Origin of the sequence: Flavobacterium sp. JLP (assembly GCF_015350755.1) — a bacterium.
Classification (GTDB): Bacteria; Bacteroidota; Bacteroidia; order Flavobacteriales; family Flavobacteriaceae; genus Flavobacterium.
The window spans coordinates 57,672-115,342 of record NZ_JADKPS010000007.1 but is presented as its reverse complement, the minus strand read 5'-3'; the positions used below and the strand labels follow the sequence as shown (position 1 = coordinate 115,342).

General features: G+C 33.3%; 51 protein-coding genes (2 of these 51 cut by a window edge). 34 read left to right on the top strand and 17 right to left on the bottom strand.

The features are described 5' to 3' along the window. From recO to gdhA, 3 genes are all read right to left on the bottom strand, one after another. Positions 1–546 carry the 5' portion of a DNA repair protein RecO gene (gene recO / locus IRZ83_RS16120; protein WP_194570275.1) on the bottom strand. 168 nt of this gene lie to the left of the window's left edge, so 546 of the gene's 714 nt are visible here — the first part of the coding sequence; the start codon lies at positions 544–546; its stop codon lies beyond the left edge, outside the window. 92 nt (positions 547–638) lie between these two features. Beyond that, on the bottom strand, positions 639–2,921 hold the full coding sequence (locus IRZ83_RS16115; RefSeq protein ID WP_194570273.1) for a T9SS type A sorting domain-containing protein: 2,283 nt from the start codon (positions 2,919–2,921) through the stop codon (positions 639–641). A gap of 127 nt (positions 2,922–3,048) precedes the next feature. Further along, positions 3,049–4,392, bottom strand: a complete 1,344-nt coding sequence (gene gdhA, locus IRZ83_RS16110; protein ID WP_029270852.1) for an NADP-specific glutamate dehydrogenase — start codon at positions 4,390–4,392, stop codon at positions 3,049–3,051. A gap of 325 nt (positions 4,393–4,717) precedes the next feature. On the opposite strand from gdhA, the gene IRZ83_RS16105 reads away from it, so the two are divergent. Beyond that, complete coding sequence (locus tag IRZ83_RS16105) at positions 4,718–5,509, top strand: THC0290_0291 family protein (RefSeq protein ID WP_029270854.1); 792 nt, start codon at positions 4,718–4,720, stop codon at positions 5,507–5,509. 88 nt (positions 5,510–5,597) lie between these two features. Here IRZ83_RS16105 and IRZ83_RS16100 read toward each other — a convergent pair whose 3' ends face one another. Then, positions 5,598–6,740 carry a cystathionine gamma-synthase gene (locus IRZ83_RS16100; protein WP_194570270.1) on the bottom strand — a complete coding sequence of 381 codons (1,143 nt, stop codon included), beginning with the start codon at positions 6,738–6,740 and terminating at the stop codon, positions 5,598–5,600. A 104-nt stretch (positions 6,741–6,844) separates the two neighbouring features. On the opposite strand from IRZ83_RS16100, the gene IRZ83_RS16095 reads away from it, so the two are divergent. Beyond that, positions 6,845–7,588 (top strand): DUF3298 and DUF4163 domain-containing protein, encoded by a 744-nt coding sequence (locus IRZ83_RS16095; protein WP_194570268.1) that lies wholly within the window; start codon positions 6,845–6,847, stop codon positions 7,586–7,588. Positions 7,589–7,626: 38 nt separating this feature from the next. On the opposite strand, the gene IRZ83_RS16090 is transcribed toward IRZ83_RS16095, so the two are convergent. The 3 genes from IRZ83_RS16090 to IRZ83_RS16080 form a co-directional block, all read right to left on the bottom strand. After that, positions 7,627–8,766: an ATP-binding protein gene (locus tag IRZ83_RS16090; protein WP_029270858.1), complete on the bottom strand. Its 1,140-nt coding sequence runs from the start codon at positions 8,764–8,766 to the stop codon at positions 7,627–7,629. 124 nt (positions 8,767–8,890) lie between these two features. Next, positions 8,891–9,643 carry an SDR family NAD(P)-dependent oxidoreductase gene (locus IRZ83_RS16085; RefSeq protein WP_029270860.1) on the bottom strand — a complete coding sequence of 251 codons (753 nt, stop codon included), beginning with the start codon at positions 9,641–9,643 and terminating at the stop codon, positions 8,891–8,893. Positions 9,644–9,833: 190 nt separating this feature from the next. Further along, a complete protein-coding gene (locus IRZ83_RS16080; protein ID WP_194570266.1) occupies positions 9,834–10,709 on the bottom strand; it encodes an aldo/keto reductase family oxidoreductase in 876 nt (291 codons plus the stop codon). A 223-nt stretch (positions 10,710–10,932) separates the two neighbouring features. Between IRZ83_RS16080 and IRZ83_RS16075 the strand changes: the two genes are divergently transcribed. From IRZ83_RS16075 to IRZ83_RS16040, 8 genes are all read left to right on the top strand, one after another. Continuing rightward, complete coding sequence (locus IRZ83_RS16075; protein WP_007807095.1) at positions 10,933–11,937, top strand: AAA family ATPase; 1,005 nt, start codon at positions 10,933–10,935, stop codon at positions 11,935–11,937. 80 nt (positions 11,938–12,017) lie between these two features. After that, entirely contained in the window at positions 12,018–12,881 is an 864-nt protein-coding gene (locus IRZ83_RS16070; RefSeq protein ID WP_029270865.1) for a DUF58 domain-containing protein, read from the top strand. A gap of 156 nt (positions 12,882–13,037) precedes the next feature. Beyond that, positions 13,038–14,672 carry a hypothetical protein gene (locus IRZ83_RS16065; RefSeq protein WP_194570263.1) on the top strand — a complete coding sequence of 545 codons (1,635 nt, stop codon included), beginning with the start codon at positions 13,038–13,040 and terminating at the stop codon, positions 14,670–14,672. After that, complete coding sequence (locus IRZ83_RS16060) at positions 14,672–15,673, top strand: vWA domain-containing protein (RefSeq protein ID WP_029270869.1); 1,002 nt, start codon at positions 14,672–14,674, stop codon at positions 15,671–15,673. Before IRZ83_RS16065 ends, IRZ83_RS16060 begins: the two co-directional genes overlap by 1 nt. A 74-nt stretch (positions 15,674–15,747) precedes the next feature. After that, positions 15,748–16,782, top strand: coding sequence for a VWA domain-containing protein (locus tag IRZ83_RS16055; RefSeq protein WP_029270871.1), 1,035 nt, complete (start codon positions 15,748–15,750; stop codon positions 16,780–16,782). A 42-nt stretch (positions 16,783–16,824) separates the two neighbouring features. Further along, positions 16,825–17,595, top strand: coding sequence for a tetratricopeptide repeat protein (locus IRZ83_RS16050; RefSeq protein WP_194570261.1), 771 nt, complete (start codon positions 16,825–16,827; stop codon positions 17,593–17,595). 107 nt (positions 17,596–17,702) lie between these two features. Further along, positions 17,703–19,451 (top strand): BatD family protein, encoded by a 1,749-nt coding sequence (locus IRZ83_RS16045; protein ID WP_194570259.1) that lies wholly within the window; start codon positions 17,703–17,705, stop codon positions 19,449–19,451. Positions 19,452–19,492: 41 nt separating this feature from the next. Further along, complete coding sequence (locus IRZ83_RS16040; protein ID WP_194570257.1) at positions 19,493–20,248, top strand: tetratricopeptide repeat protein; 756 nt, start codon at positions 19,493–19,495, stop codon at positions 20,246–20,248. Between the two features lie 98 nt (positions 20,249–20,346). Here the strand turns inward: IRZ83_RS16040 and IRZ83_RS16035 are convergent, their stop codons facing one another. Together IRZ83_RS16035 and IRZ83_RS16030 are read right to left on the bottom strand one after the other, a co-directional pair. Continuing rightward, positions 20,347–20,916, bottom strand: coding sequence for a 5-formyltetrahydrofolate cyclo-ligase (locus IRZ83_RS16035; RefSeq protein ID WP_194570255.1), 570 nt, complete (start codon positions 20,914–20,916; stop codon positions 20,347–20,349). Then, entirely contained in the window at positions 20,903–21,883 is a 981-nt protein-coding gene (locus IRZ83_RS16030; RefSeq protein WP_029270882.1) for a succinylglutamate desuccinylase/aspartoacylase family protein, read from the bottom strand. Before IRZ83_RS16030 ends, IRZ83_RS16035 begins: the two co-directional genes overlap by 14 nt. A gap of 136 nt (positions 21,884–22,019) precedes the next feature. Here IRZ83_RS16030 and uvrC point away from each other — a divergent pair, with 136 nt between their 5' ends. The 9 genes from uvrC (at position 22,020) to IRZ83_RS15985 (ending at position 33,306) form a co-directional block, all read left to right on the top strand. After that, positions 22,020–23,819: an excinuclease ABC subunit UvrC gene (gene uvrC / locus IRZ83_RS16025; protein ID WP_194570253.1), complete on the top strand. Its 1,800-nt coding sequence runs from the start codon at positions 22,020–22,022 to the stop codon at positions 23,817–23,819. A gap of 6 nt (positions 23,820–23,825) precedes the next feature. Next, on the top strand, positions 23,826–24,335 hold the full coding sequence (locus tag IRZ83_RS16020; RefSeq protein WP_194570251.1) for an XAC2610-related protein: 510 nt from the start codon (positions 23,826–23,828) through the stop codon (positions 24,333–24,335). Between the two features lie 114 nt (positions 24,336–24,449). Further along, the gene (locus IRZ83_RS16015; protein WP_410505350.1) at positions 24,450–26,687 is read left to right on the top strand and encodes a patatin-like phospholipase family protein; all 2,238 of its coding nucleotides are present in this window, start codon (positions 24,450–24,452) and stop codon (positions 26,685–26,687) included. 216 nt (positions 26,688–26,903) lie between these two features. Beyond that, positions 26,904–28,061 carry a homogentisate 1,2-dioxygenase gene (locus IRZ83_RS16010; protein WP_194570247.1) on the top strand — a complete coding sequence of 386 codons (1,158 nt, stop codon included), beginning with the start codon at positions 26,904–26,906 and terminating at the stop codon, positions 28,059–28,061. A gap of 170 nt (positions 28,062–28,231) precedes the next feature. Beyond that, positions 28,232–29,392, top strand: a complete 1,161-nt coding sequence (gene hppD / locus IRZ83_RS16005) for a 4-hydroxyphenylpyruvate dioxygenase (RefSeq protein ID WP_194570245.1) — start codon at positions 28,232–28,234, stop codon at positions 29,390–29,392. A gap of 299 nt (positions 29,393–29,691) precedes the next feature. Next, a complete protein-coding gene (locus IRZ83_RS16000; protein ID WP_029270893.1) occupies positions 29,692–30,462 on the top strand; it encodes a DUF3108 domain-containing protein in 771 nt (256 codons plus the stop codon). Next, positions 30,462–31,403, top strand: a complete 942-nt coding sequence (locus IRZ83_RS15995) for a tryptophan 2,3-dioxygenase family protein (protein ID WP_029270895.1) — start codon at positions 30,462–30,464, stop codon at positions 31,401–31,403. The genes IRZ83_RS16000 and IRZ83_RS15995 overlap by 1 nt, the downstream gene beginning before the upstream one ends. 22 nt (positions 31,404–31,425) lie before the next feature. Beyond that, positions 31,426–32,646 carry a M23 family metallopeptidase gene (locus tag IRZ83_RS15990; protein ID WP_194570243.1) on the top strand — a complete coding sequence of 407 codons (1,221 nt, stop codon included), beginning with the start codon at positions 31,426–31,428 and terminating at the stop codon, positions 32,644–32,646. A 39-nt stretch (positions 32,647–32,685) separates the two neighbouring features. Continuing rightward, positions 32,686–33,306: a hypothetical protein gene (locus tag IRZ83_RS15985; RefSeq protein ID WP_194570241.1), complete on the top strand. Its 621-nt coding sequence runs from the start codon at positions 32,686–32,688 to the stop codon at positions 33,304–33,306. Between the two features lie 16 nt (positions 33,307–33,322). Here IRZ83_RS15985 and IRZ83_RS15980 read toward each other — a convergent pair whose 3' ends face one another. Continuing rightward, positions 33,323–34,192: an AraC family transcriptional regulator gene (locus tag IRZ83_RS15980; RefSeq protein ID WP_228520714.1), complete on the bottom strand. Its 870-nt coding sequence runs from the start codon at positions 34,190–34,192 to the stop codon at positions 33,323–33,325. 69 nt (positions 34,193–34,261) lie between these two features. On the opposite strand from IRZ83_RS15980, the gene IRZ83_RS15975 reads away from it, so the two are divergent. From IRZ83_RS15975 to IRZ83_RS15950, 6 genes are all read left to right on the top strand, one after another. Continuing rightward, positions 34,262–34,822, top strand: a complete 561-nt coding sequence (locus tag IRZ83_RS15975; RefSeq protein ID WP_194570239.1) for a short chain dehydrogenase — start codon at positions 34,262–34,264, stop codon at positions 34,820–34,822. Positions 34,823–34,832: 10 nt separating this feature from the next. Further along, positions 34,833–35,321: a lipocalin-like domain-containing protein gene (locus tag IRZ83_RS15970; protein WP_194570237.1), complete on the top strand. Its 489-nt coding sequence runs from the start codon at positions 34,833–34,835 to the stop codon at positions 35,319–35,321. 117 nt (positions 35,322–35,438) lie between these two features. Beyond that, positions 35,439–37,082: a glucose-6-phosphate isomerase gene (gene pgi, locus IRZ83_RS15965; protein ID WP_194570235.1), complete on the top strand. Its 1,644-nt coding sequence runs from the start codon at positions 35,439–35,441 to the stop codon at positions 37,080–37,082. 329 nt (positions 37,083–37,411) lie between these two features. After that, positions 37,412–40,726, top strand: a complete 3,315-nt coding sequence (locus IRZ83_RS15960; protein ID WP_194570233.1) for a TonB-dependent receptor — start codon at positions 37,412–37,414, stop codon at positions 40,724–40,726. Between the two features lie 114 nt (positions 40,727–40,840). Next, positions 40,841–41,263 carry a hypothetical protein gene (locus IRZ83_RS15955; protein WP_194570231.1) on the top strand — a complete coding sequence of 141 codons (423 nt, stop codon included), beginning with the start codon at positions 40,841–40,843 and terminating at the stop codon, positions 41,261–41,263. 85 nt (positions 41,264–41,348) lie between these two features. After that, the gene (locus IRZ83_RS15950; RefSeq protein ID WP_029270912.1) at positions 41,349–41,843 is read left to right on the top strand and encodes a septal ring lytic transglycosylase RlpA family protein; all 495 of its coding nucleotides are present in this window, start codon (positions 41,349–41,351) and stop codon (positions 41,841–41,843) included. A gap of 38 nt (positions 41,844–41,881) precedes the next feature. Here IRZ83_RS15950 and IRZ83_RS15945 read toward each other — a convergent pair whose 3' ends face one another. Further along, positions 41,882–42,337 (bottom strand): DinB family protein, encoded by a 456-nt coding sequence (locus tag IRZ83_RS15945; RefSeq protein ID WP_194570229.1) that lies wholly within the window; start codon positions 42,335–42,337, stop codon positions 41,882–41,884. Between the two features lie 76 nt (positions 42,338–42,413). Between IRZ83_RS15945 and IRZ83_RS15940 the strand changes: the two genes are divergently transcribed. The 5 genes from IRZ83_RS15940 (at position 42,414) to nadD (ending at position 45,885) form a co-directional block, all read left to right on the top strand. Continuing rightward, positions 42,414–42,767 (top strand): arsenate reductase family protein, encoded by a 354-nt coding sequence (locus tag IRZ83_RS15940; protein WP_029270916.1) that lies wholly within the window; start codon positions 42,414–42,416, stop codon positions 42,765–42,767. Positions 42,768–43,088: 321 nt separating this feature from the next. Next, positions 43,089–43,949 carry a YicC/YloC family endoribonuclease gene (locus IRZ83_RS15935; RefSeq protein ID WP_035666766.1) on the top strand — a complete coding sequence of 287 codons (861 nt, stop codon included), beginning with the start codon at positions 43,089–43,091 and terminating at the stop codon, positions 43,947–43,949. A 169-nt stretch (positions 43,950–44,118) separates the two neighbouring features. Beyond that, entirely contained in the window at positions 44,119–44,550 is a 432-nt protein-coding gene (locus IRZ83_RS15930; RefSeq protein WP_194570227.1) for a hypothetical protein, read from the top strand. A gap of 69 nt (positions 44,551–44,619) precedes the next feature. Beyond that, entirely contained in the window at positions 44,620–45,192 is a 573-nt protein-coding gene (gene gmk / locus IRZ83_RS15925) for a guanylate kinase (RefSeq protein WP_029270920.1), read from the top strand. A 111-nt stretch (positions 45,193–45,303) separates the two neighbouring features. Beyond that, a complete protein-coding gene (gene nadD / locus IRZ83_RS15920; protein WP_194570225.1) occupies positions 45,304–45,885 on the top strand; it encodes a nicotinate (nicotinamide) nucleotide adenylyltransferase in 582 nt (193 codons plus the stop codon). A gap of 32 nt (positions 45,886–45,917) precedes the next feature. On the opposite strand, the gene IRZ83_RS15915 is transcribed toward nadD, so the two are convergent. Then, on the bottom strand, positions 45,918–46,823 hold the full coding sequence (locus IRZ83_RS15915; RefSeq protein ID WP_029270923.1) for a LysR family transcriptional regulator: 906 nt from the start codon (positions 46,821–46,823) through the stop codon (positions 45,918–45,920). A gap of 85 nt (positions 46,824–46,908) precedes the next feature. Here IRZ83_RS15915 and IRZ83_RS15910 point away from each other — a divergent pair, with 85 nt between their 5' ends. The 3 genes from IRZ83_RS15910 to IRZ83_RS15900 all read left to right on the top strand — a co-directional run bounded on the left by IRZ83_RS15910 (position 46,909) and on the right by IRZ83_RS15900 (position 50,400). Further along, the gene (locus IRZ83_RS15910) at positions 46,909–47,664 is read left to right on the top strand and encodes a type 1 glutamine amidotransferase domain-containing protein (protein ID WP_194570223.1); all 756 of its coding nucleotides are present in this window, start codon (positions 46,909–46,911) and stop codon (positions 47,662–47,664) included. Positions 47,665–47,829: 165 nt separating this feature from the next. Further along, the gene (locus IRZ83_RS15905) at positions 47,830–48,987 is read left to right on the top strand and encodes an iron-containing alcohol dehydrogenase (RefSeq protein WP_194570221.1); all 1,158 of its coding nucleotides are present in this window, start codon (positions 47,830–47,832) and stop codon (positions 48,985–48,987) included. A 417-nt stretch (positions 48,988–49,404) separates the two neighbouring features. Continuing rightward, positions 49,405–50,400, top strand: coding sequence for an NAD(P)H-dependent glycerol-3-phosphate dehydrogenase (locus tag IRZ83_RS15900; protein ID WP_029270929.1), 996 nt, complete (start codon positions 49,405–49,407; stop codon positions 50,398–50,400). A 228-nt stretch (positions 50,401–50,628) separates the two neighbouring features. Here the strand turns inward: IRZ83_RS15900 and IRZ83_RS15895 are convergent, their stop codons facing one another. The 3 genes from IRZ83_RS15895 to IRZ83_RS15885 all read right to left on the bottom strand — a co-directional run bounded on the left by IRZ83_RS15895 (position 50,629) and on the right by IRZ83_RS15885 (position 52,620). Continuing rightward, positions 50,629–51,036: a hypothetical protein gene (locus IRZ83_RS15895; protein WP_029270931.1), complete on the bottom strand. Its 408-nt coding sequence runs from the start codon at positions 51,034–51,036 to the stop codon at positions 50,629–50,631. A gap of 97 nt (positions 51,037–51,133) precedes the next feature. Continuing rightward, positions 51,134–52,153 (bottom strand): phenylalanine--tRNA ligase subunit alpha, encoded by a 1,020-nt coding sequence (locus tag IRZ83_RS15890; RefSeq protein WP_194570219.1) that lies wholly within the window; start codon positions 52,151–52,153, stop codon positions 51,134–51,136. A gap of 110 nt (positions 52,154–52,263) precedes the next feature. Further along, positions 52,264–52,620, bottom strand: coding sequence for a hypothetical protein (locus IRZ83_RS15885; protein WP_029270935.1), 357 nt, complete (start codon positions 52,618–52,620; stop codon positions 52,264–52,266). A 240-nt stretch (positions 52,621–52,860) separates the two neighbouring features. Between IRZ83_RS15885 and IRZ83_RS15880 the strand changes: the two genes are divergently transcribed. Next, positions 52,861–53,400: a CvpA family protein gene (locus tag IRZ83_RS15880; RefSeq protein ID WP_194570217.1), complete on the top strand. Its 540-nt coding sequence runs from the start codon at positions 52,861–52,863 to the stop codon at positions 53,398–53,400. A gap of 80 nt (positions 53,401–53,480) precedes the next feature. Here IRZ83_RS15880 and IRZ83_RS15875 read toward each other — a convergent pair whose 3' ends face one another. Continuing rightward, a complete protein-coding gene (locus IRZ83_RS15875) occupies positions 53,481–55,898 on the bottom strand; it encodes a glycosyl hydrolase family 95 catalytic domain-containing protein (RefSeq protein ID WP_228520713.1) in 2,418 nt (805 codons plus the stop codon). 250 nt (positions 55,899–56,148) lie between these two features. Further along, positions 56,149–57,671, bottom strand: the 3' portion of a protein-coding gene (locus IRZ83_RS15870; protein WP_194570213.1) for a sialate O-acetylesterase. 427 nt of this gene lie beyond the right edge of the window; only the last 1,523 of its 1,950 coding nucleotides appear in the window; its start codon lies off the right edge, out of view; its stop codon occupies positions 56,149–56,151.

Genomic DNA, 57,671 nt, shown 5'->3' with positions numbered 1-57,671 from the left:
AGTTTCATGTTCTGTCAAACAACCCAAACCATGAAAAAGGGTAAAAACACCATTATTCATTTCAAAATAAGGCAAATCGATTTCAGAAGTATCAGGATAGAAGCCTAAATATTTAGTTGCTTCTAAAAGCAAAATCAAATGAAAATTAGAAATTTCATCATGATGATCCAGCCATGTTAATGCTGTTTCTAAAAAGACAAAAAGCGATTCGTTTTTTTCTTCTTCCTGAATAGAATAATGAAGCATTTCAGATAAAAACATGACCATTGTACTTTTTACAAGATCGGTATGAATAGTTTGAAAAGGAACTGCCGTTTTTATTTCTTTAAAATTTTCTAAAGTGCCTTTATTTTTATGTACGGCTTCGATCTCAAGAATTGACAAAGGCTGAAAATAAGCAATTTTTTGACTTGCTTTTCGACTCGAAAAAGCATCACGCACAAAATAAGACTTCAAGCCGTTAGAAAGCGTAAAACATTTTACTATCAAACTTTTTTCCTGAAATTTTAATGCCGAAATTACTATTGCTTTGGTTTTGATTAACAACTTTTTGTTTTTAGATTTTAGACTTCTTAGACATTAGATATCTTAGATTATTAGAATTCCCTAGTAAACTCTTTTAGATATTATTAAAAAAATTATCTAATTATCATAACTTTCTTAACTTTAGTTTCTCCACCGTCTTGGGCAGAAATAAAAATTATGTAAACTCCTGAAGCTACTTTATACCTTCCAAAAGCAGTAGTATCCCATTCAATTGTGCCGCCTTCTGAAATGGTTTCGTAAACCAAATTCCCTTCAATATCTGTAATTTTAATATTGGCTTTATCAATTAATCCGGCTACTTTTACGGTTCCTGAATACGTTGGGCGAACAGGATTTGGGTAAACGTACACATTATTCAAATCTTCATTTGCATCTGTTGCAATCCCGCCAAAAGAAATCATTCCTTTATTTGTGGCGATAAAAACTTCTCCTGTTGCGCTGTTAATTTTAATATCGTTTATAACATTGCTTGGCAAAGGCGAATTGCTGATCGTAAAATGATATTTTGTTTCCTGTCCATTTGGTGAAACCATAAAAACTCCTGCATCTGCAGTGCCTATCCATTTATTGTTGGCACCGTCTACTGCAATTGAAGTAATGAATTGCTCATAAAGCAATTCTTGAGCAAGATTGTCTTCTGTAATAATAATTGCATTTGCTTTTAATTGACTGTCATTCTGAAAACTTCCCACATTTGACAAAACCCGCAATCCTTTTGTTGTACCTATCCAAAGTTGATTTTTAGTATCAATCGCTATTGCTCTTACGTCAGCAATTGGCAAATTTCCAGCATCAGCTCCAAAAGTGATTTTTTTGAATGTATTTGTAGTTTCGTTAAATCCAACTACACCATCACGATTTGTAGCGATCCATTTTACGCTGTTTTTATCTACAAGAATACTCGCATAACTTGAGGCTTCTGCATCATCAATAATACTTGTCATCGAATAGCTTCCCCATTGACCATTCGATTTTAAAACTTTCAAGCCGTTTTTAATTCGGCTATTTGTTATCCAAAGATTTCCTGTTTTATCAAAGGCAGTTCCGTTTATGCGTACATCAATATAATTTGGCCCTTCGGTTGTTAAAGTTTCAAGACTGCTATTTTTTTCATTATATAAAATAGTGGGAATATCGTTCTCTATTTTTAATAATCCAGAGAAAAATGAGCTTGCATAAACTTGTTTTTCATTACTTGGGTTAATAATTATTTTAGTTATTGACTTTGCATCATAAACTTCTGAATATGGGATATTTAACCAATTCTTGTTGCTAAATTTACTTATACCATAACTATCTAAGTCATAAGGATTGTAATACGTATCGTAATCTCCGTACACACTCCAAAGCGAATTAGGCGTTACATCGAGTGAAAAAATATTATTTCTTGAAGGACCTGCCGGCGTAGTATTTTCAAAAGCTGCAGTTCCAGAAAGTATTGATGAAAATAATCCTTTTTCTTTTGTTCCGATGAAAATTAAATTCCCAACAGCAGTTGCACAAGTAAAATTTATGGTATTATCTAAAACTTGAGTATTAGATATTTGACGAATCAAAACCATTTGATTGTTATAGACTAAAACGGAGTTTGCAGTAGTAATAAACAAATTATGATTTTTTGCACGCAAATCAACCGAAGATTGTGGAAGCTGTAAAAACCCAGCAAATGCATTTGAATTAAATCGATGTACATATCCAGTCGAATTGATTGCAATTAGTTCTGTATCCAAAGTTTCTACGCTTGACCAATCTCCCGGATTAATAACTGACCATTGATTAAAATCGATCAAATTTGAATTTGTGCTGTCTGCTCTTCGAATACCGCTTGAAGTTGCGGCATAAATAAATCCATTAAAAAAAGCGGTTTGCTTAACACTGATCTCAGCTCCATTATCTCCTATAAAATAAGTGTCGCCAAATTGCGATGTCGTTAAATTAAACTGAACAATTCCAAAATCACACGAAACATACAGCAAGCCGTTATATTCCATGAAATGATTAATTTTCTTAAGGTTTGCAGCTAATTTCTTGTTGATTATATCTACTTTATTCAACATACTTCCGTCTGCTTCATTGATCACGATCATTAAGCCGTTTTCATAACCAACAATAGTTTTTTTGAAAGTTTCGCTGTAGTAAACCGCAGAAATAGTCTGGCCCGAAAGACCATCAATTGTAGTGGTTGTTTTTACAATGTTGTCGGCAGTATTTTTAGAAAACAAAGCATTTTCTGAGGCTGTATAAACCGCTGTTGAAGATTCTGAAATATCTTTTATTTCATTAAACGAAAAATAACCTTCCCATGACAATTTATTCTGAGAGAAACTAAATTGAAACAGCATTAAAAATAAAATATACAGAAACCTTCTCTCCATTATTAATATATTCAGATACACAAATATAATACAAACCGGAGTATTTGATTTTTGTTCTCTGATAAATAAAAATGCCTTCGATTCATCTTAAAGACGAATGAAGGCATTTTTTTTACTGTAATTAAATTTACACTACACCTTGAGCAAGCATAGCATCGGCAACTTTTACAAATCCTGCAATGTTAGCTCCTTTTACATAGTTTACATAGCCATCTTCGCCAGCTCCATATTTTTTACATTGGTTATGAATTCCAACCATAATATCTTTTAATCTTAAATCTACTTCTTCACTTGTCCAGTTAAGACGAATAGAGTTTTGTGTCATTTCTAATCCAGATGCAGCAACTCCACCAGCATTTGCAGCTTTACCAGGAGCAAAAAGCACTTTATTATCTAAGAATAATTTGATGGCATCTAAAGTTGACGGCATATTTGCAGCTTCAGTTACACACAAAACACCATTATCAATAAGTTTTTTAGCATCATCGCCATTCAATTCGTTTTGAGTAGCACACGGAATAGCAATATCAACCTTTACTTCCCAAGGACTTTTTCCTTTGTGGAAAACAGCGTTTGGATATTTATTAATGTAAAGTTCTGCTCTGTTATCTCCAGTTGCTCTCATTTCGACCATATGATCAATTTTTTCTCCAGAAATTCCTTCTTCATCATAAATATAACCATCAGGACCAGAAATAGTAACTACTTTTCCTCCAAGTTCATTTATTTTTAAGGCAACTCCCCAAGCTACATTTCCAAAACCTGAAATGGCCACTCGTTTCCCTTTAATGTCATGACCAATAGTACGAAGCATTTGATCTGTAAAATATACAACGCCATAACCTGTAGCTTCTGGTCTGATTAATGAACCACCGTAAGCAAGACCTTTTCCGGTTAAAACTCCTGTAAATTCATTTCTAATTCTTTTATATTGACCGAATAAGTAACCAATTTCTCTGGCGCCAACACCAATATCTCCAGCAGGAACGTCTAAATCTGGACCAATATGACGACATAATTCAGTCATAAATGATTGACAGAAACGCATAATTTCGCCATCAGATTTTCCTTCAGGATCAAAATCAGAACCTCCCTTTCCTCCACCCATTGGAAGTGTTGTCAAACTATTTTTAAAAACCTGTTCGAAAGCCAAGAATTTTAAAACAGATAAATTTACCGTGTGATGAAATCTAATTCCTCCTTTATATGGACCGATCGCTGAATTCATTTGAATTCTGAAACCTCTGTTAACGATTATTTCTCCTTTATCGTCAACCCACGGAACTCTAAAAATTATAGATCTTTCTGGTTCAGCTATTCTAAGAAGTAAATTTTTACCATCGTATTTTTTTCGTTCAGCGATAAATGGAATTACCGTTTCTGCAAATTCTCTAACGGCTTGAAGAAATTCTGGCTCGTTTGGATTTTTTGACTCAACAAGAGTCATAAATTCATTTATTTTTTGTTCCATTTTTAAAATAAATTATTCAAATAATAGTTTTATACTTAATCAATTAAAGTACGAAAACAGATTTAAAGAAAACGTTTTCGTTATAACACGCAAAGATAAATCAAATTGATCATGATTTGTTATTTTTTTTTGTTTTTGAAAGAGAATTGTGTAATTTCTAAACAAAAATAAAAATACAATTTTACACTTACGAATTTACATCAAATTACCCTAGTTAAAGTCAGAAAATTAAGTGTTTTGCTACTAATTTTTTAATAGAAGTATTTTATATTTTGATTAGACTATGTTTTTTATATATTTGCCAAGATTTGAAAGCCCAAATAACATGTCTAAACACCTATTTATCACACTATTTGCCTTTTTTGGCATCTCGACGATAGCCACCGCACAATCAGACCTCGCACAAGAAGTAGGAATAATATTCGGTCCCGTAACTTTTCAATCCGATTATGGACAAAGACACAATTTCGATACAAATGTTGGAAACACCGGATTTGGGGTAGGAATTGTTCACTTTATAAACTTCTCTGCAAATAATAATCGTGAAAGTTTTTTCACAGAACATTTCAAAGTTAGATCAGAATTATCATTTAATACAACCAAACTGAACCATTTTGGAGAATGGGTTGAAAAAAAACCTCCAACTTTAGCTGTAGAACAGCTTAAAGCAATGCATGGTACTTCAAGTGTATTAAGTATTGGATCACAATTAGAATTTTCGCCAATAAAAATACATGATTTTGAGAATAGCGTTGGGAGTATTAGTCCATACGCAAGCTTAGGTTTTTTAATTAGCTATTATTCTACAAAAGTAAGCTCAGATCTTGGCCCTTTAGGAATTCCTGAAACTACTTATGGTAAATATTTAACTCCTTCAGATGGTCATCAATATGGTTTTTCTAGCGAAAATGGTGTAGTTTTAGCTGCAACAGCTGGTTTAGGCATACATTATAAACTAACAACAATGAGCGACTTAATGGTTGAAGGCCGTTTTCAGATGTTCAGTTCAGACTGGGTTGACGGGTTAAATCCGAATAAAGACATTTACAAAGAAAACAAAAACAACGACTGGCAAGTTTGGTTTAATGTTGGATACATTTACTACTTAGAATTCTAATTATAAGGAAATTCCAAAATAAAAAAAATTCCAAATTCCAATATTAATTATTTTGGAATTTGGGATTTTTTATTTCTAAAAATTTATTTTAAGCCAAAGCCTGTTCTATATCAGCAATTAAATCCTCTGCATCTTCAATACCAACACTTAGCCGAACTAAATCATCAGTAATTCCAACCTCAGCTCTTTTATCTGCTGGAATAGAAGCGTGTGTCATCAAAGCTGGATGATTTGCTAATGATTCAACTCCACCTAAAGATTCTGCTAAAGTAAATACTTTCAATTTCTCTAAAAATGCAATAGAATCTTCTTTTTTACCTGATTTAAAAGTAAAAGAAACCATGCCACCATAAGCTTTCATTTGTTTTTTAGCAATTTCATGAAACGGATGACTTTCTAATCCAGGATAATAAACGGTATTAATTTTTGGATGTTTCGTTAAATATTTAACTACTTTTTCTCCGTTTTCGCAGTGTCTTTGAACTCTTAAAGAAAGCGTTTTAATTCCTCTCAAAACCAAAAAACTATCCATTGGGCCTAATGTTGCACCAGTTGCAAATTGCTGAAAATGCAATTGTTCGCCTAAAGCTTCGTCTTTTACAATTAATGCTCCAGCAATAACATCAGAGTGTCCGCCTAAATATTTTGTTGCTGAGTGCATTACAATATCAGCACCTAAATCTAAAGGTTTTTGCAAATATGGAGTTGCAAAAGTATTATCGACAGCAAATAAAATTTTGTTGGCTTTTGTAATTTTAGCTACTTCTTGAATATCAGCTAATTTCATTAATGGGTTAGTTGGTGTTTCGACCCATACCAATTTTGTATTTTCATTGATTAAAGATTTCAATTTTTCGATATCCGTCATATCTACGAAATGAAATTTAATTCCTGAATCTTTATAAATTCGCGTAAACATTCTATAAGTCCCTCCGTATAAATCATCCATAGCAATGATTTCGTCACCAGCTTTAAACGACCTTAAAATACAGTCAGTCGCAGCTAAACCAGATGAAAAAGCCAATCCGCGTGTACCATTTTCAATACTTGCCAAAGCATTTTCTAAGGCCGTACGAGTTGGATTTGATGCTCGGCTGTATTCATAATCTGCCAAAGGTTTTCCCGGACTTGTTTGTATAAATGTTGAAGTTTGATACACCGGAGGCATAACAGCACCAGTACTTGGATCATGATGCTGACCACCATGTATTACTTTAGTATTGAATTTCATATAGTTACAAATTTTAAATGCTTAATTCTTGCACAAATTTACCGTTAATTTATTTTAATCCTGAATCAACTTCTTACCTTTGTATATAATTAACACTTTTTGATATGAAACATTATACATTTTTAGTCTTTCTGTGTTTGATTTTTACGAGTTGCAATAAAGAGCTTTCCTTTGAAAATGAAACGTTTGAAGAAAAATCTAAAATTCCATGTAAAAGCGATTGCCCAAAAATTACTATTGAAATCCCAATTGCAAAAAACATTAAAATTCCGGCAGACTCGATTAATAAAAAGGTTTTTTCTGTAGTAAAAGAAATAGTTTATTTTGGAGAAGATCCAGCAAAAACTAACGATTATAAATCTTTAGCAAAATCTTTTATTGCTTCTTATGAGGAAATGCATAAAAAATTCCCAAGCGAAACTTTTGGCTGGGAAGGAAAGATTATTGGAAATGTTGAATTTGAATCAGATCAAATTATAAACATCAAAATTGATCATTATACTTTTACCGGAGGCGCACACGGATATCAAGGTTTCCGATCGTTATTATTTAATCCAAAAACAGGAAAAACCATTTTTAACGATCAATTGTTTAAAAACGAAAAAGATTTTAAGGCTTTCGCCGAAAAAAAATTCAGAACAAAATATAAAATACCAGCAAGTGCTAACATTAATGCCACGGGTTTGATGTTCGAAAATGATAAATTTCAGTTGCCACAGAATATTTTTTACACTTCTGAAGGCTTGCTTCTTTATTATAATTCATACGAAGCCGCTTCTTATGCTGACGGTCCAAAAGAAATTTTATTTCCCTATAATGACATAAATAAATATTTGAATTTTCAATAAAAATCAGCATCTCAGAATCTTAGCTTCTTAGACCTTTCTTACTGAACATCATACTTCATTTTTCGTAAAATTCGAAGTGCTTCTTTAAACGATAAATAAATTTGCCCATAAGGTTTTAAAAGTAATTTAGCATCGATGAGTTTTTGTTTGGCATCTTCAAAACCATTCAAATAGCAAATCATAAAAGTCGATGGAAGGTTTTCTAAATCTTTTAATTCGCGCTCAGATAAAACAATTCCTTTTTGCAGTTTTTGAAGCAAAGCCATATTCGAGTTGTAAATATGATAGAGCATTTTTCGGTTGAATTCTGGAGGCAGAAAAAGCATTTCACGGTCAATTTTATAATAACCGTTATCAAAAAAGTGAATCGTTTGTTTTTCTAAAGGATAATAACTTGTTTTATCGTTCAAGCCAAGCGGAACATATTCGGTTATTGTAAAACTATCGTCATCAAAAACAATCGTTACCACATCTTGCGCCGAATAGAAAAGTTTAATTTGTTCATTGATAAGCTCAATATCTACGCGGGAAAGAAAGGTTTTATCACGCGATTTTTTAGGAACTCCAGCCCAGCAAATCACAAATAATTCTTTAAAAACATGATATTTTGGCGACATGTCTTTGTGGCGAAAATTCATAAAATCGATTACGCCGTCTAGTGTATATTGAATACTGTTTCGAGAACTGTTTTCGATTCCAATTACCGTTTCAGTATTTTGGAAATTTTTCTCTATTTCGCCTTCAACCGGAATCGAATTACTCCCTCGTCTTACAAAAACGCTGTTGGCGAGAATGGTATGAATTCCTTTTTTGAAATACGAGATTTTACTTTTAGGTTTAATGGTAACCAGCCCAATTACTTTATCTTTTGGAAGATTTGGAAATGGTACATTCTCGTATTGAATTTTAGGCGGATTTTCTAAGAAAGCATTCACCAGATTCTGAATTCGGCTGTCATCAAAAAAATCATCGCCTACAATTTCATTATCTTGATCTTCAACCCCAACAACGATATAAGAATTATTGGTTGGATTTGAATTTGACAACGCGCAAATATGCTTCAGAAACTTTCCTTTTCCCTCGCGTGAGTGCAGATTCAACTGCCTTTTTTTGTCATAAAAACTGCTCTCATCATTATGAGCGAGCAAATTTTTTATTAAAAGGCGTTTGTTGATCATTATTTTAGACTTCTTAGATTTTTAGATTTTAGACTTCTTAGACTTTAGACCTCAGATATTAGACTTCTTAGATATTGATTTTCATCTGCAGTCTAAGTTAGTCTAAAAATCTAAGAAGTCTAAGTTAGTCTCTCTTAACAATAGTTGCCGATGCCTGCGCTGTTGGATAGACTATTAGATCTGCAATATTTACATGATATTTTCTTGAAACTACAAAATGAATTATATCTGCAATATCTTCAGCCTGCAATGCATCTAAACCTTTATATACATTCGAAGCTCTATCTGCATCGCCTTTAAAACGAACTTCACTAAACTCGGTTTCGACCATTCCTGGATGAATTGCTCCAACTCGAATTCCGTACGGATTCAAATCCATTCGCATTCCGTTGTTGATTGCATCTACTGCGTGTTTTGAAGCGCAGTAAACATTTCCATTCGGATACACTTCTTTTCCAGCTATCGAACCAATATTGATAATATGTCCCGACTTTCTTTCAATCATTTGCGGCATAATTGCTTTTGAAACATATAAAAGTCCTTTTACATTAATATCAATCATAGCATCCCAATCATCTGTGTTTCCAGTCTGAATCGGATCTAAACCATGCGCGTTTCCTGCATTGTTAATTAAAACATCAATAGTTGAAAATGCTGCTGGCAAAGAATTAATAGTTGAAAAAACAGCTTCTTTGTCACGAACATCAAAAGAAAGAGAATATACTTCTGTAAAAGCAGAAAGTTCTTTTTCCAACGCCTCTAAACGATCTTTACGTCTTCCGCAAAGAATAACTTTATAGTCGTTTTTTGCCATTATTTGTGCGGTTGCTTTTCCAATTCCGCTTGTAGCTCCAGTAATTAAAACTGTTTTTTTCATTGTAATATTTTGTATTTTTTGCCACAGATTAAAATGATTGATTCTTTATCTGTAATCTGAAAAATCTTCAAAAGTAATTTTTCACGCAGATCCTGCAGATTTTTAATCGGTGAAAATCATTTTAACCTGTGGCTAATTTTTTTTATGATAAGTTTTGCTGAATAGTAAAAACTTCTACTAAACGCTAAAATTAAGCCACATCGTCGCCCATACTTTCAGTCCAGATGGCAAACCAGTCTTCTTTATCCATTTCTAATTCAACAGCTTTCATCAAAGATTGAATTCTGGCAACATTTACAGTTCCTGCAATCGGAATTACTTTTGCTGGATGTTTTAAAATCCACGAAAGCAATAATGTATCAGAACCAAAACCATATTTTTTAACCAAATCTGAAAGCAATTTTTTCAAACGGCGTGTTTGTTTGGTATCTTCTCTAAAAACCGTTCCAAGCGGATTCCATGATAAAGGGCGGATTCCGTGCGTTTGCATATAATCTAAACTTCCGTCAACCATTGCTTCATAATGTGTTGCGGAAAATTGTACCTGATTAAAACTAACTTCGGTTTTCTGGCGAATCAATTCGGTTTGTGAATTTGTAAAATTCGAAAGACCAAAATCGATAATTTTCCCTTCTGATTTTAATTTTTCGACCGCTTCCGCAATTTCATCAGCCTGCATCAGCGGACTTGGTCTGTGCAATAAAAACACATCAACATAATCTGTTTTTAAATTTTTAAGAGATTCTTCAACAGACCAAATAATATAATCTTTAGAATAATCGTAATATTTGATTTTATTCTGTGGACGTTTTTCAGCAATCATCTGAATACCGCACTTAGTAATTAATTGTAATTTTTCGCGCGAAATTTTGCTGTTTTCAAATGCTTTTCCGAAATCTGCTTCTGTAGTATATGATCCGTAAATGTCTGCGTGATCAAAAGTGGTAATTTTGTTTTCGATACAAATTTGTATCAGATTTTCCATTTCTTTTGGCGTCAAGTTTTTGTCCCAAACACCCCAATTCATAGTACCCGAAATTATGGGCGATAATGTTGTTTTACTCATGGTTACATTGCGTTATTTTTGGTAATAAATATGCTTTTGTAAAGCATAATCACCAAAGTTCTTAAAAATATAAAAATAGATTCACAATTAGTCCTTAAAATTAGGTCATTGGTCGAAGTTTTAACCATTCTTTAACATTGTACTTCTCAAAAAATATTCAATTTGCACTCTCAAAAGTAAGGCATAAAAATCAAGGTTTTAAAAAGGTTTTAAAAATATTTATATGGAAGAAAATACAACGACTTTAGACATTAGAGCGATAAATGAAAAAATTGAGAGAGAAAGTGCTTTTATAGACCTTCTTACAATGGAAATGAACAAAGTTATTGTGGGCCAGAAACATATGGTCGAGCGTTTATTAATCGGGCTTTTGGGACAAGGACATATTTTATTAGAAGGTGTTCCTGGTTTGGCCAAAACTTTAGCGATAAATACTTTGTCGCAAGCGGTACAAGGATCTTTCAGCCGTATTCAGTTTACTCCTGACTTATTACCTGCCGATGTTGTCGGAACGATGATTTACAACATTAAAGCAAACGAGTTCTCTATTAAAAAAGGTCCAATTTTTGCTAATTTCGTACTTGCCGATGAGATCAACCGTGCGCCAGCAAAAGTTCAGTCTGCACTTTTAGAGGCGATGCAGGAAAAACAAGTTACTATTGGCGACACAACTTTCAAACTTGATCGTCCGTTTTTAGTTCTTGCAACTCAAAACCCTGTTGAGCAAGAAGGAACGTACCAGCTTCCTGAAGCACAAGTTGACCGTTTTATGCTTAAAACCGTAATTGACTATCCAAAAATTGACGAAGAGCGTTTTGTGATTCGCCAAAACTTAAAAGGAAGTTACGAAAAAGTAAATCCTGTAGTTTCTGTAGAACAAATTTTGCGTGCGCAAGAAGCTGTTCGTGAAGTTTACATGGATGAAAAAATCGAAAAATACATCTTAGATATCATCTTTGCTACTCGTTATCCAGAGAAGTACAAATTAGCCGACCTAAAACCTCTTATCAGTTTTGGAGCATCTCCGCGTGGAAGTATCAATTTAGCTAATGCAGCTAAATGTTACGCTTTCATTAAACGTCGCGGATATGTAATTCCAGAAGATGTTCGCGCAGTTGTACATGATGTTTTACGTCACAGAGTGGGAATAACATATGAAGCTGAAGCTGAAAACATTACTTCTGTAGACATTATCAACAAAATCGTAAACGAGATTGAAGTACCTTAAAAATTTGTTTCAAGTTTCAGGTTTCAGGTTGCCGCAAAGCACACTTGAAAGCTTTAAACTTTAAACTTTAAACAAATAAAATGGATACAAAAGAGCTTTTAAAAAAAGTACGGAAAATAGAAATCAAAACCAAAAGACTGAGCAATCATATCTTTTCGGGAGAATACCACTCTTCATTTAAAGGACGCGGAATGACTTTTAGCGAGGTCCGTCAATACCAATATGGCGATGATATTCGTAACATCGATTGGAATGTAACCGCACGCTACAACGAAGCCCACGTAAAAGTTTTTGAAGAAGAACGCGAATTAACAATGATGTTAATGGTCGATATTTCGGGTTCTGAGGGTTTTGGTTCAAAAAGTCAGTTTAAAAAGGACATCGTCACCGAAATTGCGGCAACGATGGCTTTCTCGGCTACACAAAACAATGACAAAATTGGTTTAATATTATTTTCTGATAATGTCGAATTGTATATTCCACCAAAAAAAGGCCGTTCGCATGTTTTAAGAATTATTCGTGAATTAATCGAATTTGAACCAAAAAGCAATAAAACGGATATTTCTCAAGCCTTGAAGTTTTTATCAGGAACGCAAAAAAAGAAAGCAATCGTTTTTGTGATTTCAGATTTTATGTCTGAAAATTACGAGCAGACATTGAAAATTGCTTCTAAAAAACATGATATTACAGGTGTTCGCGTATATGATGTACGTGAAGAAAAAATCCCAAATCTAGGAATGGTAACCATGCTCGATGCTGAAACAGGGAAAATTCAATTGGTTGATACCGGATCAAAAACGGTGCGAATGAATTACGAAAAACATTATCACGACAGGGTAAATTATTTCAAAGATATTTTCAGTAAATCTGGCGCAGGCGTTGTAAACACAAGAGTTGATGAAAATTATGTCACCAAATTACTGGGTTATTTTAAATCACGATAAATATAATTTTAGATTGCAGATTTTAGATTTAGATTTTTTCAAATTTAATAATTTATGATTTCTGCATTGCACAAATAAAAAATCCGCTTAAATCCGTGTTATCCGCGTACCATCTTTAAGCATTCGTTTTAGACTAAAATCTAAATCAAAAATCAAATGAAATTAAAATTTTACATATTTTTATTTTTACTTACTTCCGCTGTTTTTGCACAACAAAAGCAAGTGGAAACCAGTATTGATACCACTAAAAATAAAATTGGAGCCGAGTTTAAGCTAACGCTAAAAACAGTGGTAAGTTCTAAATCGAAAGTTGTTTTTCCTAAACTAAAAACTATTGGCCCTTTAGAAGTAATTCAATCTTATCCGATTGATACCGTTAAAAAAGACGGAAATTATGAACTGATTAAAAAATATGGATTAACACAATTTGATTCTGGAAGATATACAATTCCAAGCATCAAAATTTTAATTGATAAAAAACCTTATTTATCTGATTCTATTCGTGTTGAAGTTGCTAATGTAAAAGTAGACACGATGCAGCAAAAAATGTATGACATCAAAGATATTTCTACTGTTGAAAGTGGGATTGGAGATTGGTGGAAATATGTCTTGGCTATTGTTATTATATTAGGAATTGGCGCATTTGTATATTGGTTCGTTAAAAAACGTCAACATAAAAAAATTGAAGAGGAAGTTTATAAAACACCAATCGAAAAAGCGACAAGTTTACTAAATAATCTGGAGCAAAAAGAACTTGTTCAAAAAGGTGAAATTAAAGAATATTATAGCGAACTGACAGATATTGCACGTAATTACATTGAAGAAGCTATTCATATTCCAGCAATGGAAAGCACTACTTCTGAACTAATTCTGGCAATAAGAACGGCTTCGACTAAAAAGAAAATGACTTTGACGCCTGAAACTGTAGAGAATTTAGAGCGTGTTTTACGTCAGGCCGATTTAGTAAAATTTGCAAAATCTAAACCGCTGGATTTTGAAATTACTGAAGATCGAAATAAAATTCAAAGAGTAATTCTAACACTTGACAATGCAATTCCAACCGAAGTGTCGGCGGATGAAGAAGATCAACTGTTGAATGAAGCTCAGAAACAAAAACAGATTCAGCTTCAATTACGAAAAAAACGCAATAAACGCATTGCTATTGCAGTGGGAACAGTTGTCTTTTTATTGGCAGCAACAACTACCTTTTTTATTGTCACTAAAGGTTTTAATTACGTAAAAGATAATATTATTGGCCATCCGTCTAAAGAATTGTTAGAAGGCGAATGGGTAAAAAGTGAATACGGAAATCCTGGTATTTTAATTGAAACTCCAAAAGTTTTAAAACGAATGGATACTCAAAAAGTACTGCCTAAAGAAGCCATGGCTTTGATCAAAGAAATGCAGCTTTTCGGGTACGGAAGTATGATTGATAATTTCTATATCGCGGTTTCGACCAGTAAATTTAAAAATCCTACAGATATTGATTTAGCAAAAGCTTTAGAAGGTTATCTAAAAGTAATTGAAGCTCAAGGCGGACAAAATATCATTGTAAAACAAGAAGATTATCAAACGAATCAAGGTATTCAAGGATTAAAAGGATATGGAACCATGAGCATATTAAATCCTACTACTAAAACGAGCACAAAAGCATACTATGAAATACTGCTCTTTAAACAAGAACAAGGATTACAGCAAATCGTGATTTTACATGAAGAAGGAGACACTTATGCAAATGACATTACAACACGAATTTTAAATTCTGTTGAACTTAAAAAAGCGAACAACTAATGGGAAAGATAACTTTTTTGAATCCAGAGTTTTTTTGGCTGTTTCTTTTAATTCCAGTTGCAATTGCTTGGTTCTTTTGGAAACGCAACCAACAATCGGCTACTTTAAAAATGAGTTCGACAGCAGGTTTTAAAAACAGCGAATCGCTTTTAACAAAATTAAAACCTTGCTTGTATATTTTTAGAATTCTTGCTTTATGTTCCTTGATTATTGCTTTGGCAAGACCAAGAACAGTAGACATCAGCAATCAAACTAAAACTACTAAAGGAATTGATATTGTAATGGCAATAGACGTTTCCGGAAGTATGCTGGCAAAAGATTTAAAGCCAAACCGTATGGAAGCTTTAAAAAGAGTTGCTGGAGATTTCGTAACTGAACGACCTAATGACCGAATTGGATTGGTTTTATATGCATCTGAAGCGTATACAAAAACTCCGGTTACAAGTGACAAGGCTATTATTTTAGAAGCTATAAAAGGAATTAAATATGATACTGCCTTACAGGACGGAACTGGAATTGGAATGGGTTTGGCAACTGCTGTAAACCGTTTGAAAGACAGTAAGGCAAAAAGCAGAATTATTATTTTACTTACTGATGGTGTAAATAATGCTGGATTTATCGAACCAGAAACTGCTGCTGATATTGCGAAACAATACGGGATAAAAGTGTACACAATTGGACTTGGAAGCAACGGAATGGCAGAATCTCCATATGCATATGCACCAAATGGCGGATTTTTATTTAAAATGCAAAAAGTTGAAATCGACGAGCAATTAATGAAAAGCATTGCCCGCAAAACAGATGGAACTTATTTTAGAGCGACGAGCAACGATAAATTAGCTGAAATATATAACTCGATCAATAAATTAGAAACAACTGAAATTCAAGAATTGAAGTTCTACGATTATGACGAAAAATACAGAACATTTGCCTTAATTGCTGTCTTTTTGCTATTGTTGGAAGTTGGTTTACGAAACACGGTTTATAGAAGCTTTATTTAATATTTTAGTCGCAGTCTCGGTTTTCAGTTTACAGCTGAAAACTGCGGCAGGAAACTGAAAACTAGAATTAAAAAATGGAATTAGACGAAAAAAAATATTTATACCTTTTATTCTTACTGCCAATTGTGGTGTGTATTTTTCTTTTCAATATGTATTGGAAAAGGAAAAAACAACGCGAATTTGGCGATTTAGAAATGGTTAAAAAACTGAGTCCAGAAAGATCTGTTTTTAAACCTGTGCTGAAACTATCAGTATTGCTTTTAGCGCTTGCCTGCTTAATTATAGGGTTAGTGAATCCGAAAATCGGGACTAAAATGGAAACTGTAAAGCGTGAAGGTATTGACATTGTTTTTGCAGTCGACGTTTCTAAAAGTATGCTGGCCGAAGATGTGGCACCAAGCCGTTTAGAAAAAAGCAAGCAATTGGTTTCGCAAATCATTAATAATTTAGGAAGTGACAGAATTGGTATCGTGGCCTACGCAGGAAGCGCCTTTCCGGTTTTGCCAATTACTACAGATTATAGTGTTGCCAAAATGTTTTTACAAAGTATGAGTCCAGATATGGTTTCTTCTCAAGGAACTTCGCTGGATGAAGCAATTAAATTATCATCGACTTATTTCGATGAAAAGAGCAAAACAAGCAAATTGCTGATTTTGATTTCGGATGGAGAAGATCATTCTGAAGGAGCTTCTGCTGCAGCGGAAGAAGCCAATAAATTGGGAATGAAAATTATAACAATTGGTATTGGAACTGAAAAAGGAGGAACTATACCGCTAAAAGTAAACGGGAGAGTCGAAAGTTTTCAGAGAGATAACAATAATGAAGTTGTAATTACAAAGCTAAATCAAGAAGGTTTAAAAACGATTGCAAAAGCTACAAAAGGCGGTTACGTTTATGGTGGAAGTACAAAAGAGGTTTTAGAATATGTAAAAAATGCTTTGAATAATATTCAAAAAACCGAATTTGAAGCAACACAAATGGCAGAATTTCAATCACAGTTTCAGTGGTTTATTGGTTTTGCTTTTCTATTATTATTCTTAGATATTTTCCTTTTGGAAAGAAAAACAAATTGGATAAAAGAGTTGAATTTATTTAACGAAAAGAAATAATTGATCCGTTTAAATTCGGAACAAAAAACATAAAAAATTAGAATGAAAAATTTACTTCTTTATATTTTACTAACGTTTTCTTTAGCTGTTTCGGCTCAAGAGAAAGACAAGACATTGCCTGATGCGAATGAAGAATATAAGCAGAATAAATTTGTAGACGCTGAAGCCAATTATAGAATTTCGCAGTCAAAATTTCCTAAAAAAGCAGTAGCTTCTTATAATTTGGGAAATACAATTTATAAGCAAAATCAAGTTTCTGAAGCTAAATTCGCATATGCGAAAGCGATAAAAAATGCTAAAACAAGGCCTGAAAAACATAAAGCATTCCACAATTTAGGAAATGTTTTAATGAAAGAGAAAGATTATACGCAGGCAGTTGAAGCTTATAAAGAAGCGTTACGAAATGACCCTACAGACGATGAAACGCGGTATAACTATGCTCTGGCCAAACAAAAACTAAAAGAAAATCCTCCGAAAAACGATAAAAATAAAGACAAGAATAAGGATAAGGACAAAGACAAGGATAAAAATAAAGATAAAGACAAAGACAAAGATAAAAATAAGGACAAGGATAAAGATAAGAAGGACGATAAAGGCGATAAAGACAAAGATAAAAAAGACGGCAAAAACGATCCAAAAAAAGATGATAAATCAGACAATAACGGACAGCCAAAACCGCAGCCTGGAGGAATCTCAAAAGAACGTGTTCAGAATTTATTAGATGCGGTTAACAACGAAGAAAAGAAAATTCAGGATAAAGTTAACGCTCAAAAAGTAAAAGGAAGTCCTAGAAAAACAGAAAAAGACTGGTAGATTTTTAGGTTTATTCGTTTAACTGTTTATTCGAATAAACAATAAAACTGTAAAAAAACCGATTAAACAAATAACAATTAAACAGTTAAACAAAACTGAAAAATTAAATGAAAAGATATTTAATTCTATTACTATTCACTTTTCAAGGACTTATGGCTCAAGTTCAATTTGAAGCCAGAGTAAGCAAAAATACGCTTGGATTAAACGAAAGACTTCGCGTTGACTTCATTATGAATGTTGATGGAGACAATTTCGAACAGCCTGCATTTGATGGCTTTAGAGTTGTTGCAGGTCCTAGCCAGCAAATAAGTCAGTCTTGGGTAAATGGCAGAAGTTCTTTTCAAAAGATATACTCTTACATTTTACAGCCCGACAGAAAAGGGACAATCAATATCAAACAGGCAGCGATCGAATTTAATGGACAAGTTTACAAAACTTCTCCATTAAAAATTGTTGTTACAAATGCCGTTGCGCAAGAAAGAGACCCGAATGACAGACCTCAGGGATCAGGAAGCGAAACATTGAATCTGGTTGCAGAAATATCTAAAACGAATCCTTATTTAAATGAACCCATTACGGTAGTTTATAAATTGTATTTCAACAATATCGGCGTTACTGGTTTTAAAGAATTGGCAAAACCGAAATATAATGATTTCTGGAATCAAAACATCGACATCAAACAATTGGCAATAGAAGAAGGAACCTATCAAGGCCAAAGATGTTATTATGTCATCTTGAAAAAGACTATTCTATATCCTCAAAAATCAGGAAAATTAACGATTGAACCGCTTTCATTAGATATTGGCGTGCAATTGCCAACAAATCGCCGTGATATGTTTGGTCAAATGATTTTAACGGATGATAACAAAATTGTTTCGGCTGGAGCTAAAACCATTAATGTTAGGCCGCTTCCTGAAAGCAATAAACCCGAAGGTTTTAGTGGCGCTGTTGGTAAATTTAACTTTACAGTTACACCATCAAAAACAAGTTTGAAAAATGGTGAAAGTTTAGATTTAGTTGTAAGCGCATCAGGAGCTGGAAACATGAAATTATTTACGTTGCCAAAACCAGTTGTGCCAAATGCCTTAGAAATGTACGATCCTGTTCATGACGAAAAGGTAACAACTTCATTGGCTGGAATGTCTGGAAAGATTTCGGATAAATACACTATTATTCCGCAATACAAAGGAAAATACGTCATTAAACCTATGCAGTTTTCGTATTTCGATTTGAGTACAGGTTCTTATAAAACTATAACCTCTCAAGAAATTACAGTTGACGTTTTAGACGGACCAATGCAAACCGAAGCGAGCAACTCTGCTAATGCTTCTAAAAATGTCATTACAAAAACAGAACAATTCAAATACATTAAGCCAAAAACAACTTTGGTTTCGATAGCTAAAAAAGATTTTTACAGCTCAGATTTGTATTTTATATTGATATTCCTTCCGTTTGTTATTTTGCCGATCATAGTTTTGGCTAAAAAGAAAAAAGAAGCGATTGACGGTGACGTTGCCGGAAACCGAATTAAAATGAACAACAAACTGGCGAAGAAATATTTATCTGAAGCCAAAAAACAGCTTAATAACAAAGAGCCATTTTATATTGCTTTAGAAAAAGCAATGCACAATTTCTTGAAAGCAAAACTGCATATTGAAACCTCAGAAATGAGCAAAGACAATATTCGTGAATTGTTATTGTCAAGAAAAGCAAACCCAGAAACGGTACAGAACTTTATTATTTTGACAGAAAACTGTGAATTTGCGCGTTATGCTCCGGCTTCAAGCGCTTCGATTCAGCAAGATTATGACAAGGCTGTTTTGATTATTTCGGAACTTGAAAAACAAATGGTTTAGTTTTAATCGCAAAGTTAGAAATGTTATTACACCTCTACAAAATGAAAAATATAGTTTATCTCTTTTTATTAATCTCTCAGATTTTCTTTGCTCAAAGCAGCTTTGAAAAAGGAAATGCTTTGTACCAAAAGGGACAATATCAGCAAGCAGCTCAGGAATATGAAAATATCCTAAAAGAAGACAAACAAGAGTCGGCTGAATTGTATTTTAACTTAGCAAATTGTTATTATAAGCTCAATAAAGTAGCCCCTTCTATTTATAATTACGAGAAAGCATTAGTTTTAAAACCTAATGATCCTGAGACTTTAAACAATTTAAAATTTGCTAAAAAACTAACTATTGACGAAATTAAAGAAGTTCCGAAAGTAGGTTTTGCAAAACTGATACAGAACTTTACCGGAATTTTCGATTATAATACTTGGGCAAAAATTTCTGTCGGAATTGCATTTGCTTTTTTATTGACTTTTATTGGCTACTATTTTTCACAGCTCACCCTTTCAAAAAGACTATATTTTATTGGAATGTTTGTTCTTTTGGCTGGTTTGGCTTTGAGTGTATCTGCTGGAATGTCTGAAAAAAGTCATTATGATAATGATCGCCCCGCAATTGTTTTTGCTGAATTAAGCGAAGTTCGAAGCGAACCGCAAAAAGCCGGTGTTGCCATTTTCTTATTACACGAAGGTGCAAAAGTTTATGTAAAAGAAACTTTAGGAAAATGGAAAAAAATAGAATTGACTGACGGTACTGAAGGCTGGATTGATGCTACAACGATTAAAGAAGTTAAGCCAATTTTTTAGTCCTATACTATTTTCAAACTATTTAAGTGATATAAGCAAATATTAGTTTGTTTAAGTTAAGATCTTAAATCAACTTATATCACTTATATGGTGAAAAATTAAAAAGCATAGACTTTTAAAGGCGTTACGCAATAATCTAATCTTATATCGAATTCGAAGACATCTTTAATTTGGTTTTCGGCTTCAAAAAAAGAAAGTCCAATTTTTATGGTTTCTGGTTTGCATTCAGATAAAAATTTATCGTAAAAACCTTTTCCATAACCTACTCTATTTCCTAAAACATCAAAAGCCAAAAGCGGTATAAAAACCACATCGATAGTTTGTGACGGCACTGGCAAACCATTTATTGGTTCCGGAATATTATAATCGTTTTTCTTGATTTTGGTATTATCAGTCAAAAGAAAATGAGTCATTTCACGAGTTTGAAAATCACTTTTAGAAACCACAATTTCTTTATCTTTTCCAGAAAGCAAATGCAAAATATATTCTGTATTTACTTCTTTTTGTTCTTCGATAGGCAGAAAAACATGATAATAGGTTTTATCCCAAATGGGCAATTGAATTAAATTATTGGCTATAGCCAGACTTTTTTCTTCGACTTCATCAGTTGAAAGTTCTTTTCGAAGATTTTTATACTGTAATCTTAATTCTTTTTTATTCGTCGGCATTATCAGGGCTATTTTTAGACATGTGGTAAATTGCATCACCTTCATACACAATCGGCGAATGATTCGCGTTTATGACAAATCCGTCGTGCGGTGCTTTTACTTTCTGTTCAAATTTACCAAACGGATCTGTTATAATAGCTAAAATAGTTCCTTTAGTAACAAATCTTCCAATCATATTATAATCATGCAATAATCCAGAACATTTGGCACGAAGCCAAACCGAATTTTTGATGTAAATAGAGGGATCTTCAGCTTCTTCGACAATATGTTTAGGGTCAAGCATGTTTAAATAAGCCAGCAAACGCTGTACTCCCATCACTCCTTCATTTGCTACCGAATTATTTATATCTAAAGATTTTCCTCCTTCAAAAAGCAACATTTTAATATTGGCTCTTTCGCAGGTATTTCTAAAAGAACCGTTGATGTTTTTAGAATACAATGTAAACGGCGCATTAAAAACATCGGCTAGAAGTTTTAGATCTGGGTTATTTTCTGTTATTCTAATTTGCGGTGCGTTAAAACGGCTTGCGCCTCCAGCATGAAAATCAACAGCATAATCTATTATCGGCAAAACTTCTGCAACAATATGATAAGCAAATCTGCTTGCTAGAGAACCTTTTTTACTTCCTGGAAAAACTCTGTTTAAATCTCTTCCGTCTGGAAACTCTCTCGATTTATTGACAAAACCATACATATTGATAATCGGAATACAAATAATAGTTCCTCTTGCAGGGCGATTTATTTTTTTGCTGATGATCTGGCGAACAATTTCTACTCCGTTAATTTCGTCACCATGAATTCCTGCAGAGAATAAAACTACCGGACCCTCTAGCTTAGAACGGCGAACAATAACAGGGATATTAAGTTTTGTCGTGGTATGCAGCCTCGCAATTTCGACGTTTATCGTTTTGTTTTCTCCCGGCAAAATCGATTCGCCAAAAATAACTAAGGGTTTACTATTTTTCATGTAGAATTATAAAATCTAAATATAGAAATTATTCTTTTGATTTCGTAAATTTGAAACTAAATCAATGCTAAGCTTTTTATAAGAAATCGGAATGATTTTTGACAAAGCTTTTCAATACCTCCAGAAATAAAACAGAATGCAAAAACCGTCTTTAGAACTTCAAATTCAAACCTTGCCAGACAATCCTGGCGTGTATCAGTATTACGATAAAGACGACAAAATATTGTATGTTGGAAAAGCAAAAAATTTAAAAAAAAGAGTTTCCTCCTACTTCAATAAAATTCACGATACGAGAAAAACGAATGTGCTGGTTAGAAAAATTGTAACCATAAAACATATTGTCGTTCCTACTGAAACTGATGCGCTTTTACTAGAAAACAATTTAATAAAAACACTGCAGCCACGTTATAATGTTTTGCTTCGTGACGACAAAAGTTACCCTTGGATTTGCATTAAAAGAGAACCTTTTTCTAGAATATTTTTGACTAGAAGAATGATCAAAGACGGATCTGAGTATTTTGGCCCGTATACTAATTTCAAAATGGTTTATACCATTCTCGACTTAATAAAAGAATTATACCCTTTACGAACTTGTACTTACGATTTAAGCGAATCAAATATCAGAGCTGGCAAATTTAAAGTTTGTTTAGAATACCATATTGGCAATTGCAAAGGTCCTTGTGAAGGTTTAGAACCTTTAGAAAATTATCAAAGACAAGTCGATGCAATTAGAGAAATTCTGAAAGGAAATTTCAAAGAAAGCATGAAAGATTTTAAGCGTTTAATGAATCAATATGCGCAGGATCTGCATTTTGAAGAAGCCCAAAAAATCAAAGAAAAAATAGAAATTCTTGAAAACTATCAATCCAGATCTACAATCGTAAATCCGAAAATTACCAATATTGATGTTTTTTCGATTGTGTCTGATGAAAGTGCCGCATTTGTCAATTTTTTACAAATTTCTCACGGATCGATTATTCGTTCGCATACTTTAGAAATCAAGAAAAAACTAGACGAAAGCGATGAAGAATTATTAGAATTGGCGATTATCGAGCTTCGTGAACGTTTTCAATTATTATCAAAAGAAGTTATTGTTCCGTTTGAAATTGATTTAGGCGAAAATATAAAAACGACTGTTCCGCAGCTTGGAGATAAAAAACAGATTTTAGATTTGTCTATTCGAAATGCAAAATTTTATAGAATAGAACAACTGAAACAATTGCAGATTGTAGATCCGGATCGACACACTAATCGCATTATGGCACAAATGCAGAAAGATTTGCGTTTGCCGGTTGAGCCTCGACATATTGAATGTTTTGACAACTCAAATATACAAGGAACAAATCCCGTGGCAGCCTGCGTGGTTTTTAAAGATGGAAAAGCAAGCAAGAAAGATTATCGCCATTTTAATGTGAAGACTGTTGAAGGCCCAGATGATTTTGCTTCGATGACTGAAATTGTCTATCGCCGTTATAAAAGATTATTAGATGAAAATGAACCATTGCCGCAATTAATTATTATTGATGGAGGAAAAGGGCAATTATCTGCGGCATTAAAAAGTATTGATGAATTAGGATTACGCGGTAAAATTGCCATTATCGGAATTGCAAAACGACTTGAAGAGTTGTTTTATCCTGGAGATTCGATTCCGTTATATTTAGACAAAAAGTCTGAAACATTAAAAGTAATTCAGCAATTGCGGAATGAAGCGCACCGTTTTGGAATTACTTTTCACCGCGACAAACGAAGCAAAGCGGCACTAAATTCCTCGGTTGAAAGCATTCCGGGAATCGGCGAAAAAACAATGATGACATTAATTCAGCATTTTAAAAGTGTTAAAAGATTAAAATTGGCTACAGAAAAAGAAATATCTGACGTTATAGGTTTATCACGAGCCAAGAAAATTATTGATTTTTATCATCCTAAAGAAAACTAAATTCATTTGAAAAAGCACATTCTACATATCTTGCTGTTTGTTTTTGGCGTTACGTACAGTCAAAACGATATTTCATTTTTGCAAAATGACAAAAGCAAAATTAAAGTAAGCTATATCAATAATTTTGAGAGTTTAGAAGTAAAAAATACGCAGACCGGACAAATACAAATTATAAATAATATTGAAGTTTCGATAACGGAAAAACCTTCACATTTAGAAATAAACGATTATAACTTTGATGGTTTTACAGATTTTGCTTCATTTCACACAGATGACGGAATGGGAGTTTATACCATTTATCAGATTTTTATTTTTAATCCAAAAACAAAAAAATTTGATTCTTTAAAATTTCCATCGAATTTTAGTCCTAAATGCGACATGTTTTGTGATGTTAAAATAGATAAAACTAAAAAGACACTAACGTCGAGTTGCAGAGGCGGTGCAAGAAATCATATAGATACTTGGAAATATGACAAGAACAAAAATTTAATACTTTCTAAAACAGAATCATATTAAGATAATATATTAGAAAGCCAAAAAAATTGTCGACTTTTACAAAACCAACTAGTTCACTTTATGCGCCCAAAACAGCTGTCCATTTTAAATAAGCAATCAAAGTTTTCATTTCCGATGACTATCGGAAATTACTGGACTGTGGCGTTGGCACTTATTTCCATTTTAGTATTCAATCCACAAAACGCTTTTTCGCAAGAAATAAAAAAAGACTCTGTTAAAAGACCAAAAATTGGTTTGGTTTTAAGCGGTGGAGGCGCCAAAGGATTTGCACATATTGGCGTTTTAAAAGTTTTAGAAGAAGCCGGAATCAAAATCGATTTTATCGGCGGCACAAGTATGGGATCTGTAATTGGCGGTCTTTACGCTTCTGGCTATAATGCTTCTCAAATTGATTCAATCTTCAAAAAAACCAATTTTGATGAATTAATCAACGATTATATTCCGCGTTCGTCTAAAAACTTTTACGGAAAGAAAAATGATGAATTGTATGCAATCGTTTTGCCTTTTAGTAATTTTAAAGTTGGAATTCCCGAAGCACTCTCAAAAGGAATGTACAATTATAATTTATTAAGCAGTTTAACTCGAAATGTGCGTCACATTCGTGATTTTAATAAATTGCCAACTCCTTTTTTATGCATCGGCACAAATATCGAAACAGGCGAAGAAGTTTTGCTTAACAAAGGAAACTTAGTTCAGGCAATGATGGCAAGTGCGGCATTCCCTTCCCTATTTACTCCAGTAGAAATTGATGGAAATTTATTGGTCGATGGTGGCGTAGTAAACAATTATCCAATTCAGGAAGTACGAAATCTTGGAGCTGATATTATTATTGGTGTTGATGTTCAGGACGATTTAATGAAAAGAAAAAACCTGAAAAATGCTACCCGAATTTTGGTTCAGATTACTAATCTGCAGTCAATCGATAAAATGAAAAGTAAAATCAAGGACACTGACGTTTATATTAAACCAGATATTCGCGATTTTGGTGTAATTTCATTTGATAAAGGTGAAGAAATAATCAGAAAAGGAGAAGAAGCTGCTTTTGCTGTTTATGAAAAAATTAAATCACTCGTTAATGAAGATAATTTTTATAAAAAACCAAAACTAAAACTGGCTACGGATACTATAGAAATTAAAAAAATAAACAGTGAACTGTTAGACAATTATACTAAAGAATACATTCGAGGAAAACTGCGTTTTAAACCCGGAAGTACCATTACTTATGATGATCTTAAAACAGGAATAAACAATCTGAATGCTACTCAAAACTTTAGTACCATTTCGTATTGCCTTCAGCCTGACGGAAAGCAAGATGATTTAGATCTTGTGTTAAAAGAAAACCCAACTCAGACTTATCTAAAACTGGGCCTGCATTATGACGGACTTTATAAAAGTGGTATTTTATTGAATCTTACCCATAAAAAAACATTCTTAAAAAATGATGTTACTTCTTTAGATGTTATTTTGGGTGATAATTTTAGATATGATTTAAATTATTATGTTGAAAACGGATTTAATATCAGTTTTGGATTTCGTTCGCGACTAAATCAATTCAACCGAAATGTTACAACAAGCATTAGTAATTTAGAAACACAAAATCCAAACGTAAATTTGATAAATGTTGACTTTTTAGACCTCACAAATCAAGCTTATTTTCAAACTATTTTTGTGCAGAAGTTTTTAATGGGCGGCGGTTTAGAATACAAATATTTGAAAATAAATTCGCCAACGCTCTCTAATGATGAAAACATAATTGACAAAAGTAATTATATGAGTGTCTTTGGGTATTTAAAATATGACTCTTTCGACAACAAAAGCTTTCCGCATTCAGGATTGTATTTTTCATCTGATTTACAAACTTATTTAGCGTCATCAGATTATACAAATAAGTTTAAGCCTTTTTCAATCGCTAAAGCCGAAGTTGCTTTTGCCAAAACATTATTTAAAAGAGCTACAGTAAAAATTGGAGCAGATGCCGGATTTAATATTGGCAGCGACAGTGTTCCATTTTTCAATTTTATTCTCGGCGGCTATGGCTATAGCAAAATCAATAATTTCAATTATTTCTACGGATATGATTTTCTAAGTATTGCTGGAAACAGCTATATAAAATCAACAATTACTTTAGATTATGAAATTTTCAAAAAAAATCACGTGAATTTTTCTGCCAATTACGCCAATTTAGGTGATGATATTTTTGGTACTGTCGATTGGATCTCAATGCCCAAATATTCTGGGTACGCAGTAGGCTACGGATTAGAAACCATTATTGGTCCAATTGAAATCAAACAATCATGGTCTCCAGAAATGTCAAAAAGTTTTACTTGGTTTAGTATCGGATTTTTATTTTAATTTGTAATTTAAATCAATAAAAATTACGACATTTGTTATAATGAAAACAAAATGGACAGGTTTATTAGAATATCTTCAATTCCTTATCAAGAGAAATCCTGAGTAAAACCGATCGAATTGAGATGATTAGTCAATTAGAAAATTGAGCTGATTATCTGCTCACACAATTCAAATTTTTCGAATTATCTAATTTACAAATTATCTAATTGAAAAGCCATGCCATTATATCATAAACTCGGAGACTTTCCACAAAAGAGACACACTCAATTTGAAAAACCTAACGGTGGTTTTTACTACGAACAATTGTTTGGAACTGAAGGTTTTCACGGACATTCGTCGCTGTCGTATCACGTACACAGACCTACACAGGTTAAAGAAATTTTAAACTCTTATTCTGTTGAACCAAAAATTGCAATCGGAAAAAACATAAAATCATTACTTTTTAAAGGTTTTGAATTAAAGCCTGAAAATGATTTTCTAGATAGCCGAAAAGCCATGTTAGTCAATAAAGACTGCATTATTGGTTTGGCTGCGCCGAAAGAATCGCTTCGAAATTATTTCTACAAAAATGCCGATGCCGATGAAATGCTTTTCATCCATAAAGGAAAGGGAAAATTAAGAACCATGTTAGGGAATATTCCGTTTGAATATGGCGATTATTTGATAATTCCGAGAGGCATTATTTATCAAATTGAATTCGAAACCGAAGAAAACCGACTTTTTTATGTCGAATCATATTCTCCATTTTACACTCCAAAACGATATAAAAACCAATCGGGTCAGCATTTAGAACATTCTCCTTTTTGTGAGCGTGATTTTATTTTGCCAAGTGAATTGGAAACGCACGATGAAAAAGGTGATTTTTTAATTAAAATTAAAAAAGAAGGCATGATTCACGAAGTGGTTTATGCTACACATCCTTTTGATGTTGTGGGCTGGGACGGATATAATTTCCCATACGGATTCTCCATTCACAATTTCGAACCTATAACTGGGCGTGTTCACCAACCGCCTCCAGTACATCAAACTTTTGAAACGGCAGCTTTTGTCGTTTGTTCATTCTGCCCAAGACTTTACGATTATCATCCGAAAGCCATTCCGGCGCCATACAATCACAGCAATATAGATTCAGACGAAGTACTATATTATGTCGATGGCGATTTTATGAGCCGTAATAATATTGAGCAGGGTCATATCACTTTACACCCAAAAGGAATTCCACACGGTCCGGCGCCAGGCGCGATGGAACGCAGTATTGGCCACAAAGAAACTCAGGAATTAGCTGTTATGGTTGATACTTTCAGACCCTTAATGGTTACAGAAGAAGCTATGGGATTAGATGATGGTCAGTATTATAAATCCTGGACGGAGTAACTAATCGAATTTAACCGCAAAGTTCGCAAAGATTTTACGCAAAGAGCGCTATAATTACTTTGCGAACCTTGCGTAAAATCTTTGCGAACTTTGCGGTTAAAAAAACAAAATCTTAAATCAACACTTCGGTTTTTCAAATAAACGATTAACCGATTAAACAAATAAACATCATGTCAAAAGAAGTAAAATCAGTAGAATACGGATTAGAGAAAATATTTGAAGGAGCACAAGATTTCCTTCCATTATTAGGAACAGATTATGTAGAATTTTATGTAGGGAATGCAAAACAATCTGCACATTATTACAAAACAGCTTTTGGATATCAGTCATTAGCTTACGCCGGATTAGAAACCGGAGTAAAAGACAAAGCATCTTATGTTTTGAAACAGGATAAAATTAGAATTGTTTTGACAACGCCATTAACGCAGGATTCTCCAATTCATGCACATCTCCAAAAACATGGAGACGGAGTAAAAGTTGCTGCGCTTTGGGTAGAAGATGCCAGAAGTGCTTACGAAGAAACTATGAAACGCGGTGCCAGATCTTTTATGGAACCAACTGTTGAATCAGATGAATTTGGAGAAGTTGTTCGTTCCGGAATTTATACTTACGGAGAAACAGTTCATATTTTTGTAGAAAGAAAAAACTACAATGGCGTGTTCTTGCCAGGTTACAAAGAATGGAAATCTGATTACAATCCAGAACCAACCGGATTGAAATATATTGATCACATGGTTGGAAATGTGGGCTGGAACGAAATGAATACCTGGGTAAAATTTTACGAAGAAGTTATGGGATTCGTGAACTTCTTATCTTTTGATGACAAACAAATTACCACAGAATACTCTGCATTGATGAGTAAAGTAATGTCTAATGGAAACGGAAGAATTAAATTCCCAATTAACGAACCGGCAGAAGGAAAGAAAAAATCACAGATTGAAGAATATTTAGATTTCTACGGCGGCCCTGGAATTCAGCACATCGCAATTGCTACAGATGATATTATTAAAACAGTATCACAATTGAGAGCACGCGGCGTTGAGTTTTTATCAGCTCCTCCTCATACTTATTACCAAGCAATCCCTGAAAGATTAGGTGTTCATATGGACATGATGAAAGAAGATATCAACGAAATTGAAAAATTAGCGATCATGGTCGATGCCGATGAAGATGGTTATCTATTACAAATATTTACAAAGCCGGTTCAAGACAGACCGACGCTTTTCTTCGAAATTATTCAAAGAATGGGGGCAAAAGGATTCGGTGCAGGGAACTTTAAAGCCCTTTTTGAGTCAATTGAGAGAGAGCAAGAATTGAGAGGAACTTTGTAAAATCGCAATATTTTTACATTATATAGAAAAATTCGCTATAAAACGATGCTTTTTATGCAAATGTTATGTTAAACTTGCCTTTTGCTATTTCTTTTTTGAACTTTCTGCATATCTTTGCACTCGCAAATCAAGAAGGGGTGGTTTCCTTCTGAATTGATATAAATTTCATAATTTATAGTTTTTTGGTTAGTTAATAGCATAAAAACTCAGTCATTCCTTGACTGAGTTTTTTTGTTTCGGTACATTTGGAATAGAATTTGCATTTAATTATCTTTATAATGAAATGTAAAAATTGTACTATGAAAAAGCTAGTTCTCATCATATTAATTCTCACCTCACTTGCTTTTGATACCCAAAAAGAAGATGCATTTGGAACAGGTGAATACTTTAAGTTCCGAATTCACTACGGAATTGTAAACGCAGGTTACGCTACACTCGAAATAAAAGACGCCACCATAAACAATAAAAAAGTGCATCATGCTATTGGTAAAGGTTATACAACCGGAATGTCAAAATTTTTCTTCAAAGTAGAAGATTTATATGAAAGTTATTTTGACAAAGAAACAGGAAGTCCATATCGCTACATCAGAAAAATAGATGAAGGAGGCTACACAAAAAATCAGGAAGGTATTTTTAATCAGGCCGAAAATAGAGTTTTGGTAAAAGATTATAAGCGAAAATCAGAAAAAACAATTATTATTACTGATAATGTGCAAGATATAATTTCGTCTTTTTACTATTTGCGAAATCACCCAAATATAGACAAACTTAAATCAGGAGACGCCATTACAATTGACATGTTTTTCGATGAGGAAATCACAAAATTTAAGTTAAAATATATAGGCCGTCAAGATATTACAACTAAATTTGGAACCGTTTCTACCATGGTATTTAAACCTTTGGTACAAACAGGAAGAGTTTTTAAAGAAAAAGAAAGCGTAACACTCTGGATCACAGATGACGACAATAAAGTTCCAGTCAGAATAAAAGCAGATCTTGCCGTTGGATCACTTAAAGCGGATCTTGACGAATATAAAGGATTAAAAAATCCATTTAAAGTAAAAAAATAATGAACCTTACTGATCATTCAGAATCAATTTTAAAAGAAATTGACCAAAAATTTCAAGCAATAAATCAAAAAACTGATGTTCAGTTAGAAGGATTACTTTGGTCTAAACCAATTACGTATTGGGATTATATTCAGACAGATGCTCTTTTAAGCTTACAAGTACAACGCACTACACTTCCTGACGAAATGGTTTTTATCATGTACCATCAGGTAAATGAATTGATCTTTAAAATGATTTTATGGGAAATAGATCAAATTGCAGAAACTCAAAACATTCAAGTCGATTTTTTCAGCGAAAGATTATCTAGAATTACACGCTATTTTGACATGCTTACCAATTCGTTCAGTATTATGGAAAACGGAATGGAAGTGGATCAGTATATGAAATTCAGAAATACATTGACTCCAGCAAGCGGTTTTCAGAGTGCGCAATATCGTTTAATTGAATTTGCTTCGACAGATGTTATCAATTTAACAGACCGCCGCTACAAAGACAACTTTGATGAAAATACTGATTTAGAAATAAGTTTCGAACATTTATACTGGCAAGCTGCAGGAAAAGATTATCAAACAGGCGAAAAATCATATTTGCTTCAGGAATTCGAAAAGAAATATAAAGGTCATTTTTTAAGACAAATGTCTGAGTTTAAGACAAAGAATATTTGGCAAAAATTTACGCAACTGCCTGAACAAGATCAGCAAAACCAAGAATTAATTCAGGCAATGCGCCATTATGATAAAACTGTAAATATCACCTGGGTTATGCAACACCTTAATACAGCTAGAAAGTACATTCTAGAAAGCGGAAAAGGCAATGGCGAAGCAACCGGAGGAAGTGACTGGCAAAAATATATGCATCCAAAATACCAAAGACGCATCTTTTTTCCTAAATTGTGGACCGAAGAAGAATTGTCCAATTGGGGAAATGAAACCACTGCTTAATTTCCCAAAAAAAAATAAAAGTTTGAAAAAAGCATTCGTAATTATAGTCCTCTTATTTTCAGTATTTTCATGTAATAAAACCGATGAAAAAGTTGAAATTAAAATCACTAAACCAAAAACTAAGAAAGTAGAATTCGGTTTTAATTACGCTGATTTTAATGTTGTTAATGACACTATAACAAAAGGAGATTCTTTTGGATCTATCATACAAAGCCAAAATATTGGCAACAAAAAAGTTTTTGATATTGTCGAACAGGTAAAAGACACTTTTGATGTTCGAACAATTCGCTACAACAAACCTTACACAATTCTTCGATCTAAAAACAAAACCAACAAGCTGCAAGTTTTCATTTATCAGCCTGATGCGTTAACCTATTATGTAATTGATTTACGAGATAGCATTGCAAAAGCATACAAAAAAATAAAGCCTGTTACATTTAAACGCAAAATAATTGGCGGAGTCTTAAAAAGCTCATTATCTGAAACTTTAGGAAACGAAAGTGTAGAAACAGCACTTGCCAATCGAATTACAAAAGTATTTTCTTGGTCTATTGACTTCTTTAAACTTAAAAAAGGAGATCGTTACGGATTAGTTTTTACCGAACGTTTTATTAATGGCAAAACATACGACGGCGTTGAAGATCTAGAAGCCGCATTTTTTGAATATAAAGGAAAGATTATTTACGCTTTTCCATTTGAAAAAGATACCCTTTCGGGGAAAATTGAATACTATGATGATGAAGGAAAAACGCTAAAAAACTTTTTCTTAAAAACACCAATTAAGTTTAGCCGAATCACTTCAAGATTTACAATGAACAGATTTCACCCTGTTCAGCATACTTGGAAAGCACATAAAGGAACAGATTACGCCGCTCCAACAGGCACGCCAATTTCGACAACTGCATCTGGCGTTGTAGAAGCAACTGGATACACCGCAGGAAACGGAAATTTTGTAAAAGTAAAACACAACGGAACCTACTCTACTCAATATCTTCATATGTCTAGAATTTTGGTACGTCGCGGACAGCGCGTTACACAAGGACAAACAATTGGTTTGGTAGGAAGCACAGGATTAGCGTCTGGACCTCATGTTTGCTACCGCTTCTGGAAAAATGGAGTTCAGGTGGATGCGCTTCGATTGAATTTACCAACCGGAGAATCTTTAATCGGAAATGACAAAACTCGTTTTGAGAAACAAATTGAACCTTTGAAAAGAGAGTTGGATAGTATTGGGAATTTGTAATTTTTATTGAGAACTCCATTCTAAAAAATAGAAAAAACCATGAAAAACTCACGTCTCAAAACAATTTACAACGAAACTTTTTCAGATTTAAAATTATTTTACAGAGACACAAATCTTTCAGAAGACTTAATTTCAAAATATAAAATCGGGCAAATAATTCAGGAAAAAGGTTTTACTGATATGACTTCTATGGGGGCAGGTCTTTCAGGAAATTTGAGGTATCTGATTGCCAGTGCAAATGCAAAAGACATATCAAAATTCAATCCAGATTCAGCAAAAATTGGTCATTTCCTTTTAGATTCTATTGCCTATTTTAAGGTTTTAGACATACAGAAAATGGATAATCAAACACAAGTTTTTCTTTTGAACATTCCCGATAATTCCATTTCACTTTTCAAAAATTCATCTTCAAATTTAGAAGAAGAAATTACAGAGAATGCAAGAAAAAAGTTTTCTAAAAAAATCAATTTGCCATTAGTTCCGGAATTACAAACAGAAGAATGGAAACTGAGAACCAAATCTCCGATTGGAATGAACGAGAACGGGGAACTATTTTTTGACGATTCTAAAATTAAAATTGAATCGCCAAAAAAAATCGAAATTGACATAGAGAAAAAAATCATTTCGATTAATAAAAAACCTTGGTGGAAAATTTGGTAATATAAATTCCGAATTATTAAGAATGCTTTTTCCTAAACTCCGACGGATTCATTCCTTTATGTTTTCTAAAGACTTTATTGAGATGACTTTCGTCTGAATAATTTAATTCGTCTGCAATTTCATTAATACGCATATCACTGTTTAAAAGTCGTGCTTCAATCAATCTTAATTTATAATTTGTGATATATTCCTGCAGCGTTTCACCCGTTTGTTTCTTAAAATATTTCCCTAAATAATGAAGCGAAATATTAAAGTGTACGCTTATTTTTTCTGATTTTAATTGTTTAGAATCATAAATGTTTTCCTGAATATAATGCAAAATCTCAAGAACCATTTCTCCTGTTGTCTCTTTTATATTCTTTGGAAGTTTTAAAGCAATATTTCGCGCTACAATCGTAATTATGGTATTTACGATCTGTTCAATAATCTTTTGATGATAAATTTGCTGATTGCTTTGTTCGTTTATAATACTTTCTATCAGCGACGCAATTAAAGGTTTATCAACTTTATTTTTTAAAATACATCCCGGACGATGACTTGCATTCTGAAGAATATACTCCATTCGAAGTACCGTTTCCATTTGTCCATTTTGAGAATTTGCTCTGATATAATATTCATTAAACCGAAGAAAAAAGAATTTGGTTGGTGTTGTAATTTCAAATGAATGAATGTCTTGCGGTGTTACGAGAAACAGATTTCCTTTTCGGTATTGAAATTTATTATCATTAATAATCTGAATTCCGGTTCCGTCGACAACATAAATCAATTCAAAGAAATTGTTTTTCCGAATTATTTTCGGAAACTGTTCCAACTCTTTAAAATCGACTTCAAAAGGAAGATATAAATTCGTATCTGTCATATCGCTAAAATACAATTTTAGTACCAATTAGTACAATTTTAAACAATGGCCAAGATCCTAATTTTGTTATAGATAATAATTTAAATCTATAACAAAATGAAAATACTTTTAATTGGGGCAAATGGAGAAATTGGCAAAATATTGAATCCGGAATTGGTTAAAAATCATGAAATAATTTCAGCAGGTAGAAACAGCGGTGATTTTAGAATCGATTTATCAGATTCACATTCAATAGAAAAATTATTCGAAGAAGTTAAAAATATTGATGCGTGTCTATGTGTCGCTGGCGATTGTTACACAGGAGATTTGCATTCGCTTGACGAAGAAAAATTAAATATTGGTATCAAAAATAAATTGTTGGGTCAAATAAATCTGGTTTTAATTGGTCAAAAATATTTAAATGATAATGGCTCGTTTACTCTTACTTCTGGAAAAATGGCAGATAAACCGGTAAAAAACAATATTAGCAAATCGATTGTAAATGGTGGCATTAACAGTTTTGTTCTTGCGGCTTCACTTGAGCTTGAAAGAGGAATAAGAATAAATGCGATTAGTCCAGGAAAAGTTTCAGATATTCCGATTTACGATTTAGTACAAGCCTATGCAAAAAGTATTGAAGAAACTCAAAATGGACAAATTATTAAAGTAAACTATTAAAATTTTAAAGATGAAAAACACAACTTTCCTGCTATTTCTTTTAGTTATAAATTCGGCTATTGCTCAAAAAACAAAACCTGAATTATTAGGTTCATGGACTTTAGTTTCGGTTGAAAATATAAATTCAGACGGAACAAAAAATCTTCCGTATGGCACAAATCCAAAAGGCATTTTATTTTTTGATGAAAAAGGAAATTACGCCATTGAAATTTATAAAAATGAAAGACCGAAAATAATTTCAGGCGACAAAAACAAATCTACACCCGAAGAAAATGCTGCAATTGTTCAGGGAAGCAATTCGCATTTTGGTGAATATGAAATTGATGAAACGAATAAGATTCTTACTTTCAAAATAAAAACGGCTTCTTTCCCAAATTGGGAAGGAACAATTCAAAAGAGATCGTATGCTTTTATGAACAATGAACTTAAATATCTAGTAACCAATACCACTCAAGGCGGAAAATCAGTAACCGCAGAAGTGGTCTGGAAAAAACTGTAATCAATTTCAAAAAACGTTTTCGCAACTAATTGTTATATAATTATGAAGGATTATCCTTTTAAAAGTAATTTCAGTATTTTTGTGTTTTTATAAACCACATTTTCAATTTAAACAAAAATGGCTTTAAACACAACAAACCCAACTGGGACTGAAGCGTGGAAAAATCTGCAAAACCACTATAACGCAATTCACGAAACTACGATACAAGAATTGTTTCAGCAAGATAATGCTCGTGTTGAAAAATTCAACTTACAATGGAATGATTTTTTAATAGATTATTCTAAAAATAATATCAGTCAAGAAACGATTTCTCTTTTAATAGAATTGGCAAATTCAATTGGATTAAAAGATGCAATTGCTCAATATTTTGGTGGTGAAATCATCAACCAAACAGAAAACAGAGCTGTTTTACACACAGCGTTGCGTGCACCAGAATCTGCCGTTATTAAAGTTGACGGAGAAAATGTAATTCCTGAAGTTTATGAAGTAAAAAATAAAATTAAGAAATTTACGCATGAAGTTATTTCTGGAGAGAGAAAAGGTTTTACAGGAAAAGCTTTTACAGATATCGTAAATATCGGAATTGGAGGTTCAGATCTTGGACCTGTTATGGCTGTTGAAGCTTTACAATTTTACAAAAACCACTTAAATACACATTTCGTTTCAAATGTTGATGGTGATCACGTAAACGAAATCATCAAAAAACTAAATCCTGAAACGACATTGTTTTTAATTGTTTCTAAAACTTTTACAACTCAGGAAACTTTATCCAATTCTGAAACTATCAAAGAGTGGTTTTTGAAATCAGGAAATCAGGAAGATATCGCAAAACACTTTGTAGCGGTTTCAACTAATATTCAAAAAGTAACCGAATTCGGAATTAACCCAGATAACGTTTTTCCAATGTGGGACTGGGTTGGAGGAAGATTTTCTTTATGGAGCGCTGTTGGTTTGAGCATTGCTTTGTCAATTGGTTTTGATAATTATAATGAATTATTGAAAGGCGCAAACGAAATGGACGAACATTTCAAATCGGCAGAATTTAACGAAAATATTCCGGTAATTTTAGCTTTGTTAAGCGTTTGGTACAATAATTTCTTTGGTGCTGAAAGTGAAGCTTTGATTCCGTACACGCAATATTTATCAAAATTAGCTCCTTACTTACAGCAGGCAACTATGGAAAGTAACGGAAAAAGTGTTGGCCGTGACGGAAAACCAGTTCATTATCAAACCGGAACTATTATCTGGGGAGAACCTGGAACAAATTCACAGCATGCCTTTTTTCAATTGATTCACCAAGGAACAAAATTGATTCCGACAGATTTCATTGGATTTGTAAAACCGTTATACGGAAACGAAGATCATCATGATAAATTGATGTCGAACTTTTTTGCACAGACTGAAGCGTTGTTAAATGGAAAAACTGAAGCCCAAGTTCAAGCTGAATTTGACAAACAAGGGCTTTCTGCAGAAAAAGCGTCTTACTTATTGCCTTTCAAAGTTTTTACAGGAAACAAGCCAACCAATACAATTTTGATTCACAAATTGACTCCAAAAAGCTTAGGTTCGCTGATTGCTTTATACGAACATAAAATCTTTGTTCAAGGTGTTATCTGGAACATTTTCAGCTTTGATCAATGGGGAGTAGAATTGGGAAAACAATTAGCCAATTCAATTTTAGATGAAATAAACACAAAAACAATAAAAAGTCACGATAGCTCAACATCTTTTTTACTAAACCATTTTTTACTAAACAAATAAAAATTTAGTAAAATCAGAACTACACAATAAACTGAAACGCCTTAATTTAACAAAAATTAAGGCGTTTTTTCGTATAAATAGATGCTTTACCACTGGTGTAACAATGATTAAAGAAAGGTTACCCCTACATGACCGCTCACATTATTATGATTTTAACAAAAAATAAGTATTGAAATTCAAAAAAACATTGTTTTATGTAAGGAAAAAAGAAAAAATCATTTTAATGCGCAACACATTAAATAAAACTCGTTTTTCTTAACATTTTGATAACACTATCTGAGTTATTTGTTATAATTTTGCCAAAAACAAAAACTAAACAAATACAAGAAATGAAAAAAATTATTTTTATTTTGATTATTTTTCTATCGGCCTTAGGTCATGCTCAGGTTACGGGCTCAGCCATGTCAGGGACTGTTAGATCAAACAAGGGAGAAGCTCTTCCAGGGGCAACGGTGGAAATTGTTCACAAGCCAACTGGAACTAAGTACTTCTCTACTACAGATTTTGACGGTGGATATGCTGTACAGGGTTTAAGACCAGGAGGTCCTTATACTGTAAAAGTAACTTACATTGGTTTCAAAACAACTGAAATCACTGACATTAACGTTGGTTTAGGTAACAACCTAACTGTAAACGTTAAAGTAGACGAAGAACAAAATGCTCTTCAAGAAGTTGTAGTTACAACAAAATCAAAAGGAAATTTTAACAAAGGAAGAACTGGTGCTTCGCAACAGTTTACAAACAGAGAAATTGCAGCAGTTCCAGTATTAGGAGCTCGTTCAATCAACGCTGTTACAAAATATAACGCTAATGCCGGTGCTAACGGAACATTTGGCGGTCAAGATTCAAGATTAAACAACTTTACAATTGACGGTTCTGTATTTAACAACGGATTTGGATTAGGATCAGATTCACAAGCGGGTGGTAGAACAGGTTCTACAGCTATCTCACTTGATGCAATTGAGCAATTACAAGTAAACATCGCTCCTTATGACATTCGTCAATCTGGATTTTTAGGATCTGGTATTAATGCGGTAACAAGAAGTGGAACAAACGAAGTTGAAGGATCTATTTACAATTCTTTCAGAAGCAATAAAAAAGATTTTATTGGTACTCATGCTGGAGATGTAACAATCACTCCAGGTAAATTTGACGAAAAAATATGGGGAGCTCGTATTGGAGCACCAATCATCAAAGACAAATTATTCTTTTTTGGTAACTTTGAAACTATTGACAACGTAAGCCCTGCTACAAACTGGACTTCAACAGGATCACCACAAGCAGGAGGACAAGTAGCTCTTCCTACTTATAACGAAATGCAAACACTTTCTAACTACATGAAAGATAAGTTTGGATATGTTACAGGTCCTTGGGAAAATTATAACTCTTCAAGAGAATCAAAAAAATTCTTAACTAGAATTGACTGGAATATCAACGACAACCATAAACTTACTGCTCGTTACGTATATCATGATTCATCATCAGATCAGTTAACTTCTAACTCAAACTCTTTAGGTTTTGGTAACAGAACAAATAGCTCACTAGCTATGTCTTTCCAAAATAGTGGATATACTATTTTAGATAATACTAGATCTATTGTTTTAGAATTAAACAGTAAATTAAGCAATTCTTGGTATAACAACTTCATTGGAGGTTATGACAAGCAAATTGAAGATAGAGGTTTAATTGGTGGTGGTTTGTTCCCAACAATTGATATCAAACAAGGTGCTGCAACTTACATTTCAGTTGGTTTAGATCCTTTTACTCAAGGTAACAAACTTTCTTACTCTACATTACACTTTACTGATAACTTGACTAAAACTATCGGGAAACACTCTTTAGTATTTGGTGCAAACTTTGAATATTTCAAATCAAGCAACTTATTCTTCTCAGGATCAAACGGAGTTTACGTTTTCAACTCTTTAGCTGATTTCTACGCAGCGGCAGATCAATCAGTAGCTAACGGTGGTGCTCCATCAAATGCAACTGTTACTTCTCCAGCTCGTTTTCAATACAGATATTCTGCTTTGCCAGGTGGAGCAGATCCAATGCAAATCTTAAAATCTAACAAATTAGATTTATATGCTCAAGACGAAATGAAATTGAGCGACAGATTCAAATTAACAGTTGGTTTAAGAGCTTCTAGAGTTTGGTATGCTGACACAGCATTAGAAAACCCTACAGTTACTGCTATGACTTTTGCTAATGGCGAAAAATTAAACACTGGTGATATGCCGGATGCAGCTTATTTATTTGAGCCTAGAGTTGGTTTCAACCTTGACTTAAACGGAAACGCTTCAACAATCCTTCGTGGAGGTTCAGGTATCTTCACTGGTAGATCTCCAGCGGTATACTTATCAAACCAAATTGGAAACAATGGTGTACTTACAGGATTTATTGACGTGAGTGGTGCTGCTTTAGCTGCAGGAGGATATGGTTTTACACCAAATCCAGCTGCTTACTTTACTCCATCTACTCCTACTGCTCCATCTTCTTATGATTTATCTTTTAATGATAAAAAATTCAAATCTCCACAGGTTTGGAAAACGACTATGGCAGTTGACCAAAAACTTCCTTTTGGATTTACAGGTACAGTTGAAGGTATTCTTCAAAAAAATATCAATGCAATCAGCTATTACAATGCTAACTTTGATGCTCCTGTTGGAACATTCAGTGGTACTGACAATAGACCAAGATACTCACGTACTGATGCTGGTACACGTGTAAATGACAACGTTTCAAACGGAATTGTTTTAACAAACTCTGATGAAGGATATTTTTATTCTACAACATTTAAATTAGAGTACCCTTACCAAAAAGGACTTTGGGGATCATTCGCTTACACACACTCTAACGCAACAGACTTAATGTCTCCAGGTTCAGTAGCTTCTGGTTCATGGACAAGTGCTAGATCTGTAAACGGAAATAATAATTTAGAAGTTTCTAACTCAAATAACAATACACCAAATCGTTTAGTTGGAGTTATTGGATACAGAATTGAGTACGGTAAAGGACTTGGAGGAGCAACTTCTATTAACTTAGGTTACATTGGAGAACAAGCAGGCCCATTTACTTACACTTACAGTGGAGATATGAACGGAGATAGAGTAAGTGGTAATGATTTACTTTATGTACCAAACAGCGCAAATGAACTACGTTTTAACCCTCTTGTAGTAACTAGTACTGTAGCTGGAGTTACAACTTCTAGAACATATACAGAAGCTGAGCAAAGAACTGCTTTTGATGCGTATATCAATCAAGATAAATACCTTCGTACAAGAAGAGGTCAATATGCACAAAGAAACGAGTCTACTTTACCAATGTTACACAGATTAGATTTATCTATCTCTCAAGATGTATATATCAAAATCGCTGGTAAAAAGAACAGTTTTCAATTCAGAGCTGATATCTTGAACTTTACTAACATGATTAATAAAGACTGGGGTATATCTCAAAGAGCAACAAACCCTAACGTTTTAGCTTTTGCTTCAGCATCTACTGCTAACGTACCTTTCTATACTCTTGCAACTCAAACAGATGCAGTTGGAAATAGAACTTTAATTAAAGATACTTACCAAAAAAATTCATCTACATCAGATGTTTGGCAAGCACAATTTACAATTAGATACATCTTTGGTAACTAATTGATGTTCTAATAAGAACCAAAATAAATAATAAAAACGGCATTGACTTTTAGTTTAATGCCGTTTTTTTTATACCCTTTTTTGCTATATTTGTTTTAACAAAAATTATACTTTATGTACCATTTTCTTCAAAAACTACACTCTGGCTGGGCTTATTTAGCATTATTGCTTTTATTAATTGCAGTTGTTAATGCTATTATCGGCATAACTTCTAAAAAAGAATTTGTGGCCAAAGATCGAAAAATTGGCTTGTTTGCCTTAATTGGAACACACACACAATTACTAATCGGATTGATTCTTTATTTTGTTTCACCATTAGGAAAAGCCGCTTTTGGAGAAATGTCAAATGCTGAACTTAGATTAACTTCACTAGAACATCCGGCAATCAATATTATAGCTATTATCCTGATTACTATTGGATGGTCAAAACATAAAAAACTAATTAACAGCGAAGCAAAATTTAAAACATTCGCTATTTTTTACGGTTTAGGATTACTCTTAATCCTGAGCAGAATACCTTGGAATCTATGGTTCTAAAATAAAAAAACAAACCAAAATGTAGGTTTTTTTTTATAAAAACACGTTATTTGCATAAGTCCCCAAACTATGAAAAATAAAAACTATGATTAATAAAAAAACCAGCATTCTCTCTATTTTAACCCTTCTATTTCTAAGCTGCAGTATTACTTATGTAATGAGCCAAAGCAAACCAGTAGAATCTAAAATTGTTGAGGATACTTTAAAGAATGCTAAAGCAAAACCGTTAACACCTACAGTAAACGATTCTGTTTTTACCGACAAAGGCTTAAAATTAAAACTTTACAAAAAAACGGCACATGCTTCCTACTATGCAGACCGATTTAATGGAAAAAAAACAGCCGACGGCAGTAGATTTAACAACAGTAAATATACTGCTGCGCACAAAAAACTTCCTTTTGGAACAAAAGTAAAAGTAACAAATGAAGCTAATGGAAAATTTGTTATTGTAAAAGTAACCGATCGAGGTCCTTTTGTAAAAACAAGAGAAATTGATTTATCTAAAAGAGCTTTTATGGACATTACCGGAAACAAAGGTTATGGCGCACTTAAAGTTACTATTGAAACAATAATGGAATAAAAGAATCCCGTCCTGCATTTGCTAGACGGGATTTTTTTTTATACAAACTTTCTAATGCTCATTATGATTCCGGTATGTATTCCTTCATGATAATTAACAAAATCTAGAGCATCCTGGACATTTTTAAGATCAAAACCCATACTTGTGGTATAAGCATTGTAATCAACAAAAACACGAGCTTCAAAATCTTTTTTTGTCTGATTTAAGGTTGAGTAAAGCAATCCTTTTATTTCATCAACTTCGGTTTGAGAAACATCACCTTCTGGCTTGGTTCCTTTTTTATATTTATCAATAAACGCATCAGAAACCAATGTTGGCAGACCTGATAATTTATAAACTAAAACTTGTTGTGATGATATGCAGTGAGCAACATTCCAAATCAAATTATTACTAAATCCGGGTGGAATTTTATTTAACTGCTCCAATGAATGATGGTCTAAAACTTTTAAAAGAATTTCTCTAATCGTTTTTTGTACTTCAAAAACTGAACTCATAATTGTAATTTTTTTCTAAAATTACTCATTTTTCAGTTTCAAATGAATTTTCTTTGTACTCAATAAATCAACAATCATGAACAAAATATATTATTTAGCATCTTGTGATACATGTCGAAAAATCATTAAAAGCTTACCAAAAGACAACAACTTAGTTTTTCACGACATCAAGCAAAATCCGATTACCGAAGCTGAACTTGAAGAAATGCATAAACTCGCAGGCAGTTACGAAGCGTTATTCAGTAAAAAAGCACAGCTTTACAAATCGATGGACTTAAAAAACAAGTCTTTGACTGAGGAAGATTATAAAAAATACATTTTAGAGCATTATACTTTTTTAAGCCGTCCGGTCTTTATCATTGATGAAAAAATTTATATTGGTAATACGCAGCCTGTAACATTGCAGGTAATGAAAGCTTTAGAAAAATAATAACCAAAGTTCTAAGAATTCGGGTCTTTGTTACGGATTACTTCACATGATTTTTATTTTAATCAGAGTTAAGTACATTTCATTTGAAGCGGAAATCCTTTTTTTTAGCTTTTTCTGCTCAAAAAAGATTGGGAACGGATAGCCTGACCGAAGGGAACGACCCAATTAAAATTTTGACTCTTAAAAAAATGGTGCTTCACGTGTTCGCTATTGCTCGGCTCGCGACAAAAAAACTTTAATAAAGCTGACTTTAACAGATTAGCGATTTAAAACTCAAGACTGCAAACTTTTATTTATCTTTGCGCCTTTATACTCAATTATATGATACAATCTATGACAGGGTTTGGCAAAGCTTCTTTGCAATTGCCTACAAAAAAAATTACCGTCGAAGTAAAATCCTTAAATAGTAAAGGTTTAGATTTAAACGTAAGAATGCCATCGCTTTATCGCGAAATGGAATTAGGTCTAAGAACTCAAATCTCTACAAAGTTAGAAAGAGGAAAAATTGATTTCGGAATTTACATTGAAAGTACTTCTGAACAAACTTCAACTAAGGTAAATGTTCCTGTTGTAAAAAATTACATCGCACAACTTAAGGAGGTTTATCCTGATGCAGATGAAACAGAATTAATGAAAATGGCGGTTCGTATGCCTGACACATTAAAAACAGAACGTGAAGAAATCGACGAAAACGACTGGGACCAGATTCAGATTATCATTGAAGAAGCTTTGCAAAACATCTTGAGTTTTAGAAAAGACGAAGGCGAATCGCTTGAAAAAGAATTCAACCTAAGAATTGGAAATATTCGTCAATATATGAACGATGCTTTGGCATTAGATCCAGAACGTGTTCAGGCTATAAAAGACCGCTTACAGACTGCAATCTCAGAATTGAAAGTGAATGTTGATGAAAATCGTTTTGAACAGGAATTGATTTATTATTTAGAGAAACTGGACATTACAGAAGAGAAAGTTCGTTTGACGAATCACTTAGACTATTTTTTAGAAACTATAAAAGGAACTGAAGCCAATGGCCGTAAATTAGGTTTTATCACTCAGGAAATGGGCCGTGAAATCAATACAATGGGATCTAAATCAAATCATGCTCAAATGCAGAAATTGGTGGTGATGATGAAAGATGAATTGGAGAAGATTAAGGAACAGGTTTTGAACGTTCTATAAAGGGATGAAATATTATTTCATTTTCTTTTTTCTAATAATGCTCAATTGCTTTGGGCAAGAAGTATCTGAAATAAATAAAATCATAGGAATTCCCAAGAATTTAGAATCTCAACAAGAAATACGGATTTACAAAAATTATTCGACTTCAAATAGAATTGACATCTTGAGAATGATTAAGAATAATGAAAACGAATGGATTGTTTATAAATTTTATTATTCTAAAAACTTTAAAGCCGTAACTAAAATTGATGAATTACGTTTTCCAAAAGAGAGAATTGGAAAATTAAAACCGAAAGATGCAGAATTAATTTGGCTTAATTTACTGATGACAAATATTGAATTTCTTCCAAATATGGAAACCATAAGATATAAGTTTGGCAAACCTCATATTGATTTTGACAAAGGCGAACGAGGAATATCTAGAAACAAAAAACATATTTTAGATGGCATTGGATATAAAGTTTATGTTAGAAATGGAAAAATTGAAAACAGTTTTTCATTTGATAATCCAGAATTTTATCTAAAACATTATCCGAAAGTTGACGAATTAATTTCATACAATGAATTATTATCTGTGATGAAAAAAGAATTCTCTTTTTAAAGACAGATCAAACAGAAACACAAAACGAAGAAGCTTAAAGCGTATTGGCTAAAGCCTAAAGCATACAAAATGAACAAAGGAAAATTAATTGTTTTCTCCGCACCGTCCGGATCAGGAAAAACAACTATAGTAAGGCATTTACTTGGGAAAGAAGATTTAAATTTAGAATTTTCGATCTCGGCGGCTTCTCGCGACCCACGCGGAGAAGAAGAACACGGAAAAGATTATTACTTTATTTCGCTGGAAGAATTCAAAAAACACATTAAAGCCGAAGATTTCCTGGAATGGGAAGAAGTATACCGCGATAATTTTTACGGCACTTTAAAAGCCGAAATTGAAAGAATCTGGGCTCTAGGAAAAAATGTAATTTTTGATATTGATGTTGCTGGAGGATTGCGTATTAAACACAAATTTCCAGAACAAACTTTAGCCGTTTTTGTAAAACCGCCAAGCGTCGACGAACTTAAAAGAAGGTTAAAACAACGTTCTACAGAAAGTGACGATAAAATCAATATGCGAATTGCAAAAGCTTCTGTAGAATTGGCTACTGCTCCTCAATTTGATACTATTATCAAAAACTACGATTTAGATACAGCAAAGGAAGAAGCGTATCAATTAGTGAAAGATTTTGTAAATAAATAATTTTATTCCGCAGAGATACACAAAGAAAAAACACAGAGATTCGCAAAAGTATTATTTTAAACTTTGCGAATCTTTGTGGTATCTTAGCGAATCTTTGTGAAACTCTAAAAAATGAAAATAGGTCTTTACTTTGGAACTTATAATCCAATTCACGTTGGTCATTTGATCATAGCCAATCATATGGCTGAATTTGCTGATTTAGATCAAGTTTGGATGGTTGTTACGCCTCATAATCCGCTAAAAAAGAAGGCTACGTTATTAGACGATCATCAGCGTTTGCAAATGGTTTTTTTAGCCACTGAAGATTATCCAAAAATTAAACCTTCTGACATTGAATTTAAGCTTCCGCAACCCAATTATACGGTTAACACTTTAGTTCATTTGCATGAAAAATACCCAAATCACGATTTCTCTTTGATTATGGGTGAGGATAATTTAAAAACGCTTCATAAATGGAAAAACTACGAAGTTATTTTAGATCATTATGATATTTACGTTTATCCGCGTATTACTGAAGAAGAAGAAAATATTGAACTGAAATCGCATCCAAAAGTTCATATTATTGATGCACCAATTGTAGAAATTTCTTCAACCTTTATAAGAAACAGTATTAAAGAAGGAAAAAATATCCAGCCTCTCTTACCATCTAAAGTCTGGGAATATATAGACCATAATAACTTTTATAAGAAATAAAAAAAAACCTAAATAAATTATTCAGGACTTTTTTACATTCTATTACCCAGAAACAACTTTAATTCTTTCGCAATCGTTTCAAAAAAAGAATTTAAATTATTGTTTTTGCCTGACAGTAAATACACAAATTCCTCTGGAACGTGAAAACTATTCCATACCAATTGCAATCTATTGTCCTTGATATATTTTCTCGCGTTACAATTCCACGTGATCGCAATACCCGAGTTTTTAGAAAGCATTTCGAGCATTTCTGATTCTGACGGAATAATGTAATTTGGAACCATAGAGGGTCTCTTTTTATTAAAAGCGTGCAGCCAGAATATTTTTATATGCGGAATTCTGGAGTCATGGCTGTACCATTTTTGTTCGTTGAGCCATTTCTCTGTTTCCTGATAATTGTCTGCCTTCAATTTGTTACGGAATTCAGCTATATCCAAATTCATCGGCGCGACCATGATCAATTTAATTTTACCGACAATTTCATAAATAGTATCAAACGTATCATATCTTTTTGTCGTGATCGCAAAATCAAGTTTTTTAGCATCGACAAGTGCAAAAAGAGCATCATCTTCAGCAAAAGTAAAATCAATAAAATCAAATTTAGAGATTAAGACACTGCCACAGCTATTGAATAAATCTTTAGAAATACCAACTGAAATTAATCGAACAGAATCTTCAGCTTTGGCTCTGAATCCGCTTTCTACATTTTCTAGACGGTCAAGTGCATCAATAATTAAATTATTGAGTAACTTAGCGTATTCCGTTGGTTCTACGCCCTTTGACTTTCGGTTGAACAATTTATACCCTACATGCGCTTCCAGCATTGATATCTGCTGACTTACAGCAGGCTGACTGATAAACAGCTCTTTGGCAGCGACAGAAAAATTTCGATTCTTATATACAGACTTAAAAGTTCTGTACCATTCTAAATTTACCATGACATAAATATATTTATAACAAACATAGTTTATTTTATTTTTACTAATATCACTTAAACCGTAAATTTGTGTAAAATTATTACTTATGAAAAAAATAGCGCTCGCAATTATAATATTCACAGCTTTCAGTATATCTGCTGCAGCTCAAAAATCAAAAAAAGGTATGAAAAAAGTATTATTTGTTGTCACCAGTAACGATAAGCTGGGCAATACAGGAGAAAAAACAGGATTTTGGTCAGAAGAATTAGCTGCACCATACTATGAATTATTAGATCAAGGAGTTGAAATTACGATTGCATCTCCGCTTGGAGGACAGCCTCCAATTGACCCAAAAAGCGCTGATCCATCTTCAGCAACTGAGGATACAAAACGTTTTGATGCGGATAAGGCATTACAAGAAAAACTAAAACATACGCTAAAACTTTCGACAATAAATCAAGCTGATTATGATGCTGTATTTTATCCTGGAGGACACGGACCATTATGGGATTTAGTGGAAGATAAAAATTCTATCGCATTAATTGAATCATTTTATAACCATAAAAAACCTGTTGCTTTTGTTTGTCACGCTCCTGCAGTATTAAAAAACGTAAAAGTAAATGGTGAATTTTTAGTAAAAGACAAAAAAGTAACTGGTTTTACAAATACTGAAGAAGAAGCTGTTGGATTAACCAAAGTTGTTCCGTTTTTATTAGAAGATGTTTTAACCCAAAATGGAGGCAAATTCTCAAAAGTAGAAAATTGGCAGCCGTATGCTGTAGAAGACGGCCTTTTGATTACAGGTCAAAACCCTGCTTCATCTAAACTAGTTGCTGGTAAATTATTACAACAATTAAAATAAAAAGATGCTAAGGTTCTAAGTTGCTAAGATTCAGATTATCTCGTAACAACTTAGATTTTAGTACTAATTGAAAGAATAAAACTAATCCGATAATAGATCGTGAAGATTCTTGGTAAAAAACTTAGAATCTTTGCATCTTACTATCACAGAAACTCTAAAAAAAACATGTTAAACTTCGAATTATATAATCCCACGAATTTGATTTTCGGAAAAGGACAAATTGAAAAGCTTTCGACTTTAGTTCCAAAAGAAGCTAAAATTCTTTTGGCTTATGGTGGTGGAAGTATTTTTAAAAATGGTGTTTACGATCAGGTAATCGCGAACTTAAAAGGTTTTGAAATTGTAGAATTTGGCGGAATAGAACCAAACCCACATTTTGAAACTTTAATGAAAGCGGTTGAAGTAATAAAAGCTGAAAAAATTGATTTTATTTTAGCCGTTGGCGGCGGATCTGTAATTGATGGCGTAAAATTTATTTCTGCTGCTGTTCATTTTGAAGGAAACCCAATTGATATTTTGCAAAAAAGAATTCTGATTAAAGAAAATGCAATGCCTTTTGGAACTGTTTTAACGCTCCCTGCAACAGGAAGTGAAATGAATTCAGGATCTGTTGTTACGATCGAAGCTACTCAGGAAAAGCTGGCTTTTGGCGGAAGCGCTATGTTTCCGAAATTTTCTATTTGCGATCCAACTGTAATTGCTTCTTTACCAAAAAGACAAATTCAAAATGGTGTTGTCGATGCTTACACACACGTAATGGAGCAATACTTAACCTATCCGCACGAAGGTTATTTACAAGATAGGATTGCAGAAGGAATTTTACAGACCTTAATTGAAGTTGGTCCAAAAGTGGTAGAGAACCCAACAGATTATGCATTGGCATCAAACTTTATGTGGAGCTGTACAATGGCTTTAAACGGCTTGATTCAGAAAGGAGTTCCGTCAGACTGGGCAACACATATGATTGGTCACGAGTTAACTGCTTTATATGGCATTGATCATGCCAGAACTTTGGCCATTATAGGCCCAAGTCTTTATAATGTAATGTTTGAGACAAAAAAAGGAAAATTAGCGCAATACGGAAGAAGAATTTTTAGTCTAACGGGTTCTGAAGATGAAGTCGCGAAAGAAGCCATAAATAAAACCGTTGAATTTTTCCATACAATGGGAATGAATACTAAACTTTCGCAATATACTGACGACTACAGCAAAACAGCAGATTTTATCGTAAATCGTTTTGATGAAAGAGGCTGGAAAGGATTAGGCGAAAAACAATTGGTTACGTTAGACAAAGTAAAATCTATTGTTGAGATGAGCTATTAATAAGTAAATCTCAACCCCCAAGCCTTGGGATAAATTATAAATTCTAATGATTTAATAGCGGTATTAGATTTGGATTTTTATTTGAAATTTAAAGTTTAATATGCAAACACTTGGAATTTAGAATTTAAAAAAATGGAATTTTATAAAAAAAGGCGTTCTTAATTTATTTAGGAACGCCTTTTTAAAATACTAAAACAAAACTAACTAACTCAATTCGTGTTAAACTCATTAAAATTCTAATTTATAAACAGTTAAAACGCAATGTTTTAATTTTTATTGTACCGAAGTTGAATAATTTTTTATTTTTTCAAAACTTCTTGAAAACCACTGTCTTTCCTGCCATTTCAAAAATTTCTTAAATTAGATTTTGTGTTATTACTACATTATTAAGTACTTTTGTTTTAAATTATTAAAATAATGAGCGAAAATTTAAAATTTGCAGTAATTGGAGGAGGGAGCTGGGCAACGGCAATTGCAAAAATGTTATGCGTAAATCTACCTGAAATTGCGTGGTACATGCGTAATGACGCTGCAATCGAGCACATTCAAAAATACAAACACAACCCAAATTATTTAAGTTCGGTAGAATTTGATACTAAAAAACTTAAATTAACTAACAATATAAACGAGGCAATTGAATATGCAGATTATATCATTTTTGCCATTCCATCTGCTTTTTTAGATGCTGAATTAAAAAATATGACGGTTTCACTAGCTGACAAAATCATATTTTCAGCCATTAAAGGAATCGTACCTGAAACGAGTTTAATTGTTGGAGAACACTTTCATATTCAATACGACATTCCATATTACAATATTGGAGTTATTACAGGTCCTTGTCATGCTGAAGAAGTGGCTTTAGAAAGACTTTCGTATTTAACAATTGCTTGTGGAGATCCTGAAAAAGCTTGTATCGTTGCAAAATCTTTATCTGGAAATTATATTAAAGCCAAAATTTCAGACGATATTATTGGTACTGAATATGCCGCAATGCTTAAAAACATCTACGCCATCGCTGCCGGAATTGCACATGGTTTAGGTTATGGAGATAATTTCCAATCGGTTATGATGAGCAACGGAATTCGTGAAATGAAAAAGTTCATCAGAAAAGTACATAAAATGAAACGTAACATTAATGATTCGGCTTATTTAGGCGATTTATTAGTTACAGGTTATTCTGTTTTCTCCAGAAATAGAATGTTCGGAAATATGATCGGAAAAGGATATACGGTAAAAAGTGCTATGATGGAAATGAGCATGGTTGCCGAAGGGTATTACGCAACAAAAAGTGCATACAAACTAAATCAGGGTTACGGCGCAAAAACACCAATTATTGACGCCGTTTACAGTATTTTATATGAAGGCAAAGATGCTAAATCTGTTTTTAAGAAATTAACGGAATCTTTAGATTAGTTTTTTAGTGAAAAGAAGAAAGAAGAAAGAACCAAGACTAGAGAAGACTTAAATAGAAGAAAGAAGCGAGAACCAAGACTAGAGACTAAAGAAGACTTAAATAGAATAAAGAAGAAAGAGCCAAGACTGAAATTCAGTTTGGCTCTTTTTTATTTCAGTACAGAGAAGTCTTTTCTCTTTCTTCTTTCTCTTGCTTCTTGCTTCTTTCCTCTTTCCTCTTTCAACACTCTACTTCACCATGATCCCCTCAACAAACAAAATCGGCACTTCTTCCGTATTTTCCTCATTTATAAGTTTTGATTTGAAGATGAATTTCTTGTCGTACAAAGTGTTGCCGATGAAGAAAGTTACCATGAATTCATTGTTTAAAACCAAAAGGCTTTTCTCTATCATTTCGATTTTTACGACTGAAACAGCTGGAACTTCAACAAATGCGTGACGCAAAACAGATGTTTTTTTCATTTCGCCATCAATTGTTCCAAATGCTTTTGAAACGACCATAACACTGTCTAAATTAAAATCGCTGTCGTTTACAAGATAAGCGTACCATACTTTTTCCATAAAATCGTCGCTCCATTCTTGAACTGCAGCTAGAAATACGTTTTCTACTTCAGGGATTGTTATATCTTTTTTCATATGAGTCAAAGTTTAAAAGTCGAAAGTCATAAAGTCGAAAGTCAAAAGCCTTGTTTTGGGACTTTCAACTTTCGACTTTATGACTTTTATGCCTAAATTATATATTTGCTTTAAATTGCTCTAAGAAACGAACATCATTTTCGTAAAACATACGAATATCACCAATTTGATATAAAAGCATTGCAATACGCTCTACTCCCATTCCAAAAGCAAAACCATTATATTCATCAGGATTGATGTCGCAATTTTTAAGAACGTTAGGATCTACCATTCCACATCCTCCAATTTCTAACCATCCCGTTCCTTTTGTAATACGATAATCTGTTTCGGTTTTTAAACCCCAATAGATATCAATTTCAGCGCTTGGTTCTGTAAAAGGAAAATAAGACGGACGAAGACGAATCTTCGATTTACCGAACATTTCTTTTGTGAAATAAAGCAGCGTTTGCTTCAAATCTGCAAAAGAAACATCTTTATCAATGTACAATCCTTCTACTTGATGAAAAATACAGTGCGAACGTGACGAAATTGCTTCATTACGGAAAACACGTCCTGGAGAAATAGTACGGATTGGCGGTTTGTGATTTTCCATATAACGCACCTGAACAGATGATGTATGCGTACGCAACAGCACATCAGGATTTGTCTGAATAAAAAATGTATCCTGCATATCACGAGCCGGATGATATTCTGGCAAGTTTAATGCAGTAAAATTATGCCAGTCGTCCTCAATTTCTGGACCTTCAGAAACATTGAAACCAATATTGGCAAAAATATCTATAATTTGATTTTTAACTATCGAAATAGGATGACGCGAACCAATAATTACAGGTTCTGCAGCACGTGTTAAATCACCAAAAACACCTTTGATTTCTTCTTTGCTTTCAAGTTCTTCTTGAATAACTCTTATTTTTTCTTCAGCAACTGCTTTTAAGGTATTAATAACCTGTCCAAAGTCCTTTTTTTGGTCGTTTGGAATATTTTTAAACTCCGTAAAAAGTTCTTTCAACAAACCTTTACTGCCTAAATATTTAATACGGAATTGCTCTAAGGATTCTTTATTTTTATCATTAAAGGATTTGGCTTCCTCTATATGTTGTTTTATCTTATCTATCATTTTCCTTCAATAATTGAGAATACAAATTTAGTGTTTTTAGTTTAAAGTGCACAGTCGCAGTCGCAGTTTTCAGCCCTAATTGAAATGAAAACTGCGACTGCGACTAAAAATTACTCAATAAGTTCACGTTCTAAAAAATAATTCACAATGGCTTCTTTCATCAAAACCGATTGCTCGCCAGCTTTTAAAGGCGGTAATTCTTCTTTTACTTTATAATGCGGCCATCCTTCAGCATCAAAAAAATCGAATTCATAAAAACCATATGGCTCTAATAATCTACAAATAGCGATATGCATCAGGTTTAGTTTTTCATCTTTTTTGAATTCACGGTGCACTTTTCCTAGTTCCTGAACTCCAATTAGGTAAATTATGGCATCCAAATCTAAATCTTCTCCTTGCGAAAATTGATTGGATAATATATCGACGAGCTTTTCCCAGCGCTCTTTTAGTTGTGTATCTCTAGACATTTCTTTTAATTATAAATTATGAATTGTGAATTATAAATTCAGAAACCATAAAATTTAGCTTGCAAAGATACGTACTTCAAATTCAAAGGCATCAAAAAATTAAGCAGATCAAAACATAGATTTAACTTTATCTAAAAGAAGTAGTCAAAAAAAAAGATAAAAACCCGTGAACCTTTGTAACCCTGAACTTTTGAACCTAAAAAAAGATATATATTTGCGCCTCAATAAAACATAGAAAACATGAGCCTTTTTGATATTATTTTTGGAGTAATTTTGTGTTACAGTTTATATAAAGGCATCAAAAATGGGCTTTTTGTAGAAATCGCTTCTTTTGTTTCTTTGTTGTTGGGAATTTACATTGCGATTAAATTTTCTTTTTTAATGAAAGAAATTATCGGAAAACATGTTTCCTGGAATCCAAACACAATTCAGGTTACGGCGTTTATTCTGACTTTTATTTTGGTTGTTGTTGGCGTTTATTTTTTAGCCAAAATCCTTACCGGAATTGCTGATTTTGCCTTTTTAGGATGGGCCAATAAATTAGGCGGCGGTTTTTTCCGGGTTTTAAAAACCATCTTAATTATGAGTATTTTTATTGCCTTTTTCGAGAAAATAAACTTCAACAATACTTTTGCCAAAAAGGAAACTTTAGACAATTCTATTTTTTATAATCCGGTAAAAAAAGTAGCCGCTTTTGTTTATCCTTCAATTGAAAAATGGTATGATACTTTTAAGAAAGAACATGCTAAAAATTCTGAAGAAACTTCTAAAAAAGAATAATTTAATTTGTCATACTGAGCAAGTTTATACTTAAAAAATTTCAGCTTCGCTCAGTATGACACCTTATTTAAAAATAAAATTTAGATTTTCACTTCTAATTTTTCTCCTTTTTTCAAAGTGACATTTTGGTTTTTACCACCAAAAATCAAAGTTGTTTTTCCTCCTAATTTAGAAAAGATTGTAACTTTTTCAACTTTTTTATTGGCCCAAGTAATTGCAATTTCAAAACCGCCACGAGCACAAATTCCGCTTACATTTCCGTCTTCCCATGCATCTGGCAACGCGGGAAGCAATCTAATTTCGTTTTCGTTAGATTGAATCAGCATTTCTGCAACAGCTGCAGCGCCGCCAAAATTTCCATCAATTTGAAATGGCGGATGCGCGTCGAATAAATTGGGGTATGTTCCTCCTCCTCTTCTTGGTTTTTCGGTTTTTTTTCCGTCAGGATCTACATATCGAAGTAATTCGCGATACATTTTGTAAGCACGATTTCCGTCCCAAAGTCTTGCCCAAAGGTTAATTCTCCAGCCTTTTGACCAGCCGGTTGTTTCATCTCCCTTTATTTCGAGTGTTTTTCTTGAAGCTGTGGCCAAATCTGGCGTTTTTAATGGTGTAATATGATCACCAGGAAAAAGTCCGAATAATTGCGATTGATGACGGTGTTTCGGGTCTTGATCTTCCCAATCAAAATACCATTCCTGCAAATTTCCTTTTTTGCCAATTTGGTACGGATGAAATTTAGAAAGTGCTGTTTGGAGTTTTGCTCTAAAATCAGCATCAATATTTAAAATTTCTGAAGCTTTAATTGTCTTTTCAAAACATTGTCTTATCATCGCCAAATCAGCTGTTCCTCCGTACATTGTTGCTCCAATAAAACCATCTGGCGCAATGTATTTGTTTTCTGGAGAAGTTGATGGAGATGTAATTAAATTTCCGTTTTTATCTACAACCATATATCCTAAAAAGAATTGCGAAGCACCTTTCATAATTGGATATCCTTCATTTTTCAGATAATTTTTGTCTTGTGAAAAAACATAGTGTTCCCAAATATGCGTACTAAGCCACGCACCAGAGATAGGCCAGCAAGCCCAGCTTGGATCTTCTTTTCCAAATTGTCCAACCGGATTTGTCATTGCCCAGATGTCTGAATTATGCGCTGCGGCCCAGCCTTCATTCACTCCATAAAAAGTCTTTGCTGTCACTTTTCCGGTTACCGAAAGATTTTTTATAAAACTTAAAAGAGGTAAATGCATTTCTGAAAGATTGGTGTTTTCAGCAAGCCAATAATTTTCTTCCAAATTAATGTTCATTGTATAATTACTGCTCCAAGGCGGATTTAGATGCGGGTTCCAAATTCCTTGCAAATTAGCTGGAACTCCTATAGTTCTTGAACTGCTGATTAGCAAATAACGTCCGAAATTAAAATATAGAATTTCTAGGTTTTTATCTTCTTTTCCTTCGGAGTAACGCAATAATCGCTCGTCTGTTGGCAAATCTGGAGCTGTTGTTTTTCCTAAATCTAAATTTACGCGATTAAAGAATTTTTGATAATCTGCAATGTGTGCGGTTTTTAATTTATCGAACGATTTTGACAACGCTGATTTTAAACTCTTCGTCGCAATTTCTTTATTGTTTAATCCAGAAATTGCCGGATTTTTATCAAAACCATTAAAACTTGTAGCGATCGAAACATAAATTAAAGCTTCAGTTCCGTTTTTTAAGCCTAAAGTTTTATTTGTATTTATAATAGTTCCGTCAACGCTCTTGATTTTTACTAAAGAAGTAAACCTTGTAGTGCTGCCGTTTTCTTTTAAATCTTTCCATTGCTCATTAGAAAGATAAGCGTTTGTGCCTGGATAACCTGGATTTTCATGAACCGGCGCTGTTCCGTTCATTGCCAAAACATTATCTTTTACTTCGACATTTGATTTTAATAAACTGCTTGAATTAATCTCAAAATTTAAGGCGCCTTTTTGACTGCTTGTCAATTTGATAATCATGATTTGATCTGGTGCAGAAACAAAATATTCGCGTGTAAATTTTACTCCATCTATTTCGTAAGTCACTTTTGAAATCGCATTAGAGATGTCAAGTTCACGACGGTAATTTGAAACTTTTCCTTTATTAGAATTTGTAATTTCTAAAGTTCCAAGCGGTGCGTACGATTCAGAATTCTTTCCTTCGATTTTTTTATTGAGTTCGTCGGCGAGTTTGTAGTTTTCGTTTTTTAATGCTTCGCGAATTGCCGGAAGATTTTTATAAGCTTCTGGATTCATGTTTGCATTTACAGGTCCGCCCGACCAAAGCGTGGCATCGTTCAAATAGATTTTATCTGAATTGACGCCTCCAAAAATAGTTGCGCCCATTTTTCCGTTTCCTAAAACCAAGCTTTCTTCAAAAAATTCTGCCGGTTGATTGTACCATAAAACATGCGTGGATTGCGCAGAAATGCTTGTATAGTAAAATGTAAAAAGTAAGATGATAAATGTTTTTTTCATGAGCTTTGAATTCATATTGCAACGTTTAAAATTACCAATCATATGTTCCAAAGAAACATTATTGTGATTTTTAATTTTGATCAACGGATTTCATCCGTTGTTACCAACCAATTGTTCCAATGGAACATTTTTTTTGCGCGTGAGGGATAGGAGCTGGCTACCGAAGTAGCGCGGATAGCCCGACCGTATTTGCGAAAGGCGCACATAAGCGGCCTCTTAAATAGCGCCTTTTGTAAATATGGTCACGCCCTTATTTGCTGACTTTGTATGTTTCTTTTGCCGTAATCATTTCCCAATTATCAGTTCTAAAAGGCGATGCTGGAAATTTTTCTTTATTAAACAGATTGATTTCCGTATCGTCATCTGCCCAGCCGTAATGTACTGCAACAGGATTTTGAACCTGATCACTTGAAATAATGATTTTGTTGTTTTTTATTATCGCTTTCGCGGCATGAAAAACTTTATCAGTACCAGCAATTTCAAAGCCTTTTACGTTTTCTGAATTGTCTGAAGCTGTTAATCCTGAACCAATATTATCGAAAGTAAGAATGATTTGATTGCCTTTTATTTCCTGAGATTTATATGTTGGTCCGCTAAAAACTTGCTTTTTGCCGTATACATTGTTCAACGCAATTGCTGCCAAACGCAAACCGACATCCTGCTTATTTGTTGGGTGAATGTCTTTTGCATTCCCGATGTCTGTTGTTACCGCCATTCCGGTGTTTTTCAGTTGCAGCGTTTCTGATTGTGCTTCGCGGAGTTCGGCCCATTTACTGCCAACTTTACTGTTTCCGTTAAATTCATTAAAAGTTGATAATTGAACAAAATAGAAAGGAAAATCGCCTTGCTTAAATTTTGTTCTCCAATCTGTTATCATTAAAGGAAATGCTTTTTTATATTGATTGGCTCTCCAGACATTGGCTTCGCCCTGATACCACAAAACGCCTTCGAAAGCATACGGAACCAAAGGATTTACCATTGCATTGTACAATAATGAAGGATAGCTGTTTGGCGATAAAGCGGTTTTTACGACAATAACTTTGTATTTCCATTTTCCGTCAAGCGGCATAATTTTCGATCCGAGCGTTAGTTTTAAATCGGCTGCATCTCCGTAAATGCCGCCACCGCCGCTGTTATCGACAATTCTGACTGCGATGACATTTAAACCTTCTTTTAAAATATTTGCAGGAACTTCATAAACGCGTTTGGCATCCCATTGTGTGTTTTTTCCAATTTCGATTCCGTTTACATATGTAATGTCTTCGTCGTCGATTTTTGAAAGATAAAGTGTTGCTTTATTTTTACTGTCTTCTGCAGAAAGTGTTATTGTTTTTCGCATCCAAACAATTCCATCTAAATCGCCTAAAGGCTGATTTTCCCATAAACTTGGCGTATTGAGTTCGCCCCAAGCTGTGTCGTTGAACGAAGCTTCTTTGAAAGTATTTTCATTTTCTGTGCTTACCGGAGTTCCTTGAATTTTTTCGACTCTTTCTTTCATACGCGTTGCATATAATTTTGAAATCGAATCTATGTTTAATGCTGGAACATCAGCAATCATTGTTTTAAAATCCTTGCTTTTTTCAAAAGCTTCTCGGCTTGTCCATGTTTCTACATTTGTTCCTCCCCAAGAAGTATTGATAATTCCGATTGGAATTTTTAACTCAGCGTATAATTTTTTAGCAAAATAATAACCAACTGCTGTAAAATTGCCAACATTTTCTTTGTTAGAAACTTCCCATTTTCCTGCTTTCAAATCGTCTTTTGGTTTACCGC

Excerpts from the sequence above, each read along its gene's own strand:
- IRZ83_RS16050 (WP_194570261.1), top strand. The coding sequence starts at position 16,825 with ATGAAAAATTTACTTCTTTATATTTTACTAACGTTTTCTTTAGCTGTT.
- IRZ83_RS16040 (WP_194570257.1), top strand. The coding sequence starts at position 19,493 with ATGAAAAATATAGTTTATCTCTTTTTATTAATCTCTCAGATTTTCTTT.
- gdhA (WP_029270852.1), bottom strand. The coding sequence starts at position 4,392 with ATGGAACAAAAAATAAATGAATTTATGACTCTTGTTGAGTCAAAAAAT.
- IRZ83_RS16000 (WP_029270893.1), top strand. The coding sequence starts at position 29,692 with ATGAAAAAGCTAGTTCTCATCATATTAATTCTCACCTCACTTGCTTTT.
- IRZ83_RS16115 (WP_194570273.1), bottom strand. The coding sequence starts at position 2,921 with ATGGAGAGAAGGTTTCTGTATATTTTATTTTTAATGCTGTTTCAATTT.
- IRZ83_RS15950 (WP_029270912.1), top strand. The coding sequence starts at position 41,349 with ATGATTAATAAAAAAACCAGCATTCTCTCTATTTTAACCCTTCTATTT.
- IRZ83_RS16045 (WP_194570259.1), top strand. The coding sequence starts at position 17,703 with ATGAAAAGATATTTAATTCTATTACTATTCACTTTTCAAGGACTTATG.
- uvrC (WP_194570253.1), top strand. The coding sequence starts at position 22,020 with ATGCAAAAACCGTCTTTAGAACTTCAAATTCAAACCTTGCCAGACAAT.
- IRZ83_RS15900 (WP_029270929.1), top strand. The coding sequence starts at position 49,405 with ATGAGCGAAAATTTAAAATTTGCAGTAATTGGAGGAGGGAGCTGGGCA.
- IRZ83_RS15880 (WP_194570217.1), top strand. The coding sequence starts at position 52,861 with ATGAGCCTTTTTGATATTATTTTTGGAGTAATTTTGTGTTACAGTTTA.
- IRZ83_RS15885 (WP_029270935.1), bottom strand. The coding sequence starts at position 52,620 with ATGTCTAGAGATACACAACTAAAAGAGCGCTGGGAAAAGCTCGTCGAT.
- IRZ83_RS16075 (WP_007807095.1), top strand. The coding sequence starts at position 10,933 with ATGGAAGAAAATACAACGACTTTAGACATTAGAGCGATAAATGAAAAA.
- pgi (WP_194570235.1), top strand. The coding sequence starts at position 35,439 with ATGGCTTTAAACACAACAAACCCAACTGGGACTGAAGCGTGGAAAAAT.
- IRZ83_RS15935 (WP_035666766.1), top strand. The coding sequence starts at position 43,089 with ATGATACAATCTATGACAGGGTTTGGCAAAGCTTCTTTGCAATTGCCT.
- IRZ83_RS16090 (WP_029270858.1), bottom strand. The coding sequence starts at position 8,766 with ATGATCAACAAACGCCTTTTAATAAAAAATTTGCTCGCTCATAATGAT.
- IRZ83_RS15975 (WP_194570239.1), top strand. The coding sequence starts at position 34,262 with ATGAAAATACTTTTAATTGGGGCAAATGGAGAAATTGGCAAAATATTG.
- IRZ83_RS15910 (WP_194570223.1), top strand. The coding sequence starts at position 46,909 with ATGAAAAAAATAGCGCTCGCAATTATAATATTCACAGCTTTCAGTATA.
- gmk (WP_029270920.1), top strand. The coding sequence starts at position 44,620 with ATGAACAAAGGAAAATTAATTGTTTTCTCCGCACCGTCCGGATCAGGA.
- IRZ83_RS15945 (WP_194570229.1), bottom strand. The coding sequence starts at position 42,337 with ATGAGTTCAGTTTTTGAAGTACAAAAAACGATTAGAGAAATTCTTTTA.
- IRZ83_RS16060 (WP_029270869.1), top strand. The coding sequence starts at position 14,672 with ATGGGAAAGATAACTTTTTTGAATCCAGAGTTTTTTTGGCTGTTTCTT.
- IRZ83_RS16085 (WP_029270860.1), bottom strand. The coding sequence starts at position 9,643 with ATGAAAAAAACAGTTTTAATTACTGGAGCTACAAGCGGAATTGGAAAA.
- IRZ83_RS16095 (WP_194570268.1), top strand. The coding sequence starts at position 6,845 with ATGAAACATTATACATTTTTAGTCTTTCTGTGTTTGATTTTTACGAGT.
- IRZ83_RS15940 (WP_029270916.1), top strand. The coding sequence starts at position 42,414 with ATGAACAAAATATATTATTTAGCATCTTGTGATACATGTCGAAAAATC.
- IRZ83_RS16070 (WP_029270865.1), top strand. The coding sequence starts at position 12,018 with ATGGATACAAAAGAGCTTTTAAAAAAAGTACGGAAAATAGAAATCAAA.
- IRZ83_RS16080 (WP_194570266.1), bottom strand. The coding sequence starts at position 10,709 with ATGAGTAAAACAACATTATCGCCCATAATTTCGGGTACTATGAATTGG.
- nadD (WP_194570225.1), top strand. The coding sequence starts at position 45,304 with ATGAAAATAGGTCTTTACTTTGGAACTTATAATCCAATTCACGTTGGT.
- IRZ83_RS16030 (WP_029270882.1), bottom strand. The coding sequence starts at position 21,883 with ATGAAAAATAGTAAACCCTTAGTTATTTTTGGCGAATCGATTTTGCCG.
- IRZ83_RS15905 (WP_194570221.1), top strand. The coding sequence starts at position 47,830 with ATGTTAAACTTCGAATTATATAATCCCACGAATTTGATTTTCGGAAAA.
- IRZ83_RS15930 (WP_194570227.1), top strand. The coding sequence starts at position 44,119 with ATGATTAAGAATAATGAAAACGAATGGATTGTTTATAAATTTTATTAT.
- IRZ83_RS15890 (WP_194570219.1), bottom strand. The coding sequence starts at position 52,153 with ATGATAGATAAGATAAAACAACATATAGAGGAAGCCAAATCCTTTAAT.
- IRZ83_RS15955 (WP_194570231.1), top strand. The coding sequence starts at position 40,841 with ATGTACCATTTTCTTCAAAAACTACACTCTGGCTGGGCTTATTTAGCA.
- IRZ83_RS16035 (WP_194570255.1), bottom strand. The coding sequence starts at position 20,916 with ATGCCGACGAATAAAAAAGAATTAAGATTACAGTATAAAAATCTTCGA.
- IRZ83_RS16010 (WP_194570247.1), top strand. The coding sequence starts at position 26,904 with ATGCCATTATATCATAAACTCGGAGACTTTCCACAAAAGAGACACACT.
- IRZ83_RS16015 (WP_410505350.1), top strand. The coding sequence starts at position 24,450 with ATGACTATCGGAAATTACTGGACTGTGGCGTTGGCACTTATTTCCATT.
- IRZ83_RS16065 (WP_194570263.1), top strand. The coding sequence starts at position 13,038 with ATGAAATTAAAATTTTACATATTTTTATTTTTACTTACTTCCGCTGTT.
- IRZ83_RS15985 (WP_194570241.1), top strand. The coding sequence starts at position 32,686 with ATGAAAAACTCACGTCTCAAAACAATTTACAACGAAACTTTTTCAGAT.
- IRZ83_RS15960 (WP_194570233.1), top strand. The coding sequence starts at position 37,412 with ATGAAAAAAATTATTTTTATTTTGATTATTTTTCTATCGGCCTTAGGT.
- IRZ83_RS15895 (WP_029270931.1), bottom strand. The coding sequence starts at position 51,036 with ATGAAAAAAGATATAACAATCCCTGAAGTAGAAAACGTATTTCTAGCT.
- hppD (WP_194570245.1), top strand. The coding sequence starts at position 28,232 with ATGTCAAAAGAAGTAAAATCAGTAGAATACGGATTAGAGAAAATATTT.
- IRZ83_RS15875 (WP_228520713.1), bottom strand. The coding sequence starts at position 55,898 with ATGAAAAAAACATTTATCATCTTACTTTTTACATTTTACTATACAAGC.
- IRZ83_RS16055 (WP_029270871.1), top strand. The coding sequence starts at position 15,748 with ATGGAATTAGACGAAAAAAAATATTTATACCTTTTATTCTTACTGCCA.
- IRZ83_RS16105 (WP_029270854.1), top strand. The coding sequence starts at position 4,718 with ATGTCTAAACACCTATTTATCACACTATTTGCCTTTTTTGGCATCTCG.
- IRZ83_RS15970 (WP_194570237.1), top strand. The coding sequence starts at position 34,833 with ATGAAAAACACAACTTTCCTGCTATTTCTTTTAGTTATAAATTCGGCT.
- IRZ83_RS15995 (WP_029270895.1), top strand. The coding sequence starts at position 30,462 with ATGAACCTTACTGATCATTCAGAATCAATTTTAAAAGAAATTGACCAA.
- IRZ83_RS15915 (WP_029270923.1), bottom strand. The coding sequence starts at position 46,823 with ATGGTAAATTTAGAATGGTACAGAACTTTTAAGTCTGTATATAAGAAT.
- IRZ83_RS16100 (WP_194570270.1), bottom strand. The coding sequence starts at position 6,740 with ATGAAATTCAATACTAAAGTAATACATGGTGGTCAGCATCATGATCCA.